The organism is Kitasatospora sp. NPDC056531, from assembly GCF_042794375.1.
Lineage (GTDB): Bacteria > Actinomycetota > Actinomycetes > Streptomycetales > Streptomycetaceae > Kitasatospora.
Genome location: NZ_JBHTTU010000030.1, coordinates 1 through 56,878, shown reverse-complemented (window position 1 = coordinate 56,878; position 56,878 = coordinate 1). Strand labels below are relative to the sequence as shown.

Annotated in this window: 51 protein-coding genes, 1 tRNA gene, 1 pseudogene and 1 riboswitch (1 of these 54 cut by a window edge); of the genes and pseudogenes, 19 read left to right on the top strand and 34 right to left on the bottom strand. The window is 72.1% G+C overall.

Translation table 11 applies throughout. The features are described 5' to 3' along the window. The 7 genes from ACFQ87_RS24050 to ACFQ87_RS24020 all read right to left on the bottom strand — a co-directional run. Positions 1-842, bottom strand: the 5' portion of a protein-coding gene (locus ACFQ87_RS24050) for an amino acid ABC transporter permease (protein WP_380612849.1). Its footprint begins 25 nt before the window's first position; 842 of the gene's 867 nt are visible here — the first part of the coding sequence; it begins with the start codon at positions 840-842; its stop codon lies beyond the left edge, outside the window. Beyond that, positions 839-1,483, bottom strand: coding sequence for an amino acid ABC transporter permease (locus tag ACFQ87_RS24045; protein ID WP_380612848.1), 645 nt, complete (start codon positions 1,481-1,483; stop codon positions 839-841). The genes ACFQ87_RS24050 and ACFQ87_RS24045 overlap by 4 nt, the downstream gene beginning before the upstream one ends. A 12-nt stretch (positions 1,484-1,495) precedes the next feature. After that, complete coding sequence (locus ACFQ87_RS24040) at positions 1,496-2,419, bottom strand: glutamate ABC transporter substrate-binding protein (protein WP_380612847.1); 924 nt, start codon at positions 2,417-2,419, stop codon at positions 1,496-1,498. A gap of 9 nt (positions 2,420-2,428) precedes the next feature. Continuing rightward, positions 2,429-3,157 (bottom strand): amino acid ABC transporter ATP-binding protein, encoded by a 729-nt coding sequence (locus ACFQ87_RS24035; RefSeq protein ID WP_380612886.1) that lies wholly within the window; start codon positions 3,155-3,157, stop codon positions 2,429-2,431. A gap of 47 nt (positions 3,158-3,204) precedes the next feature. Continuing rightward, a complete protein-coding gene (locus ACFQ87_RS24030; protein WP_380612846.1) occupies positions 3,205-3,450 on the bottom strand; it encodes a lipopolysaccharide assembly protein LapA domain-containing protein in 246 nt (81 codons plus the stop codon). 140 nt (positions 3,451-3,590) lie between these two features. Continuing rightward, positions 3,591-5,363, bottom strand: coding sequence for an ABC transporter ATP-binding protein (locus ACFQ87_RS24025; protein WP_380612845.1), 1,773 nt, complete (start codon positions 5,361-5,363; stop codon positions 3,591-3,593). Continuing rightward, complete coding sequence (locus ACFQ87_RS24020) at positions 5,360-7,348, bottom strand: ABC transporter transmembrane domain-containing protein (RefSeq protein ID WP_380612844.1); 1,989 nt, start codon at positions 7,346-7,348, stop codon at positions 5,360-5,362. The genes ACFQ87_RS24025 and ACFQ87_RS24020 overlap by 4 nt, the downstream gene beginning before the upstream one ends. 486 nt (positions 7,349-7,834) lie before the next feature. On the opposite strand from ACFQ87_RS24020, the gene ACFQ87_RS24015 reads away from it, so the two are divergent. Next, complete coding sequence (locus ACFQ87_RS24015; RefSeq protein ID WP_380612843.1) at positions 7,835-8,698, top strand: aldo/keto reductase; 864 nt, start codon at positions 7,835-7,837, stop codon at positions 8,696-8,698. A 195-nt stretch (positions 8,699-8,893) separates the two neighbouring features. Here the strand turns inward: ACFQ87_RS24015 and ACFQ87_RS24010 are convergent, their stop codons facing one another. After that, entirely contained in the window at positions 8,894-9,790 is an 897-nt protein-coding gene (locus ACFQ87_RS24010) for a MarR family winged helix-turn-helix transcriptional regulator (protein WP_380612842.1), read from the bottom strand. Positions 9,791-10,162: 372 nt separating this feature from the next. Between ACFQ87_RS24010 and fabG the strand changes: the two genes are divergently transcribed. Both fabG and ACFQ87_RS24000 read left to right on the top strand, forming a co-directional pair. Continuing rightward, the gene (gene fabG, locus ACFQ87_RS24005; RefSeq protein ID WP_380612841.1) at positions 10,163-10,930 is read left to right on the top strand and encodes a 3-oxoacyl-ACP reductase FabG; all 768 of its coding nucleotides are present in this window, start codon (positions 10,163-10,165) and stop codon (positions 10,928-10,930) included. A gap of 370 nt (positions 10,931-11,300) precedes the next feature. Then, on the top strand, positions 11,301-11,948 hold the full coding sequence (locus ACFQ87_RS24000; RefSeq protein ID WP_380612840.1) for a phosphatase PAP2 family protein: 648 nt from the start codon (positions 11,301-11,303) through the stop codon (positions 11,946-11,948). 90 nt (positions 11,949-12,038) lie between these two features. Here ACFQ87_RS24000 and ACFQ87_RS23995 read toward each other — a convergent pair whose 3' ends face one another. Further along, complete coding sequence (locus ACFQ87_RS23995; RefSeq protein WP_380612839.1) at positions 12,039-12,257, bottom strand: I78 family peptidase inhibitor; 219 nt, start codon at positions 12,255-12,257, stop codon at positions 12,039-12,041. Positions 12,258-12,336: 79 nt separating this feature from the next. Here ACFQ87_RS23995 and ACFQ87_RS23990 point away from each other — a divergent pair, with 79 nt between their 5' ends. Then, complete coding sequence (locus tag ACFQ87_RS23990) at positions 12,337-12,609, top strand: DUF6343 family protein (RefSeq protein ID WP_380612838.1); 273 nt, start codon at positions 12,337-12,339, stop codon at positions 12,607-12,609. Between the two features lie 68 nt (positions 12,610-12,677). Here the strand turns inward: ACFQ87_RS23990 and ACFQ87_RS23985 are convergent, their stop codons facing one another. The 15 genes from ACFQ87_RS23985 to ACFQ87_RS23915 all read right to left on the bottom strand — a co-directional run bounded on the left by ACFQ87_RS23985 (position 12,678) and on the right by ACFQ87_RS23915 (position 30,384). Next, positions 12,678-14,078 (bottom strand): aspartate aminotransferase family protein, encoded by a 1,401-nt coding sequence (locus ACFQ87_RS23985; protein WP_380612837.1) that lies wholly within the window; start codon positions 14,076-14,078, stop codon positions 12,678-12,680. After that, positions 14,068-15,978 (bottom strand): 1-deoxy-D-xylulose-5-phosphate synthase, encoded by a 1,911-nt coding sequence (gene dxs / locus ACFQ87_RS23980; RefSeq protein ID WP_380612836.1) that lies wholly within the window; start codon positions 15,976-15,978, stop codon positions 14,068-14,070. Before dxs ends, ACFQ87_RS23985 begins: the two co-directional genes overlap by 11 nt. Positions 15,979-16,078: 100 nt before the next feature. Beyond that, positions 16,079-17,107, bottom strand: coding sequence for an adenosyl-hopene transferase HpnH (hpnH, locus tag ACFQ87_RS23975; RefSeq protein ID WP_380612835.1), 1,029 nt, complete (start codon positions 17,105-17,107; stop codon positions 16,079-16,081). A gap of 2 nt (positions 17,108-17,109) precedes the next feature. Continuing rightward, complete coding sequence (locus ACFQ87_RS23970) at positions 17,110-17,790, bottom strand: 1-hydroxy-2-methyl-2-butenyl 4-diphosphate reductase (RefSeq protein ID WP_380612834.1); 681 nt, start codon at positions 17,788-17,790, stop codon at positions 17,110-17,112. Continuing rightward, positions 17,787-19,883, bottom strand: coding sequence for a squalene--hopene cyclase (gene shc, locus ACFQ87_RS23965; RefSeq protein ID WP_380612833.1), 2,097 nt, complete (start codon positions 19,881-19,883; stop codon positions 17,787-17,789). Before shc ends, ACFQ87_RS23970 begins: the two co-directional genes overlap by 4 nt. Before the next feature lie 7 nt (positions 19,884-19,890). After that, positions 19,891-20,979, bottom strand: coding sequence for a polyprenyl synthetase family protein (locus ACFQ87_RS23960; protein WP_380612885.1), 1,089 nt, complete (start codon positions 20,977-20,979; stop codon positions 19,891-19,893). A gap of 182 nt (positions 20,980-21,161) precedes the next feature. Continuing rightward, positions 21,162-22,589, bottom strand: coding sequence for a hydroxysqualene dehydroxylase HpnE (gene hpnE / locus ACFQ87_RS23955; RefSeq protein ID WP_380612832.1), 1,428 nt, complete (start codon positions 22,587-22,589; stop codon positions 21,162-21,164). A 154-nt stretch (positions 22,590-22,743) separates the two neighbouring features. Further along, on the bottom strand, positions 22,744-23,601 hold the full coding sequence (hpnD, locus tag ACFQ87_RS23950; RefSeq protein WP_380612884.1) for a presqualene diphosphate synthase HpnD: 858 nt from the start codon (positions 23,599-23,601) through the stop codon (positions 22,744-22,746). Positions 23,602-23,642: 41 nt separating this feature from the next. After that, entirely contained in the window at positions 23,643-24,590 is a 948-nt protein-coding gene (gene hpnC, locus ACFQ87_RS23945; protein WP_380612831.1) for a squalene synthase HpnC, read from the bottom strand. A gap of 302 nt (positions 24,591-24,892) precedes the next feature. After that, positions 24,893-25,702 (bottom strand): ABC transporter ATP-binding protein, encoded by an 810-nt coding sequence (locus tag ACFQ87_RS23940; RefSeq protein WP_380612830.1) that lies wholly within the window; start codon positions 25,700-25,702, stop codon positions 24,893-24,895. Beyond that, the gene (locus ACFQ87_RS23935) at positions 25,695-26,636 is read right to left on the bottom strand and encodes an ABC transporter permease (RefSeq protein ID WP_380612829.1); all 942 of its coding nucleotides are present in this window, start codon (positions 26,634-26,636) and stop codon (positions 25,695-25,697) included. Before ACFQ87_RS23935 ends, ACFQ87_RS23940 begins: the two co-directional genes overlap by 8 nt. A gap of 141 nt (positions 26,637-26,777) precedes the next feature. After that, positions 26,778-27,677: a glycosyltransferase family 2 protein gene (locus ACFQ87_RS23930; RefSeq protein ID WP_380612828.1), complete on the bottom strand. Its 900-nt coding sequence runs from the start codon at positions 27,675-27,677 to the stop codon at positions 26,778-26,780. Positions 27,678-27,750: 73 nt separating this feature from the next. After that, positions 27,751-28,488 (bottom strand): CDP-alcohol phosphatidyltransferase family protein, encoded by a 738-nt coding sequence (locus ACFQ87_RS23925; RefSeq protein WP_380612883.1) that lies wholly within the window; start codon positions 28,486-28,488, stop codon positions 27,751-27,753. 91 nt (positions 28,489-28,579) lie between these two features. Continuing rightward, entirely contained in the window at positions 28,580-29,641 is a 1,062-nt protein-coding gene (locus ACFQ87_RS23920; protein ID WP_380612827.1) for an iron-containing alcohol dehydrogenase family protein, read from the bottom strand. Continuing rightward, positions 29,629-30,384, bottom strand: coding sequence for a sugar phosphate nucleotidyltransferase (locus ACFQ87_RS23915; RefSeq protein WP_380612826.1), 756 nt, complete (start codon positions 30,382-30,384; stop codon positions 29,629-29,631). Before ACFQ87_RS23915 ends, ACFQ87_RS23920 begins: the two co-directional genes overlap by 13 nt. A 487-nt stretch (positions 30,385-30,871) precedes the next feature. Between ACFQ87_RS23915 and idi the strand changes: the two genes are divergently transcribed. Then, positions 30,872-31,525, top strand: coding sequence for an isopentenyl-diphosphate Delta-isomerase (idi, locus tag ACFQ87_RS23910; protein ID WP_380612825.1), 654 nt, complete (start codon positions 30,872-30,874; stop codon positions 31,523-31,525). 42 nt (positions 31,526-31,567) lie between these two features. Here idi and ACFQ87_RS23905 read toward each other — a convergent pair whose 3' ends face one another. After that, positions 31,568-31,972 (bottom strand): ATP-binding protein, encoded by a 405-nt coding sequence (locus tag ACFQ87_RS23905; protein ID WP_380612882.1) that lies wholly within the window; start codon positions 31,970-31,972, stop codon positions 31,568-31,570. A gap of 682 nt (positions 31,973-32,654) precedes the next feature. Here ACFQ87_RS23905 and ACFQ87_RS23900 point away from each other — a divergent pair. Together ACFQ87_RS23900 and ACFQ87_RS23895 are read left to right on the top strand one after the other, a co-directional pair. Next, a tRNA-Leu gene (locus ACFQ87_RS23900) sits at positions 32,655-32,739 on the top strand. Positions 32,740-33,063: 324 nt separating this feature from the next. Then, entirely contained in the window at positions 33,064-34,719 is a 1,656-nt protein-coding gene (locus ACFQ87_RS23895) for an APC family permease (RefSeq protein ID WP_380612824.1), read from the top strand. A 238-nt stretch (positions 34,720-34,957) separates the two neighbouring features. Here the strand turns inward: ACFQ87_RS23895 and ACFQ87_RS23890 are convergent, their stop codons facing one another. Then, positions 34,958-35,947, bottom strand: coding sequence for a class I SAM-dependent methyltransferase (locus tag ACFQ87_RS23890; RefSeq protein WP_380612823.1), 990 nt, complete (start codon positions 35,945-35,947; stop codon positions 34,958-34,960). A 379-nt stretch (positions 35,948-36,326) separates the two neighbouring features. Between ACFQ87_RS23890 and ACFQ87_RS23885 the strand changes: the two genes are divergently transcribed. Together ACFQ87_RS23885 and ACFQ87_RS23880 are read left to right on the top strand one after the other, a co-directional pair. Next, a complete protein-coding gene (locus ACFQ87_RS23885; protein ID WP_380612822.1) occupies positions 36,327-36,857 on the top strand; it encodes a DUF6624 domain-containing protein in 531 nt (176 codons plus the stop codon). 111 nt (positions 36,858-36,968) lie between these two features. Continuing rightward, the gene (locus tag ACFQ87_RS23880; RefSeq protein ID WP_380612821.1) at positions 36,969-38,396 is read left to right on the top strand and encodes an aldehyde dehydrogenase family protein; all 1,428 of its coding nucleotides are present in this window, start codon (positions 36,969-36,971) and stop codon (positions 38,394-38,396) included. A gap of 99 nt (positions 38,397-38,495) precedes the next feature. On the opposite strand, the gene ACFQ87_RS23875 is transcribed toward ACFQ87_RS23880, so the two are convergent. Then, positions 38,496-39,962 carry a glycine hydroxymethyltransferase gene (locus tag ACFQ87_RS23875; RefSeq protein ID WP_380612820.1) on the bottom strand — a complete coding sequence of 489 codons (1,467 nt, stop codon included), beginning with the start codon at positions 39,960-39,962 and terminating at the stop codon, positions 38,496-38,498. Positions 39,963-39,982: 20 nt separating this feature from the next. Then, positions 39,983-40,097: riboswitch (ZMP/ZTP riboswitch) on the bottom strand. A 471-nt stretch (positions 40,098-40,568) separates the two neighbouring features. On the opposite strand from ACFQ87_RS23875, the gene ACFQ87_RS23870 reads away from it, so the two are divergent. After that, on the top strand, positions 40,569-40,979 hold the full coding sequence (locus ACFQ87_RS23870) for a cytidine deaminase family protein (RefSeq protein WP_380612819.1): 411 nt from the start codon (positions 40,569-40,571) through the stop codon (positions 40,977-40,979). Between the two features lie 206 nt (positions 40,980-41,185). Beyond that, positions 41,186-41,749 (top strand): EF-hand domain-containing protein, encoded by a 564-nt coding sequence (locus ACFQ87_RS23865; protein ID WP_380612818.1) that lies wholly within the window; start codon positions 41,186-41,188, stop codon positions 41,747-41,749. A gap of 67 nt (positions 41,750-41,816) precedes the next feature. Here the strand turns inward: ACFQ87_RS23865 and ACFQ87_RS23860 are convergent, their stop codons facing one another. Both ACFQ87_RS23860 and ACFQ87_RS23855 read right to left on the bottom strand, forming a co-directional pair. Beyond that, entirely contained in the window at positions 41,817-43,178 is a 1,362-nt protein-coding gene (locus ACFQ87_RS23860; RefSeq protein WP_380612817.1) for an MFS transporter, read from the bottom strand. A 164-nt stretch (positions 43,179-43,342) separates the two neighbouring features. Further along, positions 43,343-43,918, bottom strand: coding sequence for a TetR/AcrR family transcriptional regulator (locus tag ACFQ87_RS23855; protein ID WP_380612816.1), 576 nt, complete (start codon positions 43,916-43,918; stop codon positions 43,343-43,345). Positions 43,919-44,099: 181 nt separating this feature from the next. On the opposite strand from ACFQ87_RS23855, the gene ACFQ87_RS23850 reads away from it, so the two are divergent. Continuing rightward, positions 44,100-44,708, top strand: a complete 609-nt coding sequence (locus ACFQ87_RS23850; protein ID WP_380612815.1) for a dihydrofolate reductase family protein — start codon at positions 44,100-44,102, stop codon at positions 44,706-44,708. Here the strand turns inward: ACFQ87_RS23850 and ACFQ87_RS23845 are convergent. Continuing rightward, positions 44,659-45,681, bottom strand: coding sequence for an EamA family transporter (locus ACFQ87_RS23845; RefSeq protein ID WP_380612814.1), 1,023 nt, complete (start codon positions 45,679-45,681; stop codon positions 44,659-44,661). The two genes, ACFQ87_RS23850 and ACFQ87_RS23845, sit on opposite strands and share 50 nt — an antisense overlap. A 133-nt stretch (positions 45,682-45,814) precedes the next feature. On the opposite strand from ACFQ87_RS23845, the gene ACFQ87_RS23840 reads away from it, so the two are divergent. The 6 genes and pseudogenes from ACFQ87_RS23840 to ACFQ87_RS23815 all read left to right on the top strand — a co-directional run. After that, positions 45,815-46,258, top strand: a complete 444-nt coding sequence (locus tag ACFQ87_RS23840) for a gamma-glutamylcyclotransferase family protein (RefSeq protein WP_380612813.1) — start codon at positions 45,815-45,817, stop codon at positions 46,256-46,258. Positions 46,259-46,466: 208 nt separating this feature from the next. After that, positions 46,467-47,705 carry a precorrin-6y C5,15-methyltransferase (decarboxylating) subunit CbiE gene (cbiE, locus tag ACFQ87_RS23835; protein ID WP_380612812.1) on the top strand — a complete coding sequence of 413 codons (1,239 nt, stop codon included), beginning with the start codon at positions 46,467-46,469 and terminating at the stop codon, positions 47,703-47,705. Then, on the top strand, positions 47,702-48,463 hold the full coding sequence (cobM, locus tag ACFQ87_RS23830; protein WP_380612811.1) for a precorrin-4 C(11)-methyltransferase: 762 nt from the start codon (positions 47,702-47,704) through the stop codon (positions 48,461-48,463). The genes cbiE and cobM overlap by 4 nt, the downstream gene beginning before the upstream one ends. After that, positions 48,460-49,233: a cobalt-precorrin-6A reductase gene (locus tag ACFQ87_RS23825; protein WP_380612810.1), complete on the top strand. Its 774-nt coding sequence runs from the start codon at positions 48,460-48,462 to the stop codon at positions 49,231-49,233. The genes cobM and ACFQ87_RS23825 overlap by 4 nt, the downstream gene beginning before the upstream one ends. A 42-nt stretch (positions 49,234-49,275) precedes the next feature. After that, complete coding sequence (locus ACFQ87_RS23820) at positions 49,276-49,779, top strand: DinB family protein (protein ID WP_380612809.1); 504 nt, start codon at positions 49,276-49,278, stop codon at positions 49,777-49,779. A 48-nt stretch (positions 49,780-49,827) separates the two neighbouring features. Then, positions 49,828-50,022: pseudogene (locus ACFQ87_RS23815) on the top strand (protein phosphatase); the annotation flags it as partial. A gap of 25 nt (positions 50,023-50,047) precedes the next feature. Here ACFQ87_RS23815 and ACFQ87_RS23810 read toward each other — a convergent pair. After that, positions 50,048-51,577, bottom strand: a complete 1,530-nt coding sequence (locus tag ACFQ87_RS23810) for a UDP-N-acetylglucosamine 1-carboxyvinyltransferase (protein ID WP_380612808.1) — start codon at positions 51,575-51,577, stop codon at positions 50,048-50,050. A 161-nt stretch (positions 51,578-51,738) separates the two neighbouring features. Then, positions 51,739-52,908 carry a cobalt-precorrin-5B (C(1))-methyltransferase gene (locus ACFQ87_RS23805; protein ID WP_380612807.1) on the bottom strand — a complete coding sequence of 390 codons (1,170 nt, stop codon included), beginning with the start codon at positions 52,906-52,908 and terminating at the stop codon, positions 51,739-51,741. A 339-nt stretch (positions 52,909-53,247) separates the two neighbouring features. Between ACFQ87_RS23805 and ACFQ87_RS23800 the strand changes: the two genes are divergently transcribed. Continuing rightward, positions 53,248-54,987, top strand: a complete 1,740-nt coding sequence (locus tag ACFQ87_RS23800; RefSeq protein WP_380612806.1) for a TIGR03767 family metallophosphoesterase — start codon at positions 53,248-53,250, stop codon at positions 54,985-54,987. Between the two features lie 146 nt (positions 54,988-55,133). On the opposite strand, the gene ACFQ87_RS23795 is transcribed toward ACFQ87_RS23800, so the two are convergent. Together ACFQ87_RS23795 and ACFQ87_RS23790 are read right to left on the bottom strand one after the other, a co-directional pair. After that, positions 55,134-56,651 carry a precorrin-2 C(20)-methyltransferase gene (locus ACFQ87_RS23795; RefSeq protein ID WP_380612805.1) on the bottom strand — a complete coding sequence of 506 codons (1,518 nt, stop codon included), beginning with the start codon at positions 56,649-56,651 and terminating at the stop codon, positions 55,134-55,136. Further along, positions 56,648-56,878: precorrin-8X methylmutase (locus ACFQ87_RS23790; protein ID WP_380612804.1), on the bottom strand; the 231-nt coding region annotated here is incomplete at its 5' end. The genes ACFQ87_RS23795 and ACFQ87_RS23790, both read right to left, overlap by 4 nt.

The following is a 56,878-nucleotide window of genomic DNA, read 5'->3' as shown; positions in this document are numbered from 1 at the left end:
ATCGCGACCCCGGCCTTCGCCACCGGAGCCCCGCCGCGCACGCTCGGGCTGCGCCGGCTGCGCCGCTCGACGAAGCGGGCGAGCCAGGACAGCAGCAGACACATCCCGATGTAGATCGGCGCGATCACGATCACCACCGGGATGAACGGCAGGTCGTAGTCCAGGTTGGTGGCGATCAGCTTGCCCGCGTGCAGGAACTCCTCGTAGGTGATCAGGAACCCCAGCGAGGTGTCCTTGAGCGCGACCACCAGCTGGCTGATGATGACCGGCAGCATCGCCCGGTTGGCCTGCGGCACCAGCACGTACACCATCACCTGGGTCTTGCGCATGCCCAGCGCGTACGCCGCCTCCCGCTGCCCCTTGGGCACCGCGAGCACGCCGGCCCGGAACACCTCGGCCAGCACCGAGCCGTTGTAGAGCACCAGCCCGGCCACCAGCGCCCACAGCGGCTGCACCTTGAGGGCGACGAAGACGAAGAAGATCATCACCAGCAGCGGCATGGCCCGGAAGAACTCCACCACCAGCGTGGCGAACCAGCGCACCACCCGGTGGTCGGACAGCCGCCCGGCCGCGAACAGCGCGCCGAAGGGCAGCGCGAACAGTGCCGTCCAGCCGAAGGCCCGCAGGGTGTTGCCCAGCCCCCGCAGCAGCAGGTCCTGCACGCCCCGGTACTCGAAGGGCTCCCACTTGGCGTAGGTGAACTGGTTGGTGTGGAACAGCATGTAGACGACCCAGCCGATCAGCGCCGCGATCAGCAGCAGCGCGATCCCGCCGTACAGCCGGTGCCGGGCCAGCGCCTTCGGGCCGGGGATGTCGTACAGCGCCGAGGATTCAACGGTCATCGGGACACCGCCACTCGTCGTTCCAGCAGGTTGAAGACGGCGCTGACGGCGAGGGTGATGATCAGGTAGCCGACGGCGATCCAGACGAAGGTCCAGACGATGCTGTAGCCCAGCTCGTTGATGGTCCGGTAGGTGCCCAGCAGTTCGGTGACGCTGAAGGAGCCGGCGATCGCCGAGTTCTTGACCAGCGCGATCATCACACTGCCGATCGGCCCCACCACCGAGCGGTACGCCTGCGGCAACACCACCAGGCCCATCGTCTGCCCGAAGCTCAGGCCCAGGCTGCGGGCCGCCTCGCCCTGCCCGGACGGCACGGTGTTGATGCCCGAGCGCATCGCCTCGCAGACGAAGGCCGAGGTGTAGCAGCCGAGCGCCAGCACCGCGAAGGTGTAGAAGGGCAGGGTGATGTTGAACCGGGGCAGGCCCAGCACCACGATGAAGAACAGCAGGGTCAGCGGCGTGTTGCGCAGCAGCGTCACCCACACCGTCCCGAACACCCGCAGCGGCCGCACCGGCGAGACCCGGAAGCCCGCGATCAGCACGCCCAGCACCAGCGACAGCGCGGCGCTCACCGCGAACAGCGAGAGCGTGCCGAGGAAGCCGTCCCAGTAGGTCGACCAGTTGTCGGTCAGCGTTTTCACGGCGCGGCCCTCTCAGTACCGGACGATCGGCGGCGGGGTTGGCGCGGGCTGCCCGGACAGGCCGAGGGTCGCCTCGAAGGCCTTCGTCCAGTCGCCGTTCTGCTCGTGGTGCGCCAGCGCGTCGTTCAGCGCGCCGCGCAGCACGGTGTCGTTCTTCGGAGTCCCGATCCCGTACGGCTCGGTCGAGAACAGCGGGCCGACCACCTTGAGCTCGTCCGGCACCTTGGCCGCGTAGCCCAACAGGATCGCGTTGTCGGTGGTGACGGCGTCGACCTGGCCGGTGATCAGGTTGTCGACGCAGGCCGAGTAGGTGTCGTAGCCGATCAGGTGCGCCTTGGGGTACTGCGACTGGATGCGCTGGTACGGCGTCGAGCCGGCCGCCGAGCAGACCTTCTTGCCGTCGAGGTCCTGCGGCCCGTGGATGCTGTCGTCGTTCTTGCGCACCAGCAGCGACTGCCCGGCGAGGAAGTACGGCCCCGCGAAGCCGACCAGCTTCTTCCGGTTGTCGTTGATGGTGTACGTGCCGACGTAGTAGTCCACCTGGCCGTTCTGCAGCGCGGTCTCGCGGTTGGCCGAGGCGATGGTCTTGAACTGGATCTTCTCCGGCCCGAAGCCCAGCGAGGCGCCGACCATCTTGGCGATCTCGATGTCGAAGCCGGAGTACACGCCGGTGGCCGGGTTCTTCTGGCCCAGGTAGGGCTGGTCCTCCTTGACGCCGACCACCAGGTGGCCCCGGGCGCGGGCGGCGTCCAGGGTCGGCGAGCCGGTGATCGAGGAGGCGTCCTGCACCTGGTAGCTGGGCAGCGCGCTGGGCTGGGGGCCCTTGGGCGGCGGGGTGCCGGCCTTGCCGCAGCCGGCCGCCAGGGCGGTGAGCAACAGGGCGGCGGCGAGCAGGCGCCAGCGCGCCCGCACGGTGGGCGTCGTCTTACGGGTCACGGCGCCGCCTCAGTGCTTCAGGATCTTGGACAGGAAGTCCCGGGCGCGCTCGCTCTCGGGGGCGCTGAAGAACTCCTCCGGGGCGCGGTCCTCGACGATCCGTCCGTCGGCCATGAACACCACCCGGTTCGCCGAGGCCCGGGCGAAGCCCATCTCGTGGGTGACCACGACCATCGTCATGCCCTCGCTGGCGAGTTGGCGCATGACGTCCAGCACCTCGTTGATCATCTCGGGGTCGAGCGCCGAGGTCGGCTCGTCGAACAGCAGCGCCTTGGGGTCCATCGCCAGCGCCCGGGCGATCGCCACCCGCTGCTGCTGGCCGCCGGAGAGCTGGGCCGGGTACTTGTCGGCGTGCGCCACGAGGCCGACCCGCTCCAGCAGCGAGCGGGACTTGGCGTCCGCCTCGGCCTTGGGACGGCCACGGACCTTGATCTGGGCGAGCGAGACGTTCTGCAGCACGGTCTTGTGCGCGAACAGGTTGAAGGACTGGAACACCATGCCGACCTCGGCACGCAGCTTGGCCAGGCCCTTGCCCTCCTCGGGCAGCGGCTGGCCGTCGATCAGGATGGTGCCGCGCTCGATCGACTCCAGTCGGTTGATCGCCCGGCAGAGCGTGGACTTGCCGGAGCCGGACGGGCCGATCACCACGACGACCTCGCCGCGGCCGACCGTCAGCTCGATGTCCTGCAGCACGTGCAGGTCCCCGAAGTGCTTGTCGACCCCGCGCAGCTCGATCAGCGGGGTGAAGGCCGAGGAGCCGGTCGGGGCCGACCCGGGGGCGGTGGTCACCGGCCGCGCCGTCCCTTCATCAGCCAGCCCAGCACGGCGCCGGCGACCAGTGTGGCCAGCAGCGTGATCCAGAGCGGCGCGGTGACGGTGAACACCCAGAACTGGATCTTGACCTTGTCGAGGTTGGCGAACAGGAACCACACCGCCAGGATCACGATGGCGCCGATCCCGATGTACCGCGTGGGGATCCCGCCGATCTCGCTGCGCTGGGGGCGGGACGAGCCGTCTGAAATCTTGGTCACCGGAGCAGTCTGCTGGCCGGGGCGGCGACTTGCCCGGTTACGCGCCCTTACGGGCAAGGGAGTAACCCGCACGGGGCAATCCGACCCCGTGCGGGTTTACCGATCTACGTCCTTTTGAGCGCGTTACACTCCCCCGCCCGCTACCGCTCGTCCCGCCAGGAGCGCCACAGCGCCGCGTACGGGCCGCCGGCCGCGACCAGTTCCGGGTGACTGCCGTACTCGCTGATCCGCCCGCCCTCGACCACGGCGATCACGTCCGCGTCGTGCGCCGTGTGCAGCCGGTGGGCGATGGCGATGACCGTCCGGCCCTCCAGCACCCGGGAGAGCGAGCGCTCCAGGTGCCGGGCGGCACGCGGGTCCAGCAGCGAGGTGGCCTCGTCCAGCACCAGGGTGTGCGGGTCGGCCAGCACCAGCCGGGCCAGAGCCAGTTGCTGGGCCTGCGGCGGGGTCAGCGAGGCGCCGCCGGAGCCGACCTCGGTGTCCAGCCCCTCCGGCAGGGCATCCACCCAGGCTCCGGCGTCCACCGCGTCCAGCGCGGCCCGCAGTTCGGTGTCGTCCGCCCCGGGCGCGGCCAGCCGCAGGTTGTCCCGCAGGGTGCCGACGAACACGTGGTGCTCCTGGTTCACCAACGCGACCTCCGCGCGGACCCGCTCGGCCGGCATCTCGGACAGCGCGGCCCCGCCGAGGGTGACGCTGCCCCGGCCGGGCGCGTAGATGCCCGCCAGCAGCCGCCCGAGGGTGGACTTGCCCGCCCCGGACGGGCCGACCAGCGCGACCCGGCTGCCCGGGGCGACGTCCAGGCTGATCCCGTGCAGGACGTCGGCGCCCTCGCGGTAGCCGAAGCGGACGTCCCGGGCCTGGACCCGGCGACCGTCCGGACTCACCGACTCGTCGCCCTGGTGCTCCGGCACCTCGTGCACACCGACCAGCCGGGCCAGCGAAGCCTGCCCGATCTGCAGTTCGTCGTACCAGCGCAGGATCAGGTCCACCGGGCCGATGAGCATCTGCGTGTACAGCACGCCGGTGGTCAGCTGGCCCACGGTCAGCCAGCCCTTGAGGGTCAACAGCCCGCCGACCATCAGGGTGGCCAGCACCGCCGAGGTGTAGACCGCGTCGATGGTCGGGAACCAGACCGAGCGCAGCCACAGGGTGTACCGCTCCCAGGCCAGCCACTCGCGCAGCTTGCGGTCGGTCAGCCGGACCCGCTGCTCGCCCAGCCGCAGCGCCTCCACCGTCCGCCCGGCGTCCACCGTCTCGGCCAGCACGTTGCTCACCGCGGCGTACCCGGCCGACTCGTTGCGGTAGGACTGCGGCGCGCGCCGGAAGTACCAGCGGGAGCTGACCAGCAGCAGCGGCAAGCCGACCAACGAGGTCAGCGCGAGCGGCGGCGAGGTGACCAGCAGGGCGCCGAGCACCAGCAGCAACGACACGACGGCGACGGCGAGTTCGGGAACCGCCTCGCGCACCGACTTGTCCAGCCGATCGATGTCGGTGGTGCCCCGGGAGACCAGGTCCCCGGTGCCGGCCCGCTCCAGCACACCGGTGGGCAGCGCGACCGAGCGGACCAGGAAATCCTCCCGCAGGTCGGCCAGCACCCGTTCACCGAGGACGGCGCCACGCATCCGCGACCAACCGGTGAACGCGGACTGCACCATCAGGGCCAGCAGGTACCAGCCGACCGCCACCGCGATGGTGGCCGCAGCCGTGCCGGTGGCCAGCGACTCGACCAGGCTGCCGAGCACCCAGGGCCCGACCAGCCCGGCCAGGGTGGCCACCGAGTGCAGCGCCACCACCCCGGCGAACCCGCCCCGGTGCCGCCCCGCAAGCAGCCGCAGGTATCCGCGCACGGCGGCCGGGGAGCCGACCGGCAGGGTGGTGGCCGGCCCCTGCTCCTGATGGACGGGGGGCTTCATGACGTACTCCTCACGTGCGGTACCGGACAGTTGACGCGGGCGGTCACACGGACTCCGTGACTCGCCCGCTCGTCTCCGGGCGCTTCCGGTCCGGTGCCGACGCTCTTCGCTTCGGCACTCCCCCCTCCGTCGGTCGCTGGTCGCTCCTCGCTCTCGGCACCGGCGCGCCCTTCGACTCGGGGCGGGACCGGGGCGCTCTCCTCGTCCCGGGTGACCACGGCCCGGTACGCCGGCTCGGTGCGCATCAGCTCGCGGTGCCGCCCGGCCGCGACCGCCCGGCCGCCCTGCAGCAGCACCACCCGATCGGCCTGGTCGAGCAGCAGCGGGCTGGTCGCGAACACCACGGTGGTGCGCCCCGCCCGGGTGTCCCGCAGCCCAGCGGCGATCCGGGACTCGGTGTGGGCGTCCACCGCGCTGGTGGGCTCGTCCAGCACCAGGACCGGCGGGTCCACCAGCAGCGCGCGGGCCAGGGCCAGCCGCTGTCGCTGCCCGCCGGAGAGCGAGCGCCCCCGCTCGGTGACGCGGGCGGTCATCGGGTCTCCCCCGCAGTCCGGCGAGCCGTCCGCCAGTGCCTCCAGCACGTCCTCGCAGCGGGCCGCGGCCAGCGCCTCGGCCACCGGGACCCGTCCCGAGGACGGGATGTCCAACAGCTCGGCGAGGGTACCGGAGAGCAGCACCGGCTCCTTGTCGTGGACCAGCACCGCCGCCCGGGCCTCGGCCAGCGGCACCGCGTCCAGCTCCGTGCCGCCGAGCCGGACGGAGGGCAGCGGTTCCTCGGCCTCGGCCGGCGTCCCCTCCCCGTCGGCCGACGGCTCCTCGCCCTCGGCCGACGGGACGTGCCCGCCGAGCCGCTCGGCGAGCGCCCCGGCGAAGTCCGGGTCCCCGCAGACCACCGCGGTCAGCTCACCGGCCCGGGCGGTCAGCCCGGTCGCCGGGTCGTGCAGGTCGGCCTTGCCGAGCCGGGTCAGCGCGGCCCCGGCCGCTCCACTGGTCCGGTTGAGCGAGAGCACCCGCACGGCCCGCCCGGCGGAGACCCGGGCGACGCTCCAGGCGTGCGCCGCCTCACCGAGGATCCGCAGCGGCGCGGCCAGGAAGGCGGTCGCCCCGTACACCGCGATCAGGGTGCCGACGGCGAGCTCGCCGGAGGCCGCCAGCCGGGCGCCGTACCATGTCACCCCGACCACGAACAGGCCCGGCAGCAGGACCTGTTGGGCCTGCATCAGCGACCAGACCCGGGCCGAGCGCACCGCGGCCGACCGGACCTTCTGGGAGGCCGCCCGGTACCGCTCCAGGAACAGCTCCTCGCCGCCGATGCCGCGCAGCACCCGCAACCCGGCCACCGTGTCGGCGGCCAGCTCGGTGGCCTTGCCGCCGAGCTCGCGCTGCTTCTCGTAGCGCCGCTCGAACGGCCCGATCAGCGGCCAGACCGAGGCGGCCAGCACCGGGACGCCGAGCAGCACCCCGATCCCGAGCACCGGTTCGACCACCAGCACCACCGAGCTGACGGCCAGCCAGACGATCACCGCGGCCCGGACCCGGGCGACCAGCTCGACGTACCAGCCGATCCGCTCGACGTCCCCGCTGCCGACCGCGACCACCTCGCCGGTGGCGATCCGCCGGGACAGCCCGGCCCCCAGGCGGGAGGCCTGCCCGGCGACCAACTGCCGCACGTGGCAGGCGGCGTGGATCCAGTTCCAGACCGCCTGCCGGTGCAGCAGCACGGCGCCGAGCGCGGCGGCCGCGGACAGCAGCAGCCCGAGCGCGCCGGCCCGCCAGAGCCCGGCGGCGTCGCCGTCCACGGCGGCCTGCACGCCGCGCCCGAGCGCTATCGGCATCGCGGCCTGGGCGCCCATCTCCAGCAGCGCCCAGCAGGTGGCGAGCGCCTGCCCGCGCCGCTGGGCGCGCTGCAGCCAGCACAGAAAGGCCAGGGGTGAGGAGAGGTCGGGACTGCCGGGGTCGGCCAGCGGCAGGGTGGTGAGCAGCATGACACTCCGATACGGAAGGTGCGGAGGTACGAGGGCGCGAGGGTGCGGGCACGTGCGGAGGGCCGAGAGGGCGCACAGGCACAGACCCGACGGAACGGGCGAAGGACGCGCGGCGCAGCGGCGCGGCGACGTCCACACGTCCGGGGGGAGAGGCCGGACGGACAAGGGTTGGGCACGAAGGGCCCGGATCTCAGGAGGTCATGCCAGCGAGCCTGCCAAGCCCGATGTGATCCACGCAACAGGTTTTTCGCCGCCCCCGGTCCCGGCGCCCCGCCCCAGGCCCGCCGAGGACCCGCTGACGGCGCGCCAACGGCCGCCTGACGGCCCGGCACCGGCGCGGCCGCCGCCCGCCGCGGACGGCCCGGGCGCACGCCACGCCGTCGTAAAGCTTCGCCAAGGATTCGCCCGACCGGCGGGAACAATCGCCTCGGGGCGCCAGTTGGCCCCACTGGAACCAGCAACCACCAGGAGAGGGCACCCCTTCCCGTGAGCAACATCCCCAGCGTCACCCTGAACGACGGCGCTTCCATCCCGCAGCTCGGCTTCGGCGTGTGGCAGGTCCCGGACGGCGAGGCCACCGCCGCCGTCCGCACCGCGATCGAGGCGGGCTACCGCTCCATCGACACCGCGGCGATCTACGAGAACGAGGCCGGCACCGGCGCGGCGATCGCCGAGGCCCTGGCGGGCGGCGTCGCTCGCGAGGACCTCTACATCACCACCAAGCTGTGGAACTCGGGCACCCGGGACTGGTCGGGCGAGCAGGGCCGGGACGCGGTGCTGCGCGAGTTCGACGCCTCGCTGGCCAAGCTCGGCCTCGACTACATCGACCTGTACCTGATCCACTGGCCGCGCCCGATGCACGGCAGCTACCTGAACGTCTGGAAGGCGCTGGAGCAGCTGAAGGCGGACGGCCGGGTCAAGTCGATCGGCGTCTCCAACTTCGGCACCGAGCAGCTGACCCGGGTGCTGGACGAGGCCTCGGTCGTCCCGGTGCTGAACCAGGTCGAGCTGCACCCGTACTTCCCGCAGGAGGAGCTGCGCGCCTTCCACGCCCGGCACGGCATCGCCACCGAGGCGTGGAGCCCGCTGGGCCAGGGCGGTGAGCTGCTGGCCGAGCCGGCGCTGGTGAAGATCGCCGAGAAGCACGGCCGTACGGTCGCGCAGGTGGTGCTCCGCTGGCACCTGCAGAGCGGCGTGATCGCCATCCCGAAGTCGGTCACCCCGTCCCGCATCCGGGAGAACCTGGACGTCACCGGCTTCGAGCTGGACGCCGAGGACCTCACGGCGATCGCCGCCGTCGCCACCGGCAAGCGGATCGGCCCGGACCCGCAGGGGTTCGACTGGAACTGACGCCCGGCGCGGGGGCGCCGGCAGCCACGGCGCCGCGTCCCCGTCAGGGAGAACACTGGCCGACAGCCAGTCATATCGAAGTACCGCCCATCCCGACCGGGGAGGGGCGGTACTTCGGCGTGCCCGGATTCACCGACGGCCGCGGATCTCAGATGCCTTGGCGAATCGTTTTGGCTGGGCTTACTGAGGCTTTGCCTAGAGCCTGGCGGCCTTGGCGATGAGCGCGAGCGCGGCCTCGTGTTCCTCCTCCGCCAGCGGCGCGAGCAGCAGCCGCTGAACCTCGGCCACCCCGGCGGCCGAGCGGTGCAGCAGGTCCTGGCCCGCCGGCGAGAGCGAGAGCAGGTTGCGGCGACCGTCCGAGGGGTCGCGCCGACGCTGCACCAGACCGCGGCGCACCAGCCGGCTGACCATCTCGGCCATCGTGGCCTTGTCCAGCGAGGCCAGCTCGCCGACCGTGCGCTGGTCCGCGCCCGGCTCCAGCTCCAGCGCGTCCAGCACGGCGTACTGCGGGGCCGTCAGCTCCGCGCCGACGTGCTCCGACCAGAGCTTGGTGTGCACCTGCTGGCCGACCCTGATCAGGTAGCCGATCGCCCGCTGGGCGTCCAGTATCGGCCGCGCGTCCGAGAACACGGCGACCGCGGCGGGCTCCAGCCTGGCTATCTTGGCCATCACCCGGACGACCTCGACCTGCTCGTCCGGGGTGAGCGGCTCGAACAGCACCCGCTGCACGCGGACCACACCACCGGTGGCCTCGCGCACCGCCTGGGCACCGCTCTGCGAGAGCGCGAGCAGCTTGCGCCGGCCGTCGGCCGGGTCGCGCCTTCGCAGCACGAGGCCGCGGCGGACCAGCCGCGCGACCATCTCGGCCATCGTGGCCTTGTCGAGCGAGGCGCGCTCGCCGACCGTGCGCTGGTCCGCGCCCGGCTCGAGGGCGAGCACCAGCAGGACCGCGAACTGCGGAGCCGTGAGATCGGCTCCGACGTGCTCGGACCACAGCCGGGTGTGAACCTGCTGCGCAACGCGAATGAGGTGTCCGGGCGACTGCTGCAGTCGCGCCGACACGCGGGTTGTCGGGATCTCCCCCAGCACCATGTATCCGTCCCGATGTCACACCCGGTGTGTGTGGGACACCCGGGTGGGGCAGTAACGGCGAGTGGGCGTCCAGCTATGAGGGAGGGCGCTCCAGCCGTGCAGCCGGTGGCTGCTGGCGGACACTATACAAACGGCGGGCCCTTGCTGGCAGGCAGGGGCGGATAGTAGACGCAGGTTCGGCAACATTGGCATATTTACGCGCCGCCAAGCCCTTGCGGTAACCCGTTCTCAGTAGAAAGCCGACCGGTCGGTCCTTACCGACCGTCACCTGCGCCTCTCCCTCCTGGCCGCACTCCCTACCCGCCGGTAGGGTGTGGGCACCCTCCCCGGGGGCACTCCCCCGGAGGCACCCCGAGAGAGACGAGAGCGCGCATGACCGAGCAGAGCACCGCCACCCGGGTCGCCGTCGTCACCGGCGCCGCCCGCGGCCTGGGCGCCGCCACCGCCGTCCGGCTGGCCGCCGACGGCTACGCGGTCGCCGTCCTGGACCTGGACGAGACCGCCGGCAAGGACACCGTCGACCGGATCACCGCCGCCGGCGGCCGGGCGCTGGCCGTCGGCGCCGACGTCTCGGACGCCGAGCAGGTCCAGGCGGCCGTCGACCGCGTGGTCGCCGAGCTCGGCACCCCGGTCGTACTGGTCAACAACGCGGGCGTGCTCCGCGACAACCTCCTCTTCAAGATGTCCGAGTCCGACTGGGACACGGTCATGAACGTCCACCTGCGCGGCGCCTTCCTGATGACCCGCGCAGTACAGAAGCACATGGTCGACGCCGGCTTCGGGCGCATCGTCAACCTGTCCTCCTCGTCGGCCCAGGGCAACCGCGGCCAGGCCAACTACTCCGCGGCCAAGGCCGGGCTCCAAGGCTTCACCAAGACTTTGGCCATTGAGCTGGGCAAGTTCGGCATCACCGCCAACGCGGTCGCCCCCGGCTTCATCGCCACGGACATGACAGCAGCCACCGCGGCCCGGGTCGGCATGGACTTCGAAGACTTCAAGCGGGCCGCGGCCTCTCAGATCCCGGTCCAGCGGGTCGGCGAGCCCGAGGATGTCGCCCACACCATCTCGTTCCTTGCCAGCGAGGGCGCCGGCTTCGTCTCCGGGCAGGTGATCTACGTGGCGGGCGGCCCCCTCGACTGAGCACGGAACCTACACAGGGTTACCACGGGGCGGGAGGCCGGGCAGACCGGCCTCCCGCTTCGTTTTCTTTACCGGGGCTTTTGGAGAATCATTCGAAGACCACACTGGTTTTCGATCCCGAAATGCTGGAAATCACTCCCCGGGCCACCTCGTCGACGCCCCAATTGTCGATTTCGCGCGAAGATGACAATTCCCTCCGAAATAGCCCCGGCCGGATGGGTAAGGTCGCCCCGTGCAATCCAGAAGTACCGCAGCCCGCATTCCGCGACAGGAGTCGGAACGCCGCACCGCCGACCACCGGGAACTCCGGAGTCCCGACCGCGTCCCCGAAGGGGTGGCCCCCCGTCGCGGCGAGCTCGACTGGCCCCCGATGAGCCGCCGCCGGGCCGCCCTGCTCGCCGCCACCTGCGGCGTCTACCTGCTGGTGCTGGCCGGAGTCCTGCTCAACACCGACCTGGTCGACCTCGACTGGTCGGTCCGCCTGCTCCGCCCCTACGACCGGTGGCCCAGCCTGGAGCCGCTGCTCGCCACCTGGGTGGTCGCCGGGCAGCGCGGGCCCAGCGCCATCGCCGCCTTCGTCTGGCTCACCTGGCGCGCCCACCGCCTCGGACGGCTGCGCCCGCTGCTGGTCATGGGCGTCGCGCTGCTGCTGCTCAACATCACGGTCGGCGCCGTCAAGATCGTCACCGGCCGGCTCGGGCCGCACTACGCCCAGTACGTCGGCTCGCCCGAGCTCTTCTCCGGCGGCACCATCTTCCCCTCCGGGCACACCGCCAACGCCGTGGTCACCTGGGGCGTGCTCGCGTACCTCGCGGTCCGCTGGCGGCGCACCGGCGCGCTGATCGCCGCCGCCACCGCCTGTTCGATCGGCCTGACCACGGTCTACCTGGGCACCCACTGGGTCAGCGACGTGCTGGCCGGCTGGGCCGCCGGACTGCTGGTGCTGCTCTCACTGCCGCTGCTGGAACCGCTGGTCGCCGCCACCGAACAACGCCTCCACCGCCGGTTCGCCCGCTGAGCCCGACGGCCGCCCGGCCCGCACACACCCGAACCCCGCACGCCCGAACCCACGCACACCGAACCCCGCACGCCCTACCCGCCGGAGGCGCTACCCCTCCCAGCTGCGCTCGACCACACCGTCCCGCACCGCGAGGTTGAGCCGCCCCTCCCGGTACTCCATGGTGATCATCTGCCCGGGTTCCAGCACCCGGACCGAGGCCCAGCCGTGCCGCCGGGCCAACTCCCGGGCGCGCTCGATCCGCAGCCCCGCGTACCCCTCGGCGTCCTCCCCCATCGCGCCCGCCCCCGCGCTGTCCGACCCCGTCATCACGCCTCCCCCGGCTCGCCCCCTAGGACGTACGCTGGAATCGTAGCCCCCAACCCGCGCGGCCCGGAGGTGATTGGCCATGCGCACCACGGCCCCACGACGGTGGCGCAGCGGAACCGAGCCGTCCACCGCCCGCAGCGACCTCAAGCTCCGGTACCTGCTCTCGCTCACCTTCACCCCGCTGTTCGCGCTGAGCACCGTGGGCTTCGCCGTCTGGGCGGCCCTCTCCCCCGTCAACGGCGCTCCCAGCCGGGGCACCCTCACCGGATTCGCCGTCGCCCTCGGCCTGATCACCCTGTTCGCCGCCGTCGATCTCGTGGTGGTCATCCGGCGCCGCCGGACCGAGCTCTGACGCGGTGTCTCCCACGGAGTGGGCAGCCGGCCCGGCCGACTGCCCACTCCCGGCACGGGGACGGGCCGTCAGCGGTTGCCGACCGCCTGCTTCACCAGCGTGCGCCCGAAGTCCCACATCAGGCCGTTCCCCCGGTGCGCCTCATCCATGATCTCGGTGAAGGCGTCCACGAACCGGTCCACGTCCCGATCGGTGATGATCAGCGGCGGGATCAGCTTGATCACTTCCAGGTGGTCTCCGGACACCTGGGTCAGGATCCGGTGCCGCTGCAGCAGCGGGACGACCACCATCTGCGCGAACAGCCCCTTGCGCGCGGCTTGCAGGGCGGTCCAACCGGTGCGCAGCTTCAGCGACTTGGGCCGGCCGAACTCGATGCCGATCATCAGCCCGCGGCCGCGCACCTCGGCGAGCAGCTCGTACTTGTCGGCCAGCGCGGCCAGCCGCTCGCGGAACCGGTCGCCGACCTGCCGGGAGTTCTCCACCACCTTCTCGTCGCGCATCACCTCCAGGGTCGCCAGCCCCGCCGCCATCGCCTGGGCGTTGGACCCGAAGCTGGCCGAGTGCACCAGCACCCGGTCCATCGAGGAGTACACCTTCTCGAAGATCCAGCCCTTGCCGAGCGTCGCCCCGACCGGCACGTACCCGCCGGAGAGCGCCTTGGCGACGCACACCAGGTCGGGCAGCACGCCCTCCTCGCTCTGGTAGGCGAAGAACTCGCCGGTGCGGCCGATCCCGGTCTGCACCTCGTCGCAGATCAGCAGCGCCCTGTGCTCGTGCAGCAGCGCCTGGGCGGCACGCAGCCAGCCGGGCGGCGGCGCCTGGACCCCCTTGCCCTGGATCGGCTCGACGATCAGCGCCGCGACGTCGCCGCGCTTCAACTCCTTGGCCAGCGCGCCGATGTCGCCGAGCGGGATGGCGGTGTCCGGCAGCAGCGGGTCGAAGCCCTTGCGGAAGCCGCTCTCCCCGTTGACCGAGAGCGAGCCGGTGGTCAGCCCGTGGAAGGCGTGGTCGGCGTAGAGGATCCGCTTGCGCCCGGTGGCGTACCGGGCGAACTTGAGTGCGGTCTCCACCGCCTCGGTGCCGCTGTTGCCGAAGAACACCCGGTCCAGCCCCGGCGCGTACGACAGCAGTCGCTCGGCCAGCAGTCCGGGCAGCGGCGAGCAGTCGAAGCGGACCAGGTCCGGCAGGTCCAGGTCCATCACCTGCTGGATCGCCGAACGCACCACCGGGTGGTGGCGGCCGAGCGCGAAGATGCCGAAGCCGGCCAGCATGTCGAGGTACTCATTGCCCTCGGCGTCGTAGAAGTACTGGCCTTCGGCGCGCTCGTAGTACTTGTCGAAGCCGATGGTGTGGAGCATCCGCGGCAGCTGCGGGTTGAGGTAGCGGCTGTGCAGCTCGTAGCGCTCACCGCCGCGTTCGGCGACGAGGGCGGCGAGGTCGAAGGCGGGGCGGCCTGGGTCAACCGGCATGGCGCGGATTCGCTCCTCGGGTCGGTAGCAGGTTCTTGGCGAAGACAGCGGTCTGGGCCGCGACCCCGGTGCCGGTCAGGCCGGTCACCTCCAGGATCTCCCCGCGCTCCGCGTGGCCGAGGAACTCCTGCGGCAGGCCCAGCACCCGCACCGGGACGTCCACGTCGGCGTCGCGCAGCGCCTGGGAGACGACCGAACCGACGCCGCCGGTCCGACCGTTGTCCTCGACGGTGACCACGAGCCGGTGGGCGGCGGCGAGTTCGGGCAGCGCCGGGTCCACCGGCTTGACCCAGCGCGGGTCGACCACGGTCGCGGTGAAGCCCTCGGCGAGCAGCAGCCGGGCGGCGTCCAGGCAGGCCGAGGCGGTGGCGCCGACGGCGACCAGCAGGATCTCCGGCACCGCGCCGGTGCGCAGCAGCACGTCCGTCCCGCCGATCCGCTCGATCGCCGCGACGGCGGGCCCGACGTTCCCCTTGGGGAAGCGCACCACGGTGGGGGCGTCCTCGACCGCGACGGCCTCGCGCAGCTGGGCCCGCAGCTGGTCGGCGTCGCGCGGCGCGGCCAGCCGCAGTCCGGGGACGACCTGGAGGATCGACATGTCCCACATGCCGTTGTGCGAGGCACCGTCCGGCCCGGTCACCCCGGAGCGGTCGAGCACGAAGGTGACGCCCAGCCGGTGCAGGGCGACGTCCATCAGCACCTGGTCGAAGGCCCGGTTGAGGAAGGTCGCGTACACCGCGACCACCGGGTGCAGCCCGCCGGTGGCCAGGCCCGCCGCGCTGGTGACGGCGTGCTGCTCGGCGATCCCGACGTCGAAGGTCCGGTCCGGGTAGGCCTTGGCGAACGGTCCCAGCCCGACCGGCTGGAGCATCGCGGCGGTGATCGCCACCAGCTCGGGCCGCTCGGCGCCGAGCTCGACCAGTTCCGCGCCGAACACGGAGGTCCAGGAGACCCCGGCGCTGGGCGAGATCGGCAGGCAGGTGTACGGGTCGATCGGGTTGACGGCGTGGAAGCGGTCGGCCTCGTCCTGCTCGGCCGGCAGGTAGCCGCGCCCCTTGACGGTCAGGCAGTGCACGATGACCGGGCCGCCGAAGTTGCGGGCCTGGCGCAGCGCCTGTTCGACCGCTCCCAGGTCGTGGCCGTCGATCGGCCCGAGGTACTTGAGCCCGAGGTCCTCGAACATGCCCTGCGGCGCGAAGGCGTCCTTGAACCCCTTCTTGGCGCCGTGCAGAGCGTCGAAGATCGGCTGGCCGACCAGCGGGGTGCGCTGCAGCGCCTCCTTGCCGAGGGCGAGGAAGCGCTCGTAGCCCTGGGTGGTGCGCAGGGTGGCCAGGTGGTTGGCCAGGCCGCCGATGGTCTTGGCGTAGGAGCGCTCGTTGTCGTTGACGACGATGACCAGCGGCCGGTCGCGCGCCTCGGCGATGTTGTTGAGCGCCTCCCAGGCGAGCCCGCCGGTGAGCGCGCCGTCGCCGATCACCGCGACGGTGTGCCGGTCGTGCTGGCCGAGCAGTTGGGCGGCCTTGGCCAGCCCGTCGGCGTAGGAGAGCGCGGTGGAGGCGTGCGAGTTCTCGACCAGGTCGTGTTCGGACTCGGCCCGCGAGGGGTAGCCGGACAGCCCGCCCTTCGTCCGCAGCTTCGAGAAGTCCTGGCGGCCGGTGAGCAGCTTGTGGACGTAGCTCTGGTGCCCGGTGTCGAAGACGATCCGGTCGTACGGCGAGTCGAAGACCCGGTGCAGCGCGATGGTCAGCTCCACCACGCCGAGGTTGGGCCCGAGGTGGCCGCCGGTGCGGGTGACGGCGTCGATCAGGAAGGCGCGGATCTCGTCGGCGAGCAGCGGGAGTTCGGACGCGGGCAGCTTGCGCAGCTCGGCCGGGGATGTGACGCGGGAGAGCAGTGACACGGGTACACCTCACGACTCGATGCGGTGCGGTGGTGACTCCGCCCGAGGGGGCGGGCCGGCCCGGGCGCCGCGGCCCGGGCCGGGCTGAGCACGACCGGGCTCAGTGCCCGCGGTTGGCGCTGACGGTCTCGGTGATGGCGCGCAGCGACTGCTGGAGCGAGCCCATGGTCGCGAGGACGGCGGTCGGCTCGTAGCCGCAGTGGGCCATGCAGTTCTCGCAGCGCGGGTCCTTTCCGCGGCCGTACTTGCTCCAGTCGGTCTTCTCGACCAGCTCGCGGTAGGTCGGCACGTAGCCGTCGGCCATCAGGTAGCAGGGCCGCTGCCAGCCGAACAGCGAGTAGTTGGGGATGCCCCAAGGGGTGCACTCGAAGTCGGCCTTGCCCTCCAGGAAGTCCAGGAAGAGCGGGCTGTGGTTGAGTCGCCAGCGCCGGCGGTTGCCGCCGGCGAAGGCCTTGCGGAACAGCTCGCGGGTCTGCTCGACGCCGAGGAAGTGCTCCTGGTCGGGGGCCTTCTCGTAGGCGTAGGCCGGGGAGATCATCATCTCGTCCACCTTCAACTCGTCGTTGAGGTAGTCGAGTACGTCGATGACCGTCTGCGCGGTGTCGGTGTTGAAGAAGGTGCTGTTGGTGGTGACCCGGAAGCCGCGCCGCTTGGCCTCCTTGATCGCGGCCACCGCCTCGTCGAAGGTGCCCTCCTTGGCCACCGACTCGTCGTGCCGCTCGCGCAGGCCGTCGATGTGCACGGCGAAGGTGAAGTACGGCGAGGGCTTGAACTTGTCGATCTTCTTGCGCAGCAGCAGCGCGTTGGTGCAGAGGAAGACGTACTTGCGGTGCTCGACCAGTTGTCGGACGATCTCGTCGATCTGCGGGTGCATCAGCGGCTCGCCGCCGGCGATCGAGACCATCGGGGCACCCGACTCCAGGACCGCGCCGACCGCCTGCGCGACGGGCATCCGCTGCTTGAGGACGCCCGCCGGGTGCTGGATCTTGCCGCAGCCCTCGCAGGCGAGGTTGCACGCGAACAGCGGTTCCAGCTCGACGATCAGCGGGAACTTGTCCCGGCGCTTGAACAGCTTCTGCTGCAGCAGGTAGGTGCCGACCCGCACGGTCTGGCGCAACGGCATGGCCATGGCTAGCTCGCCTCCTGGGGGAGCGTCGAGGATGTGGGGTGGTTCAGGTCTGCGGAGCCGGTCCCGGGCTCCTGTCGGTACCAGTCGACCAGGGCGGGTACCGTCGCCCGCAGGGTCCGCCAGGCGCGCACCCCGGCGGGCAGGGTGCCGGGCCGCAGCAGCTCGTGCTCGGGGGTGTCCACCACCACCCGCAGGACGGCGACGGGCAGCGCCGCGCGCACCTCCCGCAGCGCGGACAGGACGGCGGCGGCCTCCATGTCGACGGCGAGCGCGCCCTGCAGGTGCAGCGCGCGCCGCTCGATACCCCGCACCACGTGGTCGGCGGTGTGGTGCACCCCGGTGTGCGCGGTCAGCCCGTGCCCCTTGAGCGCCCGGGCCAGCTCCGGTCCGGAGTCGACCGGGTACAGGTGGCCCTCGGCGTCGCGCACGCCGTCGGCGGCCACCACGTCGCCCGACGCCACGCCCGGGCCGACGGCGGCGCCGAATCCGGCCACCACGACGGCCCCGTAGCCGCCCGGGGCGGAGCTGAGCACCCGTCGGACGGCCAGCCCGGCGCGCCGCCGGCCGACCCCGGTGCGCACCAGCACCGGGGGGCCGCCGGCGGCGCCGCGCCAGTCACCGCCGCGCAGGGCCCAGACCTCGGGGCCCAGTGCGCAGAGCACCAGCAGGGGGGCGGTGGTCACCGCGCCGCCCCGATCGCCGGGGTACCGCTCGGCTTCGCCCCACCGTCCGGATCGGCCGTCGGCGCGCCGTTGAGGTAGCGGCCGAGCGCGGTGACCGGGAAGACCAGCCGGTACAGGTGGTAGTTGATGGAGAAGTCCCACGGAAACCCGGTGCCGGTGAACTGCGGTTCGTCCCAGGTGCCTTCGGGCAGCTGGGTGCGCACCAGCCAGTCCACGCCGCGCTCCACCGACGGGTTGGGCCGGCCTTCCGGGCCCTCACCGGCCGCGAGCAGCGCCATCAGCGCCCACGCGGTCTGCGAGGCGGTGGAGTCGCCCCTCCCGGCCCAGCGTTCCGGGTCGTCGTAGGAGCGCATGTCCTCGCCCCAGCCGCCGTCGGCGTTCTGCCGGTCCTCCAGCCAGCGCACCGCCCGGCGGATCGCCGGGTGCTCGTCCGGGACGCCGGCCGCGACCAGGGCGGGCAGCACCGAGCCGGTGCCGTAGATGTAGTTGGTGCCCCAGCGGCCGAACCAGGAGCCGTCCGCCTCCTGGTTGCGCAGCAGCCACTCGATGCCGCGCCGTGTCCGCGGGTCCCGGGCCCGGCCGGTCTCGGCGAGCATCTCCACCACGTGGGCGGTGACGTCGGCGGACGGCGGGTCGACCACCTCGCCGAAGTCGCAGAACGGCAGCTTGTTGGGCAGCAGGCTGGTGTTGTCGACGTCGAAGGCGCCCCAGGCGCCGTTCTTGGACTGCATGCCGAGGTTCCAGAGCACGCCCCGGTCCACCGCCGCGTCGACCTTGGCCTGGTCGGGGTGGGCTACCCGGCGCAGTGCGAGCACCACCTCGGCGGTGTCGTCGATGTCGGGGTAGGTGTCGTTCTCGAACTCGAAGGCCCAACCGCCGGCCGGCAGCCCGGGCCGCTGGACGGACCAGTCGCCGCGCTTGCGGATCTCCTCACCGAGCATCCAGTCGACGGCGGAGACCAGCGCCGGGTGGTCGGCCGGCACCCCGGCGTCGACCAGCGCGATGGTGGCCAGGCAGGTGTCCCAGACCGGGGACTGGCAGGCCTCCATCCAGCGCATGCCGTCCTCGGTGTGCACGGTGAAGCGGTCGAAGGAGGCGAGCCCGGCCTTCATCACCGGGTGCTCCAGCTCGTAGCCCTCCAGGTGCAGGGCGATCAGCGAGTAGACGGCCGGGGGCTGGATGCCGCCCCAGCAGCCGTCGGCCTCCTGCCGCTCGACGATCCAGCGGCAGGCCTGGGAGACGGCGAGCCGGCGCAGCGGCCGGAAGGCCCGGCGGTGGTAGGCGTGCAGCGCCTTGTCGAGGCGCTCGAACAGGCCGTCCCAGCTGGTGGCGGGGGCGAGCGGCCGGTCGGGGTACGGGTGGTCCGGGTCGGTGTGCAGCTCGGTGAGCTGGAAGGGGGCCGGACGGACCGGGCGGTGGGCCGAGACGACGGTCAGCGGGACGATGGTCTGGCGGGCCCAGCAGCCGAAGGCGTAGATGTTCAGCGGCAGCCACTTGGGCAGGAAGATGATCTCCGGCGGCATCTCCGGCAGCCGTTCCCAGGGCCACCAGCCGAAGAGCGCGAGCCAGATCCGGGTGAACACCCGGGCGGCCGCGATGCCCCCGGCGGAGCGGACGTAGCGCGCGGCGGCCAGCATGTGCGGGGCGTTCGGGTCGTCACCGGCGAGCTTGAGGGCGACGTACGCCTCGACCGTGGTGGAGAGCTCGGGCGGTCCTCCGTGGAAGGTGGCCCAGGTGCCGTCCTCCCGCTGCTGCGAGCGGATCCACTCGGCGGTGGCCCGGGTCTGCTCCTCGGTCCTGATGCCCAGGAACTGGCGGAGCAGTAAGTCCTCGGCGTCCATGGTGACGTTGGTCTCCAGATCGCCCTTCCACCAGCCCTCGGAGGACTGCAGCGAGAGCAGGTGGGTGGTCGCGCGCGCCAGGGCCTCGCGCGCGTCGGCGGGCCGGAGTTCCGCCTCACCGGCCGGCCGGAGCTGGTCGGTGTCCTCGGGCTGCCACCGCCCCGCACCCAGCAGGGTCGGGGGGCGGTCGCCCACCGCGACCGGCTCGGAATCGTACTCAGGGTCGAGCCGGCCGTCCGCGGTTGCTGTCAACGTAACGTCACCTCTCTCGTACCACCACGAATTCGGCGAGTGCGACGAAGTGCTCGCGCACCACGTCGGACATGGGCACCTCGTCCAGGGCGGCGAGGGCAGTCGTGTGCTGGCGGCGGGCCTCCTCCTGGGTCCAGGCCCGGCCGCCGGCCTCCTCGATCAGCGCGGCCCGGACGGCGAGCTCGGGCTCGCTCTCCAGGCCCCGGCCCTTCGGGTCCGCCAGCTCCTCAGCCAGCCGGCGCGAGGCCCGACCGCCCTCGGCCAGTGCGGCGGCGACCGGCAGGGACTTCTTGCGCTGGCGCAGGTCTCCCCAGTGCGGCTTGCCGGTGACCTCGGTGGCGCCCCAGATGCCGAGCAGGTCGTCCACCGCCTGGAAGGCGAGGCCCAGGTGGTGGCCGTAGCGCTGGAGCGCGTCGGACACCTTGTCGTCGGCCCCGGCCAGCACCGCGCCGATCGCCGAGGCGGCGGCCAGCAGCGCCGCCGTCTTGCCGCCCTCCATCTCCAGGCACTCGGCGACGGTGACGCTGTCGCGCTGCTCGAAGGCGACGTCCATGGCCTGGCCGTCGATCAGCCGGCGGGTCGCGGTGGTGAGCAGCCGGACGGCACGCGTGGCGTCGGCGGGGCTCGTGCCACCGGTCTCCGCGGCATCGAGCAACACCTCCGTGCCGAGCGTGGCCAGGGCGTCGCCGACCAGGATCGCCTGGGCCGGTCCGAAGACCGTCCAGGCGGTGGCCCGATGCCGCCGGGTCTCGTCACCGTCCATCAGATCATCATGAAGGAGGGAGAAGTTGTGCACCAGTTCAACGGCGACCCCACCGGGTACACCCACCTCGGGCGCCGCACCGGTGGCCTGGGCTGAGAGCAGCGCCAGCGCCGGACGCACCGCCTTGCCGCCGTCCCCCTCCACCGGGACGCCGTCCCGGTCGATCCAGCCGAAGTGGTAGGCCGCGACGGTGTCCATCGGTGCAGCCAAACGGGCGACGGCAGCCCGGAGCGGCGGGGTACAGAGCGTACGGCTGCGGGCGAGCAGCTCCGGCACCGAGACCGGTTCGGCGTGCGCCGTGCCTCCGACGGCGAAGCCGGTGCGTGACTCCACGTGCGTTCCCTCTCCCTCGTGGTGCCGGACCGCGCGGGGCGGCCGGGTGCTGTCGGTGCGGCTGGTGTCGATGGTGGTGCCGAAGCGAACGGCGTCGGTACGGCCGATCGGGCCGATCGGGCCGATGCGGCCGACAGTACGCCCGTCGGCTCTGGCGGGCTCTCCGGCCGAGGGGCCCGCCGTCACCTGGGCCACCTCCCATCGCCCCGGTCCACCGGCACCCGGACGCCGGCCGCGGCGAGCGCGGCGTCGGCGGCGGCGTGGCCGCTGCGCACGGCGCCCTCCATGGTCGCGGGCCAGCCGGTGGCCGTCCACGAGCCGGCCAGCAGCAGGCCGGGGACGGCCGTCGCGGCCGACGGGCGCAGCGCGGCGGTGCCCGGGGCGCCGTCGAAGGTTGCGGTGCGCTCCCGGGTGACGAAGAAGTCCAGCACCTCGGCCCCGGCGGCGGCCGGCAGCAGCCGGGCCAGCTCGGGCAGGTAGCGGCGGCGCAGTTCGGCCACCGGCAGGTCGATCTCGTCCTGGACGGCGGACTGCGAGAGTGCCAGGTACTGGGCGCCCGGGTGGGCTCGGCCGATCGAGGTGCCGGCCAGGCCGGAGTGGGTGGTGCGGTCGAAGACCCACTGGACCGGCGAGTCGAGCGCGGCGAAGAAGGGCCGGCGCAGCACCTTGCGGTCGTAGACCACGTGCACGTTGAGGATCGGCGCGGTGCCGAAGTCGGCCAGCCGCTGGGGCACGGCGCCCGGCGGCAGCAGGGCGGCCGCGCTGTCCTGGGCGCCGGCCAGCACGACGGTGTCGGCGGCGAGCAGTTCCCCGCCCTCCAGCCGGACGGCGTGCTGGGGCGCGGCCGGCTTGAGTTCCGCGACCCGGGCGCGCGGCAGCACCTTCACGCCGGCGCGTTCCAGTTCGGCGAGCGCCCGGTCGTGGTGGATCACGCCGAGCGGGACGGCGGCGATGCCGATGTCGGCGGCGCCGGGGTCGGAGAGCAGACCGGTCTTGAACACCTTGGCGGCGAGCGCCAGCGACACCTGGTCGGCCCGGGCGTTCAGGGTGGCGACGCCGACCAGGTCCCACAGCGCGGCCGTGGTGGCGGCGTTCTGCCCGTTGCGGCGCAGCCACTCGCCGAAGGAGAGCCGGTCCAGCGCCGGGTCGTCGAGGTCCAGGCCCTTGAGGGCGAGCGCGCCGCGGACCACTCGGGCGCGGTCGGCCGGCGACAGGTGCGGGTAGCGGGCGAGGCTGCCGGCCAGGTGCAGCGGGACGGGCAGGCCGGCCCGGCGCAGTCGGCCGAGGGTGCGCACCGGGGCCGCGTCGGGACCGGTGGCGGAGAGCACCGGGACGTCCAGCCGGTCCTGCAGGTGGGTCATCCGGGTGGCGCCGAGGCGCTCCAGCAGGCCGCGGTAGGCGGTGCAGCAGCGCAGGTAGACGTGCTGGCCGTTGTCGACGGTCAGTTCGCCGCGCTGGAAGGAGAAGGCCAGGCCCCCGAGCCGGGGCCGCCCCTCCGCGAGGGTGACCTCGTGGCCGGCCTCGGCCAGCCGCAGTGCGGCGGTGATCCCGGCCAGGCCGCCGCCGACCACGACGGCGGCCGGGCGCGCGGCATCGGCTCGCCCGGTCATCGGACCTCCCCCTCGAAGTCGCTGGACCGCGCGGCGGCGGTCGCTGTGGCCGGCACGCTGGCGGTCGGCGCTGCCGCGGTCCAGACGGTCGTGGTCAGCACGGCTCTATCCGGTGATTCCCCGCTGACACAGCGTGACAGAACTGTGGCGAGAATCAAGAACGCCCCCCGGCGAGCCCGGAAAGCGCGACGTACGCCTTCTCCCAGCCCGGCAGCGAGACCCGGCCGCGCAGTACCGACTCCGGGTCGGCGGCGATCCGGCCGAGCAGCCGGTGGTAGATCCCCGCCATCGCGGCGGTGCAGGCGCGACTGCGGCGGTCGAGCATCGGCAGCAGCCGCAGGCCCTCCTCGAAGGCGGCCTGGGCGCGGGCGGCCTCGAAGGCCACCAGGCCGGTGAAGTCGGCGCCGGCCGGCGGCTTGGGCAGCGCGAAGCCCTGCTCGCAGCCGAACCGGACCAGGTCCTCGGCGGGCAGGTAGGTGCGGCCGTTCAGGGCGTCCTCACGCAGGTCGCGCAGGATGTTGGTCAGCTGCAGGGCAAGCCCCAGGGTGTCCGCGTACCGCGCCCCGAGCTCGGGGTCGTCGCAGCCGTACACGCCCAGCGAGAGCCGGCCGATCGCGCCGGCCACGCAGCGGCAGTAGACCTTCAGCTCCTCGTAGGTCTGGTACTCAGCGCCCTTGAGGTCCATCTCGACGCCGTCGATCAGCTCGTCGAAACCGCCGAGCGGGATCGGGAAGCGCCGGGCCGCGTCGGCCAGGGCCACCTTGATCGGGTCGGTGTCGTCCTCGGCGACCACCCCGGTGCGGACCTCGTCCACCAGTTCCCGGGTGCGCAGCAGCGCCTCGGCCTTGCGGTCGTCCGGGAGGTCGCCGTCGCCGATGTCGTCCACCCGGCGGGCCAGGGCGTACAGGGCCGACATGGCCAGCCGCTTGGGCTCGGGCAACAGCCGGATGCCGTAGCTGAAGTTGCGCGCCTGCATCCCGGTGACTGCCTCGCAGTACCGGTACGCCGCCATGACCTGGGCCGACGCCAGTGGTGATGCCGCCACTCGGGCGTTCACCTTCCCTTCGCGAAGATGGCTGCCGCCTTCGCTGCGAGGCGGCGCTTGTCCGGCTTCGCCTGCTGGGCGAGTACGTCGTACCCGGCGTCCTCGACGGCAGCCAGGGCCGCGTAGCCGCCGGCGGTGAATCCCGCCAGGAGCAGTCGAAGCCTCCCCCGAACCGTACCTACCAATGGTGCGCCGCGGTCGAGCAGGGTGCGGGCCCGTTCGGCCTCGAAGGCGATCAGTTCCCGCACCGCCCCGTTCGCGCTGGGGGCGGCGAGGTCGGCCTCGGTGACGCCGAAGCGCTCGAGGTCCTCGGTGGGGAGGTAGATGCGGCCGTGTGAGAGGTCCTCGGCGACGTCCTGCAGGTGCTCGACCACCTGGAGGCCGCTGCAGACGGCGTCCGACAGCGCGAGCCGCTCGGGGGTGGAGACGCCCGCGATGGCCAGCACCAGGCGGCCCACCGGGTCGGCGGAGAGGGTGCAGTAGCCGATCAGGTCGTCGTAGGTGGCGTAGCGGGCGGTGGTCTGGTCCACCCGGTTGGCCTCGATCAGACGGCGGAACGGCTCGGGGGTGAGGGCGCGCCGGTCGACCAGCGGGACCAGCGCCTGCATCAGCGGGTGGCGGGGCCGGTCGGCGCCGCCGGGGCGCAGGGCGGTCTCGAAGACCCGATCGAGGTCGTGCTCCAGTCCGTCGAGCAGGGCGAGCCGGAAGGCGACCTCCGCCGGGCTCGGCGGGCCGGACTGGTCCGAAGGGGTGGCGGGGGGCCGCTGCTCGATCCCGAGCAGGGTGGCGGTGGCGGCCGGGTCGGCCAGGTCACCGTCGCCGGCGTCGTCGACCAGCCGGGCGAAGCCGTAGACCCTCATCAGGTCGTCCCGCCAGGCCGCGGGCACGAAGAACGGGGCGACCGGGAAGTTCTCCGCACCCGCCTTCTCCAGGGTCTGTCCCACGGAGGGGTTCACCGGCGTATCTCTGGGCTGGGCCGAAGCCGACACTGCAGTCACTCCCCCGTTCTACACCGCCGGGTATCACCGGTCCGACTCGGACACGCGTCCGAACGCGGGCGTCACGCACGACACACCACCCCCGCGCCTACAGCCTGACACCACGGGCCGCGCCCGAGAAGAGCGCCCCGCCCGCGCACGGGGGCGCTCACCCCCGCGGCGGCGGGCCACCCGGGGTACCGGTGGCCGCATGCCGAAGGGCCGGCCCCGGAGCATTCCGGGGCCGGCCCTCGGGAGCCAGCGGCTTTCGAAGCCGGGGCTTACGGGCGCTCGCCGCGCTCGTAGCGGCCGACGACCTCCTCGGTCGGGCCGTCCATGACCAGCTCGCCGGCCTCGATCCAGATGGTCCGCTCGCAGACCTCGCGGATCGAGTTGTTGTCGTGGCTGACCAGGAAGACCGTACCGGCGGACCCGCGCAGCTCGTCGATGCGCTTCTTGCTGCGCTGCTGGAAGGCCTGGTCACCGGTGGCCAGCGCCTCGTCGATCAGCAGCACGTCGTGGGTCTTGGCGGCGGCGATCGAGAAGCGCAGCCGGGCGCCCATGCCGGAGGAGTAGGTGCGCATCGGCAGGGAGATGAAGTCGCCCTTGTCGTTGATCCCGGAGAAGTCGACGATGTCCTGGTAGCGCGCCCGCACGTCGGCCGGGGACATCCCCATCGCCAGGCAGCCCAGGATGACGTTGCGCTCACCGGTGAGCTCGTTCATCAGGGCCGCGTTGACGCCCAGCAGCGAGGGCTGGCCGTTGGTGTAGATGCCGCCCTTCTCGGTCGGCAGCAGGCCCGCGATGGCAGCCAGCATGGTCGACTTGCCGGAGCCGTTGGAGCCGATCAGGCCGACCGCCTCGCCCTTGTACGCGGTGAAGCTGATGCCCTTGACCGCGTGCACCTCGCGAACGCCGGCGGCGCGCTTGCGGCTGACGATGCGGCTCAGCGCCGAGGTGGCGCTGCCCTTGCCGGAACCGGCGCCGTGCACCTTGTAGACGATGTGCACGTCGTCGACGACGACGGTGGGCTCGCGGGCCACGTTCGCGGCCGGGACGGCGTCGCGCTTGCTCAGGTCGGTGTCAGCCACGGCCGTACTCCTCCTCGGCCTTCCAGAAGAAGACGTATCCGATGACGAACATGCCGACGCCCCAGGCCAGACCGTACGTCCACTGGTGCGGCGGGATGGTCTGGTGCGCGGGCAGGTGCTTGTTGTAGATGATCGGCGCGAAGGCGTGCCGGAGCAGGTCCATGTAGACCGAGGCCGGGTTGAGGGCCATGATCGTCTGGATGTAGTGCGGCCAGGACGAGACCTTGTCCTGGATGCTGAACATCACGCCGGACAGGAACATCCAGGCGCGCATCACGAACGGGATCAGCTGCGAGATGTCGCTGGTCTTGGAACCGATCCGGGCGAAGATCAGCGAGACGCCGGTGTTGAACAGGGTCTGCAGGAACAGCGCCGGAAGGATCAGCAGCCAGGTCTTGCCGGGGGTGATGCCGGCCGCCAGCACGGTGATGACCAGCACGATCATCGAGATCAGCAGCTGCTGGAGCTGGATCACGGTGAAGGCGATCGGCAGGCTGGCGCGCGGGAAGTGCAGCGCGCGGATCAGGCCGAGGTTGTCCGAGATCGCCCGGGTGCCGGACTGCACCGCGTTCTGGGTGAACTGGAAGATGAAGACGCCGATGCAGAGCCAGGCGATGTAGGTGTTCGGCGGGAAGTTGTCCTTGCTCTTCAGGATGACGCCGAAGACCAGGTAGAACACACCACAGTTGAGCAGCGGGGTCACGACCTGCCAGAGCTGGCCCAGCTTGGCGTCGGTGTACTGGGCCACCAGGCGAGCGGTGGCGAAGGCCCAGACGAAGTGGCGCCGGGCCCAGAGCTGCTTGGTGTAGGAGAACAGGCCCGGCCGGGCGCCGCTCACCGACAGACCGTACTTGTCCGCAAGCTGCTTGGGGGTCAGGCCCGCGTCCGCCCCCCTGGGGGCTGAGAGGCTGACGGGTTCACTCACTGTCGACACATTCGTCCTTCACGCGGGATCGGTCGGGGCGGCCGGTCGGCGGGGGTCCGCCGGCCTTGCGCCGATGGGGATCCACTGGGATCACGGGGGATTCCGGCCGGTGTGTGATCACCAGCCGTGGCGATCTATCACCTGATCAAATCAGATGATCGGAGGTCGGCCCATCCTGGTCAGTCGCCAGACGGTACGCCATCGCATGGGCTTGCGCGGACCACAGGGTTCGCGGAAGCCCGCCCGGAATCCGCCCAGCCAGGCCTTCAGTCCCTCGGCGGAGGGGCGTCGGGCCACGGTCAGCAGAAACCAGGTTCCCAGATAGAGAGGCACCAGCGGGGCCGGAAGGTTCCGCCTCGCGAGCCAGACCCTGTTACGGGCCACGTTGTGGAAGTAGGCGACGTGCCGGGCCGGCGAGGTCGCCGGGTGGTGCAGCACCACGTCCGCCCGGTAGTCGATGGCCCAGCCGGCGTCCAGCGCGCGCCACGCGAGGTCGGTCTCCTCGTGGGCGTAGAAGAACTCGGCGGGCAGCTGCCCGGCCTGCTCGAACACCTTGCAGCGCACGGCGCTCGCACCGCCCAGGAAGGTGGTCACCCGGGAGGAGCGCATCGGGTCGCTGGCGCGCAGCCGGGGGACGTGCCGACGCTGGGTGACACCGGTGTCGGGGTCCTCGATCCGGAAGGACACGATGCCCAGCTCCGGGTCGGCGGTGAACGCCTCGCGCAGCAGCCGGGCCGAGTCGGTGCGCGGCAGCAGCCCGTCGTCGTCCAGGAAGAGGACGGCGTCCACGTCCCGGCCGTCCGGCCCGAACAGCTCGATGCCGACGTTGCGACCGCCCGGGATGCCGAGGTTCTCCGGCAGCTCGACGGTGCGCACGCCCTCCGGCAGCGGGGGCAGCTCGACGCCCTGGCCCACCACGGCGAGCTCGACGTCCGGGCCCTCCTGGGCGCGGACGGAATCGATCAGGGCGTTGAGCTCGGCGGGCCGGTTGCCCATGGTGATGATGACGACACCGAGGCGGAAGCTCTCCGCGGTGATGGAAGTGGTCATGCGCCCGCCCCGCTCCGCTCGGCGAGGGCGTCGGCCCACGCGCGGCCTTCGATCATGAACTCGCTCCGCCCGGTCATCGCAGCCTGCTCGACAGGACGATGCTCAGCAGGTGCAGCACGGTCTGCAGTATGGCGATGGCCGCCAGCACCACGACCGCGAGCCGGGTGAAGAACAGCCCGCCGTGCACGGCGTCGGCGACCCCGGCCGCCAGGATGAACAGCGAGGCCTCGACCGCGCCGACCAGGCGGTGGAACTTCAGGAAGGAGGCCGCCCGGCGCGCCTTGGCCACCGAGGAGGAGCGCGGCACCGAGGCGCTGTCCTCGACGGCGGTCATGCCGCTGCGGGCCCGGGCCACGTCCACCAGGTCCGTCTCGGACTTGATCAGGATGGCGCCGAGCGCGGCCAGCGTGCCCAGGAACGCCCACTCCCAGTGGGAGCCGTGGCCCTCGCGGTGCAGCAGGTCGGTGGCGCGCAGGCCGAGCCCGGTCAGCAGGGCCGCCTCGGACATGTAGTGGCCGACCCGGTCCAGGTAGACACCGGTGAGCGAGGTCTGCCGGCGCCAGCGGGCCACCTCGCCGTCCACGCAGTCCAGCAGCAGGTAGACCTGGATCAGCAGCGCGCCCAGGACCGCGCCGGCGATGCCCGGGACGACCAGCGCGGCACCGGCCAGGATGCCGGTGAACATCATCAGGTACGTCAGGCCGTTGGGCGTGATCGCCGTCATGGTGGACAGCACGCGGGTGATCCGCAGCGAGATCTTCCGCATGTACAGGCGCCCGGCCCAGTGCTCGGCGCTGCGGCGCTGGAGCATGCCCTCCGGGTGGATCACCGCGCGCAGTTCCTCGATCGAGGGCCGGCGGGTCAGGTCCACCAGGGGCCGCTCGGCGCCCGCGGTGGAGGGGTCAGCTGTTGACGGCTTGGACATAGTCGGCGTACGCGTCCCTGATTGCGGAAGGGGAGAGGTCGAGGTGTTCCAGGATGGTGTAGCGGCCCGGGCGGGTGTTTGGAGCGTAGTGCACCGCCTCGGTGAACTCCGCATCGCTGAAACCCATTTGAGCGGCGGTTACCGGCAGTCCGTGACGCGCCAGGCACTCCACGATCAGACCGGTCAGCTCGCGCTCGCCCCGCAGGAAGCTGGCGAACGCGGCGCCGAGGCCCACCTGTTCGCCGTGCTGGGCGGAACGCTTGGGGTGCATCACGTCCAGGGCATGGCAGATCTCGTGGCAGGCACCCGACGAGGGCCGGGAACTGCCCGCGATGTTCATCGCGATGCCGGACAGTACCAGGGCTTCCGCGAGGGCCGTCAGGAGGTCCTGGTCCTGAGTGTTTCCTGGGTGCCGCAGCAGGTTCTCGCCCGCCGAGCGGGCCATCGCCACGGCCAGTCCGTCCACCGGTTCACCGGTGACGGCGTGCGACAACTCCCAGTCCGCACAGGCCGAGATGTTGGAGACGACGTCCCCGATGCCGGCCGCCACGAAGCGCTGCGGGGCCTGCCGGATCACGTCCAGGTCGACGATGATGCCGATCGGGCTGGGTACCCCGTAGGAGCCCCGGCCGGCGTCGTTGTCGAGGGTGGAGACCGGCGAGCAGATGCCGTCGTGCGCGAGGTTGGTGGCCACCGCGACCACCGGCAGGCCGACCCGGGCGGCGGCGTACTTGGCGGCGTCGATGATCTTGCCGCCACCGAGGCCGACGACCGCGTCGTAGTGCTTGCCGCGCATCTCCTCGGCGAAGCGCACCGCGCTGTCGAGGCTGCCGTCGTCCACGTTGTACCAGTCGGCGCCGGGCAGGGCCGACTCCAGGCGCTCGCGCATCGCGGCGCCGGAGCCGTTGCTGATCGCCACCGCGATCCGGCCCGAGGCCGACAGCCGCTGGTCCGCGAGGATGCCGCCGAGCGCGTCCAGCGCGCCCGGGCGGATCTCCGCGAACAGCGGCGACGGGACCAGTCGGGTCAGTACTGGCACGCGATCTCCCGGGCCTTCGCCAGGTCGTCGTGGTTGTCGACCTCGACCCAGGACACCTCGCCGATCGGCTGCACGTCGATCCGCAGGCCCCGGTTGACCATCTCCTGGTAGCCGTCCTCGTAGTACAGCTGCGGGTCGCGCTCGTAGGTGGCGCGCAGCGCGTCGGTCAGGTCGGCGGCCGCGGCGGGGTTGATCACGGTGACGCCGATGTACTCGCCGGTCGCCTCGTCCGGGTCCATCAGCTTGGTGATGCGGCGCATGCCGGCGGCCGGGTCGACGACGACCTTCATCTCCTCGTCGGCGAGCTTCTTCACCGTGTCGAGGGCGAGCAGGATGCCGGGGGCCCGGCCGTCCTCGACGAGGCGCTGGTTGCCCTCCAGCATGGTGCGCTGGACGGAGGCCGGGTGGACGGTGTCGCCGTTGGCCAGCAGCAGGCCCTCGGAGAACAGCTCGCGGGCGCACCAGAGCGAGTAGGCGTTGTTCCACTCCTCGGCCTTGTCGTTCTCGACCAGGTGGAGCTTGACCCCGTACTTGCTCTCCAGGGCGTCCTTGCGGTCGTACACCGCCTCCTTGCGGTAGCCGACGACGATCGCCGCGTCACGCAGTCCGACCTCGGCGAAGTTGCCCAGGGTGAGGTCCAGGACGGTCCGCTCCCCGTCGACCGGCACCAGCGCCTTGGGCAGGGTGTCGGTGTACGGGCGCAGCCGGCGGCCGGCGCCGGCTGCCAGAACGAGGCCGATCATGCGGGGTCTCCTGATCCGTCGTGCGTCGTGCTGCGCGCGCGGGATGTGCCAACGGGTCGGCGGCGCTCGGGTGCGCCGGACCGGTGTTCGACCCGGCCGGGCGGCGGCGCGCCGGTACCGGTACAGATCCGGGCAGCGTGTCGTATGTGATGGTAGGCGACCGGGGCGATCCACCCGAACGCGCCCGGTGGCGGTGCGGTGACAGTGGGGTGACCGAGCCGTGATCGAACGGCCTCCGAACGCGTTCCGAACGGTTCTGCGAATGAAATGACCCTTCCGGGGGCGTCCTGGACCCTTCTCTGCCCGGATCGGGACACCTGCGGGTCATGATCCGCCCGGTTGTGCGTGGGACCCGTCCGGACCGCCACCCATACGGCAGACTGGAGCCCGACGCCGGCGCCGGTGCCCCCGCTGTGTCCGCTGCACTCCACTCGGTGCACCCGACGCACCCGATGCTCCCGTTGCTCCCGCCCCCGAAAGAGGCCTCATGCCCCAGAGTCTGCCGACCGAACCGACACACTTCGACGCCGAGATCGACACCGGTCTCAACGTGGAGACAGACGTGACGGTCGACCCACAGGGCCTGTCCGCCGCCGCTGCGGGTACCGAGATCCTGCTGGAACTGGTCGACGACGAGGGCGTCACGATCGGCACCGCCGAGAAGCTCTGGGCGCACCAGCAGCCGGGCCGGCTGCACCGGGCCTTCTCGGTGTTCCTCTTCGACCGCCAGGGCCGGCTGCTGCTGCAGCGCCGAGCCCTCGGCAAGTACCACTCCCCCGGCGTCTGGTCGAACACGTGCTGCGGGCACCCGTACCCGGACGAGCCGCCCTTCGTGGCCGCCGCCCGGCGCACCGCCGAGGAGCTGGGCGTCGCACCGGCGCTGCTCTGCGAGGCGGGGACGGTCCGCTACGACCTGCCGGACGAGGCCTCCGGGCTGATCGAGCGGGAGTGGAACCACCTGTTCGTGGGTCTGGTCACCGCTCCGGTCGAACCCAACCCGGACGAGGTGGACGACTTCGCCTTCGTGACCGCGCAGGAGCTGCGGGAGCTGCGGGCCGAGCGGCCGTTCTCGGTGTGGTTCGAGACGGTCTTCGAGGCGGCGCTGCCGGGGATCCGGGAGATCGCCGGGCGGGACTGGTAGGACCGTCGGTCCGGTCCGGTCCGAGCCGGGCGGGCGGTCCGGTCAGTGCTCGGGCTCCGGAGGGACAGGCAGCGAGGCCCAGATGACCTTGCCGCCCTCCCCCGTGCGTTCGACGTCGCACACCCCGCCGGCCTGCAGGGTCACGCTCTTCACCAGCAGCAGGCCACGCCCGCCGGTGCGACCGGTGTCGCTCTCCAGGGCCTTCGGCCGGTACGGATCGCCGTCCTCCACGGACACCCGCACCCAGCCCCGGCGCACCGACAGCTCGGTCGTCACCTCGGGTGACAGCTCGGCCGCGTGCGTCACCGCGTTGCTGACCAGCTCGGAGACGATCAGCAGCAGGTCGTCCACCAGTTCCTGGTAGCGGACTCCAGCCATGCCCTGGGCCAGCAGGCGGTCCCGTACCGCGTGCCGGGTGCCCGGCACGGAAGCCTCGACGGCGGGCACCCGGAAGCGCCAGACGCCCTCGGCGGGGCCGCCGACGCCCTTCCGGTCGGGGTTCCCGTGGGGTTTCGGGAGGGGCTTCCCACGGAGTTTCGGCTCGGGCCTCGCGGGTCGGCCCGGCTGGCCCCGTTGGTCGGGCTGCTCCGACTGCTCGGGCCGGTAGGACTGCTCGGGTTTCTCGGGTTGGTCCGGCTGTTCAAGTTGGTCGGGTCGGCTCACCGCGCGGCCGGCGTCGGTGCACGCGCCGTCCTGGCCGCCGCGTCTCGGTTCGGCCTCCGCCGTTCCGCTGATCTGCTCCACGTCCAGCCGCCCTTCGTCCGCGACCCGGGAATCAGGCGATCCGCTCATGGCGCCCTCGGTCCACAGAGGCTAGGAGAGCGGTCGACGCGGCCGTGGCACCGTCGACAACTTGCCCGTGTCGGATCGGTTCCGACCAAAGTCGATCGCTCGCGATGCCGAAACCGCTCGCTTGCTTCGCGCTCGCCACCGCTTCGGCCGGGGTTCGAGCGCCCTGGCGAGCCGTCCCAGCCAGTCCGGCCAGGCCTCGCGTCCCCATGTGCCGCGCGACCGGACGAGGCTCCCGCCGCCGGGCCGAGGAAACGCAGGTGAGAAGCACTCCAGAACCCTGGTAATGTTCTCTCTGTCGCCGAGGGGGCGCGAGAAAAACCCCCGAAGCACACACCCCGTCCGGGTGGCGGAATGGCAGACGCGCTAGCTTGAGGTGCTAGTGCCCTTTATCGGGCGTGGGGGTTCAAGTCCCCCCTCGGACACAGCCGAATTCCCCGTGGGATCCGAAAGGAACCTACGGGGAATTTCCTTTTCCCGGTTCGACTTCCCCGGCTCGACTTCCCTGACTCGGCTTGCCCGGCTCGACCCTCGATCCACTGCGTCGACAGTGCGGGGCCGGCCTCTCCACGGGGACCGCCCTGTCCGGAAACCGGACACGAGATGGCAACGATCGGGCGGTTTGAGCTTCCTCTGAGGTATTCGCCCCATTTCGGACCATAGGCTTCTGGGGTTTGTCCGGAATACCAACCCAAAACCGTAAAAGCTCCGACACCACCCGATGAACCCCGAGCGAGAGGACCGATACGTTGAGTGAGCCTGAATCTTCGACGGCATCACATCAGAACTACCGTCGATCGCTCGGCACGATCAGCCTGACCGCCGTCGGGCTGGGGTCGATCATCGGATCCGGCTGGTTGTTCGGCGCCGAGAGGGCGGCCAAGCTGGCCGGCCCCGCCTCGATCCTGGCCTGGGTGATCGGCGCCGCCGTGGCGCTGACCATCGCCCTCACCTACAGCGAGCTGGGCTCGATGTTCCCCAAGGCCGGCGGCATGGTCCGGTACGGCCAGTACTCGCACGGCTCGCTGGCCGGCTACCTGGCGGCCTGGGCCAACTGGATCGCCATCGTCTCGGTCATCCCGGGTGAGGCCACCGCCTCCGTGCAGTACATGAGCTCCTGGCACTTCGGCTGGGCCAAGGGCCTGTACGACGGCAAGGAGCTCACCGTCAGCGGCGTGGCGCTCGCCAGTGTGCTGCTGGTCGTGTACTTCGTCCTCAACTGGTTCGCGATCACGCTGTTCGCCAAGACCAACACGGCGATCACCGTCTTCAAGGTCGTCGTGCCGACGGTGACCGCCGGCGCGCTGCTGTTCGCGCACTTCGACACCGCCCACTTCACCAACCCCGGCGGCTTCGCGCCGAACGGCTGGAGCGCGGTCTTCACCGCCGTCGCGGTCTCCGGCATCGTCTGGGCCTTCAACGGCTTCCAGTCGCCGCTCAACCTGGCCGGTGAGGCCCGCAACCCGGGCAAGTCGCTGCCGAAGGCCGTCATCGGCTCGATCCTGATCGCCCTGGTCATCTACGTCGCGCTGCAGATCGCCTTCATCGGCGCCATCCCGAGCGGTGACCTGTCCAAGGGCTGGAGCAGCCTCACGTACACCTCGCCGCTGGCCGACCTGGCGATCGCCTGGGGCATGAACTGGCTCGCGATCCTGCTGTACGCGGACGCCTTCATCTCTCCCTCCGGCACCGGCATGATCTACGCCGCCACCACCTCGCGCATGATCCACGGCGTGCAGGAGAACGGCCACCTGCCGAAGGTCTTCGGCAAGGTCGACGCCAAGACCGGCATCCCGCGTCCGGCGCTGCTGCTGAACCTGGTGGTCGCCTTCCTGTTCCTCGCCGTCTTCCGCGGCTGGGGCTCGCTGGCCGAGATCGTCTCGGTGGCCACCGTGATCTCGTACATCACCGGCCCGGTCGCCGTGATGGCGCTGCGCCGCCTCGCCCCGGACCTGAAGCGGCCGGTCCGGCTGCGGGCCATGCCGGTGATCGCGCCGATCGCGATGGTCTTCGGTTCGCTGGTCCTGTACTGGGCCCGCTGGCCGCTCACCGGCAAGGTCATCCTGCTGATGGCCGTCGGTCTGCCGATCTGGGCCTGGTACGAGCTGCGCAAGCCGTTCGTCGAGCTGAAGCCGCACCTGAAGGCGGGCGCCTGGATGGTCGCCTACCTGTTCGTGATGGCCGGGATCTCCTGGGCCGGCAGCACCGACTTCGGTGGTCAGGGCTACCTGCCCGAGGGCTGGGACCTGCTGATCGTGGCCGCGATCGGTCTGGCGTTCTACTACTGGGGCGTCGCCAGCGCCTGGAACAACCCCTCGCTGGACGAGGTGCGCGGGGAGCTGGCAGCCGAGGAGGCCGCGGCGTCGGCCGACGCCGCCGGAGCTGCGGAGCCTTCGCTGGTCTGAGCGCGCAACTGAAATCGAAGGGCCGGTCGGGTGTTCCGACTGGCCCTTCGGGGTTTGTACGGGGTGGGGGTGGGGGTGGGGGCCGGGGTGAGGCGGCGGGGTTCGACTGACATGGTTCAGATGACAGAGTCTGAAATCTGTTATCTGAACTCTGTTCGCTGTTGTCCGTCAGCCGTCGGCTGTCATCTGTCGACTGTTGTCCGTCGGCTGCTGCCCGGCAGCTGTCAGCCGTTCGCGGTCAGCCCCGGCGGGCACGGCGGATGGCGGAGGTGACGACCGGCGGGAGCAGGTCCCTGGCGGCGCGCTTGGCGACGTTGGCCGGGCGGCGCGCCTCGGCGGCGCGGGCGCGGCGGGCGGCGAGATCGAGCGCGGCCTCGTCCCGGGCGATCCGGATCGCCTGACGGCCCTCCTCCGCCGAGCGCGTGGCGGCCGCGGAGGCCAGTCGTTCCTGGTGGCGCGAGGGGCGGAACGGCCGGATGCCCTCGGAGCCGCCGGTCATCCGAAGCAGCTGCTGCCCGTTGAGGGTCTCGGCGCTCAGGTGACAGCCCGCCGCGAGGTCCACCCGGTCGAGCAGCTCGCGCTGGAACGGCTCCGGGTCGCCCCAGGTGCCGTAGAACTTGCACTCGGTGAGCATGATCGGCTTGAGGCCGTGGTTGAACACCGCCTCCCAGGTCGCGGCGGCGACGCCGGGGGTGTGCTGGGAGCGGTAGTCGTCCATCACCACGACGCCCTGCGACTGCAGCGCGATCCGCGCCACCTGGAGGTCGCCCACCACGTGCTCGTAGAGGTGCGAGGCGTCTATGTGGATGAAGCGGAACGCCCCGGCCGGGATCCGCCCGCCCGCGAGCACGGAGGTCGGGGCCTGGATGATCTCCGGCAGCTCGTCGTGGAAGGACAGGTAGTTGGACTCGAAGGCCGAACGGGTCAGGGTCTTCCGGTAGGAGAAGGCCATCTCCTCGGAGTTCTCGTCGTCGGGCGCGTCCGAGTCGAAGAGGTCACAGACGGTGAACGTCTCGCCGGGCTGGAGGTGCTCGCCGATCACGATGGCGCTGCGGCCCAGGTAGGCACCCATCTCCAGCAGGTCGCCGGTGACACCGTTCTTCTCCTGCCGCCCCAGGAACCAGTCGAAGGAGTGCCGGTCGTGGTCCCAGAACCACCCCGGAACGTCGTCCAACACGGCCGGCTCGACGGGCTGCTGCGATTCGCCCTTCAACGCTGTGTCGGTCACGGGATGCTCCTTAGCGGTACGGATGACCTGCGGATTCTGAGCCTCGCCTCGGCGCGGTGGCGGCCCTCCCGGCCATGGGGACGCGCCGTATCGCCGGTCGTGCGCGAGTCGACCCTCCACCGACAGTAGGCCCCACCACGGAGTTCGCTGCAATCTACAGCGGCTCTCCGGGCGCTGAGGAGACCTTGACCGGATCAATTGCCGAACCTGTCGCATCGCGGCCGGAGATGATCACGGCTGGGCGACTGGTGTACATCCATTCTGTGCCACCGACGGTGCCGTGTCACCAGTCCGAGGAATGATCTTCGTCGCAGTCTCCGCACCTACCGTGGTGGCAGGCGGCCCGACCGGAGGGCCCGGAAGTGGGGAGCGGATCAACATGACGGCAGCACAGCAGGATCAGATGGACAGCCAGACCTCGGTATTCGCAAGGGAGTTGGTGGCGATGATGGCCGAGGACGGCGCCCACGCCCGGCTGGCGAACAGCCCGGACCTGGCCGAACAGGCCGTCTGGCGGCGGCTCACCGCCCGGCACGGCGACCGGCTCGCGGAGATCATGGCCGAGCACGGCTGGCCGACCGAGCAGCGCGTCGGCGCCGAGGCGGCCCGGGCGGCCTGGCTGGTGGCGCAGCACGCGGACCGCCAACTCGGCGTCCAGCGACGGGCGGTGGTGTTGATGACGGAGGCCGTGGCGAGCGGCGCGGCGAGCGCCCGGGACCTGGCGTTCCTGCAGGACCGGCTGGCCGTCAACGAGGGGCGCGAGCAGCGCTACGGCACCCAGATCGGCGCTGTGGCCGACGGCCGTCCGGTGCCGTGGCCGTGCGAGGACCCGGAGCGGCTGGACGAGCGCCGCGCGGAGGTCGGGATCGAACCGTTCGACGAGTACACCGCGCGGTTCGCCCCGAGGTAACCGTCCGGCTCACCCGACCGGATTGGCTCTTGCGCGCGGCCGCTCGGCCGCCTTGACTGACCTTTGACTAGCGCTGTTAGTTAAGCGGCTGACCAGCTGAGAGGACGATCTGTGCAGGAGTACGCGGAGTACGGCGACCAGTACATCGACGGCGCCTGGCGGCCCTCCGGGGACTCCGGGTCGATCGCCGTACTGAACCCGGCCACCGAGCAGGTGCTCGCCAGCGTGCCGGCGGGCGGGGCGGCCGACGTCGACGCCGCGGTGGCGGCGGCCCGCCGAGCGGCCCGGGGCTGGGCTGCCACCACCCGCGAGGAGCGGCTGACGCTGCTGACCCGGCTGCGGGACGGGATCGCCGCCGCTCAGGGGGAGATCACCTCGACCGTGGTCGCCGAGCTGGGCGCCCCGGTCGGCTTCGCCGGGGCCGTGCACGCCGGGCTGCCGCTTGCCGTGGCCACCTCCTACCTGACCCTGCTCGCGGACCACCCCTTCGAGGAGCGGATCGGCAACTCGGTGGTGCTCGCCGAGCCGGCCGGGGTGGTCGCGGCGATCACGCCGTGGAACTACCCGCTGCACCAGATCGTGGCCAAGGTCGTCCCGGCGCTGGCGGCCGGCTGCCCGGTGGTCCTCAAGCCGGCCGAGGACACCCCGCTGGTGGCCCGACTGTTCGCCCGCCTGGTGCACGAAGCCGGCTTCCCGGCCGGGGTGTTCAACCTGGTGACCGGTACCGGCGCGGTGGCGGGTGCGGCGCTCGCGGCGCACCCGGAAGTGGACGTGGTGTCGTTCACCGGGTCCACCGCGGTCGGCCGACAGGTCGCCGAGACTGCCGGGCGCGGGCTGAAGCGGGTCGCCCTGGAGCTGGGCGGCAAGTCCGCCAACGTGGTGCTTCCGGGCGCCGACCTGGTCCGCGCGGTCAACGTGAACGTCGCCAACGTCTTCGCCAACTCGGGCCAGACCTGCAGCGCCTGGACCCGGCTGCTGGTGCACCAGGACCAGTACGAGGAGGCGGTCGCGATCGCGGCCAAGGCCGCCGAGAAGTACGTCCCGGGCGACCCGACCGACCCGCAGACCCGGATCGGCCCGCTGGTCAACGCCAAGCAGCTGGACCGGGTTCGCGGCTACCTGGACAACGCGGTGGCCGAGGGCGCCCGGCTGGTGGCCGGCGGCCCGGAGCCGCTGCCCGAGCTGCCGGCCGGCTTCTACGTCCGCCCCACCGTGCTCGCCGACGTCACCCCGGAGATGACGGTGGCCCAGGAGGAGATCTTCGGCCCGGTGCTGTCGATCCTCCCCTACCGGGACGAGGACCACGCCGCCGAGATCGCCAACGGCACGGTCTACGGCCTGGCGGGCGGCGTCTGGGCCGCGGACACCGACACCGCCGCCGCCTTCGCCCGCCGCCTCGACACCGGCCAGGTCGACCTGAACGGCGGCCGGTTCAACCCGATGGCGCCGTTCGGCGGTTACAAGAGCTCCGGCCTCGGCCGTGAACTGGGCCGGCACGGACTGGAGGAGTTCCTGCAGTACAAGTCGCTGCAGTACTGACCGGGTTGGACCGGAGCCGCACCAACCGGGTGGGGTCGGGACCACACCGAGCGGACTGGGCGGGGCTGCCGAACCGGGATTCGGCAGCCCCGGGTCGGGTCACACCAGGTCGACGCCCGGGTAGAGCGGGAACGGCGCGAGCAGGTCGGCGGCGCGCTTGGCGACGCCGTCACGCAGGGACTCGTCGAGGGCGTAATTCGCCTTCGACGGGCTGCCGTTGGCCCCGGTGACGGGGGCGGTGGCGCGCAGCACGGTGTCGATCAGGGCGGCGATCTCGTCCATCTCGGCGACGCCCAGGCCGCGGGTGGTCAGGGCCGGGGTGCCCAGGCGCACGCCCGAGGTGTACCAGGCGCCGTTCGGGTCCAGCGGCACGGAGTTGCGGTTGGTGACGATGCCCGACGCCAGCAGCGCCGCCTCGGCCTGACGACCCGTCAGGCCGTAGCCGGAGACGTCGGCGAGCACCAGGTGGTTGTCGGTGCCGCCGGTGACCAGCTTGCCGCCGCGACGCAGCAGGCCCTCGGCGAGCGCCTGGGCGTTGTCGACCACGGCGCGGGCGTAGGCCCGGAACTCGGGACGGCGGGCCTCGGCGAGGGCGACGGCCTTGGCGGCCATGACGTGCGAGAGCGGGCCACCGAGCACCAACGGGCAGCCACGGTCGACGTGTTCGGCCAGCTCGGCGGTGCTGAGCACCATGCCGCCGCGCGGGCCGCGCAGGGACTTGTGGGTGGTCGTGGTGACGATGTGGGCGTGCGGCACCGGGTCGTGGTCGCCGGTGAGCACCTTGCCCGCGACCAGACCGGCGAAGTGCGCCATGTCGACCATCAGGGTCGCGCCGACCTCGTCCGCGATCTCGCGCATCTTGCGGAAGTTCACCAGCCGCGGGTAGGCCGAGTAGCCGGCCACCAGGATCAGCGGGCGGAACTCGCGGGCGGTCTCGCGCAGCGCGTCGTAGTCGATCAGGCCGGTGGCCGGGTCGGTGCCGTAGCTGCGCTGCTCGAACATCTTGCCCGAGATGTTGGGCCGGAAGCCGTGGGTGAGGTGGCCGCCGGTGTCCAGGGACATGCCGAGCATGCGCTGGTTGCCGAGCTCCTGGCGCAGCTCGGCCCAGTCCTGCTCGGTGAGGTCGTTGACGTTGCGTACCTCGGCCCGCTCCAGGGCCGGGCTCTCGACCCGCTGGGAGAGGACGGCCCAGAAGGCGGTGAGGTTGGCGTCGATGCCGGAGTGCGGCTGGACGTAGGCGTGTTCGGCGCCGAACAGCTCGCGGGCGTGCTCGGCGGCGATGGCCTCGACGGTGTCGACGTTGCGGCAGCCGGCGTAGAAGCGGCGGCCGACGGTGCCCTCGGCGTACTTGTCGCTGAGCCAGTTGCCCATGGCGAGCAGGACGGCCGGGGAGGCGTAGTTCTCGCTGGCGATCAGCTTGAGCGAGGCGCGCTGGTCCGCCAGCTCCTGGCCGATGGCGGCGGCGATCCGCGGTTCGACGCCGGCCACGACGTCCAGGGCGCTGCGGAAGGCGGTGTCGGCCGCGGGGGCGGCGGCGGTGTGGGGCGTCTGCTCGGGCTGGGCCATGGCGGTCTCCTGGCGGGGATGCGGGCGGCCCAGGCGCTCGGCAACTCGACGTACGGATCCACGTCGACGTGAGGATTCACGGGACCGCTTCCCGATGGTCGATTCCATCCCTACGCGCCAGTCGCGGTCCGCCGGGATCGTATCAACACCACGGGGACCGGGGCGGAGCCTCTCAGAATGCGGTACAGCCGGTCCGCTTCGGGCCGCACATGTCCGCTCTTCTGTTCATTCTTCTGCAACGCCCGTGTTGCGGCGAAATGAGGCCGCCGCAATTCCCGAAACGGTCCGGAGGGAATTCCTCCGGCATGCCTTCCGGCGGCCGCCCCCGGCCGAAAGGCGATCGGCTTGGGCTCGGCCCTGGTCCGGCGATTCGACCCCGGCTCGCCGAGATTCCCGGCCCGGACCGGGAGCTGCCGGCGGCGGTGCACCGAGGCGGCCTTCAGGACTGGTCGACGGGCTCACGGTCGACGGCCAGGCCGGTGAGGCGCCAGGGACGCAGCCGGAACGGGCCTGCGCGAGGGGTTGGCACGATCAGGGGCGGGGCGGTCATGATCGAAGCGCGTCAGGTTCGACGCGTGTCAGGTGCGAGCAGAGAGGACTAGCACTATGTCCGACATCGATCACACGGCAGTCGATGGGGAACTCGTCGCGGCGGCCCGGGCGGTGGCCGAGCGGTACTCGCGGGGCGACAACCACAGCGTCGCGGCGGCTGGGCGCAATGCCGACGGGCGGATCATCACGGCCGTGAACGTCTACCACTTCACCGGCGGCCCGTGCGCGGAGCTGGTACTCATCGGGGCGGCGGCCGGGCAGGGGGCGTACGACCTGACCACGGTGGTGGCGGTCGCCGACCAGGGGCGCGGGGTCGTGCCGCCGTGCGGGCGCTGCCGTCAGGTGCTGCTGGACTACTTCCCCAAGGCGGGGGTCATCGTCGAGCGGGACGGGCGACTGCACACCCTGCCGGTGCTGGAGATGCTGCCGGAGGCGTACATCTGGGCCGACCACCGGGACGACTGAGCCGGGACGACTGAGCCGGGGTGACTGAGCCGGGGTGGCGGGGCCGGGGTGGCGATGCGCCGCCTTCGCCCGCCGTTCTCCTACGCGCGGTTCGGCTGCGCGAGGTTCGCCTGCGCGAGCGCGGCTCAAGGCGTTAGCGTGCTGGCGACGTGACATCGCCTGCACGCGGCCCTGGAGCTGCGGAAATCGCCACCGGAGGGGGCACATTGTCGGACGACCTGCTCATCGCGAAGATCAATCACGGCTTCGACCACCTCGACGCCGACGGGGACGGTCTGCTCACCGAGCGGGACCACGTGCTGATGGGCCACGCGGTGGCCCGCTCACTCGGCCACCAGGAGGGCTCGGAGGCCGAGGCCGTCATCGTCCGCGCCTACCTGACGATCTGGCACGACCTGCACCTCGCCGGAAAGCCCACCGGGACGGAGTCGATCACGCGCGAGCAGTTCATCGCCTCGACCGGCGCGCTCGCCGACGACCCGGAGGCCGCCCGGGAGATCCTGGGCGCGCTGGCCGAGGCCTTCCTCGCCGTGGCCGACGCCGACCGCAGCGGGACGGTGGACGCCGGCGAGTTCTTCGTCTTCCAGCGCGGCCACTTCGCCGGGCTCTGCCGGGACGACGCCGACGAGGCCTTCCACCACCTCGACCTCGACGGGGACGGAACGCTGTCGGCGGCCGAGTTCACCAGCGCGATCATCGAGTTCTGGACCAGCCGCGACCCGGAGGCCCCGGGGAACTGGTGGACGGGGAAGCCGTCGTACGAGTTCTGACCCGCTCCGACTCGTTCTGACCCGCACGGACCCGCACTGATCTGCGGATGGCGGCCTGCCCCGGCTGTCAGTCGACCGACCCGGGCCCGGTCGGCATCGCGCGCAGCACCCGGACCTCGCGCGCGAGCAACAGCGGCAGACAGGAGAGCAGACCCGTCGCGCCCACCAGCCAGAGCGCCGGGCGCAGCCCGAGCCACGAGCCGAGCAGGCCGCCCGCCAGCGCGCCGAGCGGCAGGGTGCCCCAGATGACGAACCGGACCGAGGCGTTCATCCGGGCCTGCAGGGCGGTCGGGGTGACGGCCTGCCGCAGGCTCACCTGGCCGATGTTGTAGACGGTGACGCCGCAGGCCAGGATCCCGGTCGCGAACGCCACCGTGGCCGACGCGCGGCCGGGCGCGGCGGTGGCGAGGATCAGGACGGCGAGGCCTGGGAGGGACTTCGCGACGATCAGGACCGGTCCGAGGCCGAAACGGCGGATCAGCCGGCCGGTGGCCACGGCTCCGAGCAGGGCCCCGGCATTTCCGAGGGAGAGCCCCAGGCCGAGCGCGCCGGGTGACAGCCCCAGGTCGTGGACGGCGTAGGCGGTCAGCAAGGCGCTGAGCGCTCCGCCGAGGCTCGCCAGGTTGCCGATCGCGGTGGCGAGGGCGAGCGGGCGCAGGGTGCGGTGGGTGAGGACGAACCGCAGGCCCTCGGCGATCCGGGTGCGCATCCGGGACTCGGGGGCTGCCCGGCGTTCGGTGTGGCCGTGCTCGTAACCGTCATCGCGGCCGTGCTCGCGGTCCAGGTCGCGGTCCAGGTCGTCGTCGTGGCGGGTGCGGACCGAGCAGAGCAGCAGCGCCGAAAGCAGGTAGCTGGCCGCGTCACCGAGCAGGATCAGCGGGGCGGCGAGCAGCTGGAGCAGCAGGCCACCGAGGCTGGGGCCGGCGAGCTCGGCGGTCGAGCGGGAGATCTCCAGGCGGCTGTTGCCGTCCGCCGTCTGCGCGCGGGAGACCACGCTCGGCAGCAGGGACTGGTCGGCGATGTCGAAGAAGACGGTGAACACGCCGGTGACGAAGGCCACTGCGCACAGCAGTGGCACGCTCAGCGCGTCGAGGGCGTACCCGAGCGGGAGGACGCAGATCGCCACGGCGCGGCCGAGGTCCGCGACGACCATCACCCGGCGGCGGTCCCAGCGGTCGAGCAGGGCCCCGGCGGGCAGGCCGACCAGCAGGAACGGGACGGTCTCGGCAGCGGAGACCAGGCCGAGTTGGCCGGGGGTCGCGGAGAGGGTGGCGAGGGCGAGGACGGGGATCACGAAGAGGGTGATCTGGGTGCCGAACTGGCTGACGGTATGAGCCGACCAGAGGGCCAGGAAGGAGCGTTGGCGCCACATCGGGGACATTGGCGCTTCGGCGATTCGGGTGGTGTCGTTCTGCCTGGTCTCCAACACGGCGTGCCTCTCCCCCAGTTCGGTGCCAGTGCTTCGTGCGCGACGGTCCGGATGATCGTAACTTCCCTACGATCGTGTGCCGTTGGCTCACGGGGCTGACCGGCGGCGGAGGCTGTCGTCTTCTCCTCGCCCTGGGGGTCGCGGTTCGGGGGGCGTCGTCCCGGTCAGCCGGCCGGGACGATCCGCTCAACGATGGTGTCGATCAGCGCGGGGAGACCATCGGCGCCCAACACCTCGGGCAGGGTGAGGTGTTCGAGGATCAGGCCGGTCATGGCGAGGTAGAGGACGACGACGGTCTCGCGGCCGCCGGGGAGGCCCTCGTCCAGGTGGTAGGCGATGTTGGCCTCCAGTTCGTCCCGGATGGTGCCGGTGAGCTGGGCCCGCAGCTCGGGGCGGCGGGTGGCCTCCAGTCGCATTTCGAGCATGGCGAGGTAGCCGGCCCGGTCGGCGGAGATGCGGCGGATCAGGTCGTGCATCAGGGCTGTGACCAGTGCGCGGTCACGGGGGGCACGCAGCAGCTCGGCGAGGATCGCCGGGTCGGGGGTGAGTCGCTGGTGGATGTGCCCGGCGGTCTGGTGGAGCAGCTGGTCCCGGTTGGCGAAGTAGTTGGAGGCCGTGCCGTTGGGAACGCCGGCCTGGACGTCGACCGCACGGAAGGTGAGACCGCGGGCGCCCTCGCGGGCGAGGACCTCGATGGCGGCGTCGGCGAGGGCGGTGCGGCGGGCGGGGTTCTGGGCCATGGGGCGATTCTCTCTCCTACGCCTTCCGGCGCCTTCAGGGGCTCAGGTCGGGCTCGGATCGGGCTCGGGCAACCCTCTTGCAACCACTACGGTCAAAGTACTATAACTGGAGTGGTTGAGCGGGCGGGCCGATCCGGCCCGCGCCGCCTCCCGATCCCGTTCCTCGATCCCAAGGGCCTGTATGCGCAAGCTCAGCTACTTCGTCGGCGCCACCATCGACGGCTTCATCGCGGCCCCGGACGGCGGCTACGACTTCTTCTTCCCGTTCCTCACCGAGGACTTCACGCCGACGCTCTTTGCCGAGTACCCGGAGACCGTCTCCACCCCCGGCCGCACGGCGGTCGGCATCGCGGAAGCGCCCAACAAGCTCTTCGACACCGTGCTCCAGGGGCGCGGCAGCTACGACGCCGGACTGTCCGTCGGACTCACCAGCCCGTACGCCCACCTGCGGCAGATCGTCTTCTCCCGCAGCCTGGAGTCGAGCCCGGACCCGGCGGTGGAGGTCACCACCGAGGACCCGGTGAGCGTCGTCCGCCGGCTCAAGCAGGAGGACGGGCTCGGTATCTGGCTCTGCGGGGGCGCCGACCTGGCCGGTCAGCTGCTGCCCGAGATCGACGAGCTGATCATCAAGCAGTACCCGGTGGTGGTCGGGTCGGGCATCCCGCTGTTCCGCACGGGCTTCGAGCCGCGCGCCTTCACGCTCACCGACAGCCGGATCTTCGAGCGCGGGAACGTCATCCTCACCTACGCGCGGACGTCGCCTTCGACGGACGCCCCGGTCGCCGGCTGACGCTCACCACCAGGCAGACGCCGGCCACCACGATCGCGCCGCCCGCCAGGGTCGGCCCGGTCAGCGGCTCGGCCAGCACCAGCCAGCCCAGCAGCACCGCGACCACCGGGTTCACGTACGCGTAGGTGGCGACCAGGGTCAGCGGGGCCGAGCGCAGCAACCAGGCGTACGCGGTGAAGGCGAGCAGCGAGCCGAACAGCACCAGGTAGACGAGGGCCAGCCAGGACCGGCCGGAGACGGCCGCAAGGTCGAATCCACGCTGCTCACCGCGAACCAGTCCGATCAGCAGATTGCAGAAGCCGCCGGCCAGCATCTGGTACGCGCTCGCGGCGAGCACGTTGCCCGGCATCGGGATCTTCTTGCTCGCGAACGAGCCGGTCGCCCACGTCAGCGTGGCGCAGATGATCAGGATCACGCCCAGCGGCTCGACGGACCCGCCGATCGCGGGGGCGGACAACACACCGAGGCCGACCAAGCCGAGCAGCACCCCGACGAGCTCGGCCCGCTTCGGGCGCTCGCCGCCGCCGAACGCCGTCAGCACCACCATCCACAGCGGGACGGCGGCCACCAGCAGGGCAGCCAGGCCGGAGGGGACGGAGGTCTCGCCCAGCACCACCAGGCCGTTGCCCCCGGTCAGCAGCAGCACGCCGACCAGAGCGGCGGAGGCCAGCTGGCGCCCGCTCACCCGCAGGCCGGCCGGGCCTCGGCGGGCCAGCAGGTAGCCGACCAGCAGCAGGCCGGCAGTGAGGAAGCGGGCGGCGGCGGAGAGGAAGGAGGGCATCGTCTCCACAGCGATCCGGATCGCCAGGTAGGTCGAGCCCCAGACGACGTAGACCACCGCGAGGGCCAACCAGACGGCGCCGCCCAGGCGGGCGGTCGGCTTGGCGGGGGTGTCGGGGGTTGTGGGGGTGGCGGGGGTGGTGGAGGTGCTACCGGGGGTGGCTGCCGGTTGGGAGGAGGCGGGCGATGTCATGTGTGTCCCCCTTGGACGCTGCTGGCCGAACATCCGACATGACAGCGCATGGGGAGCCCGCTGCGCCAGTGGGTATCACGGATCGGGCAGCAGGACGTACCGTGGGCGCTCCCCCAGCAAGGAGGTCGAATTCGTGTCCGCGCCTGAGGTGGCCTCGCCGGTTGAGGAGGCCCTGCCGTTCTTCGTGTACGGCACGCTGCGCAGCGGCGGCCGCAACCACGCCGCCCACCTGGCCGGGCGCTGTGCCGAGATCCGTCCGGCGGTGCTGAACGGCGCGGCGCTGCACGCGGGCCCGGGGTTCCCGTACGCGGTGCCCGACCCGACACCCGGGCGGCGGATCGTGGGCGAGCTGATCACCGTACGGCCGGGCGCGTATGCCGGGGCGCTCGCGACGCTGGACGAGTTGGAGGAGTGCCGGCCGGACGGGACGGGGCTGTACGTACGGCGACGGCTGGCGGTGTGGACGGCGGCGGGCGAGCTGCGGGAGGCCTGGGTGTACCTCGCCGGGCCGACCGCTGAGGCGCGGCTGCGGACGCGGCCGGCGCTGATCGCCTCGGGGGACTGGGCGGACAGGTGAGGGGGCGGGGGTCGGCTGACGGCTGACGGCTGACAACTTTCAGCAGACAGCTTTCAGATTTCAGCGTTCAGAATCTGAAATCTGTTCGCCGCCAGCCGACACCCCCGGCCGTGACCTCGCCGCAGACCGGCCGCAAACGGCCAGGTAGGCTGCCCCGGCTGGTGAGATCCACTACGCACTGGCCCGCCGAACGACGAGGAGCCACCCGGTGCCCGAGCTGCCCCATCCGATCACCGTCGTCGGGATCGGGGCCGACGGCTGGCCCGGTCTGGCCGCCACCTCCCGCGCCGCGCTGCAGTCCGCCGAGGTGGTCATCGGCGGCCCCCGGCAGCTGGAGCTGCTCCCCCACGATGCGGTCACCGCCGAGCGCGTCCCCTGGCCGTCCCCGCTGCGCCCGGCCGTCCCCGGACTGCTCGCCGCCCACGCCGACCGCCGCGTCGCCGTCCTGGCCAGCGGCGACCCGATGTTCTACGGCATCGGCCGCACCCTCGCCGAGACCGTCGGAGCCGAGCGGCTGCGCGTGCTGCCGCACCCGTCCTCCGTCTCCTACGCCTGCGCCCGGCTCGGCTGGCCGCTGGAGGCCACCGAGGTGATCAGCCTGGTCGGCCGCCCGCTGGACACCCTCACGCTCGCCCTCCACCCCGGCCGCCGTCTGCTGGTGCTCAGCGCCGACGCCGCCACCCCGGCCGCCGTCGCCGCGCTGCTCACCGAACGCGGGTACGGCACCGCCCGCCTGCACGTCCTCGAACAGCTCGGCTCCCCCACCGAGCGCCGGCTCGACGGCCCCGCCGACGGCTGGCCGCACCCGGTCGGCGACCCGCTGAACGTCATCGCGGTCGAACTCGGCGACGGCCCCCGCAGCTCTCTCGTCCCCGGCCTGCCCGACGCCGCGTACGAGAGCGACGGCCAGCTCACCAAGCGGCACGTGCGCGCCGCCACCCTCGCCACGCTCGCCCCGTCCCCCGGCGAACTGCTCTGGGACGTCGGCGGCGGCTCCGGCTCGATCGCCGTCGAGTGGCTCCGCGCCCACCGCGGCTGCCAGGCCGTCAGCATCGAACGCGACGCCGTCCGGGCCGATCGCATCGCCCGCAACGCCGCCGCGCTGGGCGTCCCCCGGCTGCGCGTGGTGACCGGTCCCGCCCCGGCCGCGCTCGCCGAACTCCCTACCCCCGACGCCGTGTTCATCGGTGGCGGCCTCACCGCGCCCGGCCTGCTGGACAGTTGCTGGGCCGCGCTGCGCCCCGGCGGCCGGCTGGTGGCCAACACCGTGACCCTGGAGTCCGAGGCACTGCTCATCGAGTGGTACCGACGCCACGGCGGGGAGCTCGTCAAACTCGCCGTCGCCCACGCCGTCCCGGTGGGCGGCTTCACCGGGTGGCGGCAGGCCATGCCGGTCACCCAGTGGTCCGCCGTCAAGCCCAACCCCCCTCAGGAGGACGCCTCGTGACCGTCTACTTCATCGGAGCCGGCCCGGGCGCCGCCGACCTGATCACCCTGCGCGGCCAGCGCATCCTGGCCCGTGCCGAGGTCTGCCTCTACGCCGGCAGCCTGGTCCCGCGCGAGCTGCTGGACGAGTGCCCGCCCGGTGCCCGGCTGATCGACACCGCACAGCTCAACCTGGACCAGATCATCGCCGAGCTGGTCGCCGCGCACCGGGTCGGCCAGGACGTGGCCCGGCTGCACTCCGGGGACCCGTCCGTCTTCTCTGCCGTCGCCGAGCAGATGCGCCGCCTGGACGCGGCGGGCGTCCCGTACGAGGTGGTCCCCGGCGTGCCCGCCTTCGCCGCCGCGGCGGCCGCGCTGAAGCGGGAGTTGACCGTACCGACCGTCGGCCAGACCGTGATCCTCACCCGGATCGCCAAGCGCGCCACCCCCATGCCCGAGGGCGAGGACCTCGCCACCCTGGGCCGCAGCGGTGCCCTGCTGGTGCTGCACCTGGCCGCCGGGTACGTGGACGACGTGGTCGAGCAGTTGCTCCCCCACTACGGCGCCGACTGCCCGACCGCGGTGGTCGCGATGGCCAGCCGCCCCGACGAGCTGGTGCTGCGCGGCACGCTCGCCGACATCGCCGAGCAGGTCAAGGCGGCGGGCGTGGTCCGCACCGCCGTCATCCTCGTCGGCCGGACGCTCGCCGCCGAGCAGTTCCGCGACAGCCACCTCTACTCGGCGGACCGCGAGCGCCCGCACGAGCCCTGCGGCGCATGACCCGGCACATCCTGATCCTCGGCGGGACCACCGAGGGGCGGGCGCTGGCCGCCGCCCTCGTCCCGTCCGCGCTCAGGGTCACCAGCTCGCTGGCCGGCCGGGTCGCCCAACCCCGGCTGCCCGCCGGGGAGGTGCGGATCGGCGGCTTCGGCGGCCCGGACGGACTGGCCGCCTGGCTGCGCGCCGAGGGGGTGGACGCCGTGGTCGACGCCACCCACCCCTTCGCCGCCGGGATCTCGGGCAACGCCACCCTCGCGGCGGCCGCCACCGGCGTGCCGCTGCTGGTGCTGCGCCGCCCCGGCTTCACGCCCGTCGACGGCGACCGCTGGCACCCCGTCCGCTCGCTCGCGGCGGCCGCCGAACTGCTGCCGGGCCTGGGGCGGCGCGTCTTCCTCACCAGCGGCCGCCAGGGCATCGGCGCCTTCGCCCACCTCGACGGGATCCACCTCCTTGCCCGCTCGGTGGACCCGCCCGAGCCGCCGCTGCCGCCCTCACTCGAAGTCCTGCTGGACCGCGGCCCGTTCACCCTCGACGCCGAGCGGGCGCTGCTGCGCGAGCACCGCATCGACGTACTGGTCACCAAGGACAGCGGCGGCGCCGCGACCGCGCCCAAACTCACCGCCGCACGCGAACTCGGCCTGCCCGTGGTCGTGGTGGAACGTCCGCCGGTGCCGGAGGGCGTGCCGGTCGCCCAGGACGTCGAGGGGGCGCTGCACTGGCTGGAACAGCTCGACTCCGGCCCCGCGTCCACGCCGGTGTCCGGCCGGTGAAATTGCCGGGTGGCCCGACCGGCCGCCCGGCACGATGGCCCGATGACCGATGACCAGCGCGCCACCACCCTGCGTACCGCCGACGAACGGGCCACCCTGACGAGCTTCCTGGACCACCAGCGCGACACCCTCGCGATGAAGTGCGCCGGCCTCAGCACCGAACAGCTGCGCACCCGCGTGCTGGAACCCTCCGGACTCTCGCTGCTCGGGCTCGTCCGCCACCTCGCCGAGGTGGAGCGCAGCTGGTTCCGCAACGTCCTCAACGACGAGGCCAGGCAAGGTTTCTGGAAGCACCCCGACGGCACCTTCGCCGAGTTCGACGTCGAGACCGCCGACCCGGAGGAGGCCTTCGCGATCTGGCGCCGGGAGTGCGACCACGCCCGGGAACTCGTCGCCGCCGCGGAGTCGTTGGACGTCCTGGGCCACTACGGCGAGGAGGTCTTCTCGCTGCGCTGGATCCTCACCCACATGATCGAGGAGTACGCCCGCCACAACGGCCACGCCGACCTCCTGCGCGAGCACCTCGACGGCTCCACCGGCGAGTAGCGCGGCAGCACCGGGCGGGCGGGTCCAAAGGGGGCAGCGATGCGAACCCGCTGCCACTTCGGGTACAACCGCTCGGGCCTGGTGGTGGCGCAGGCGCTGGTCGACCTCGGGTACGGGGCCGGCGAGGCGATCCGGCTGGTCCGGGAACGGCGGTCGCCCTGGGCGCTGAACAACCCGGTGTTCGTTGACTACCTGAACACCGGGTTGGACGTCGCCGCACTGCTGGCCGGCCTCAACGGGTGAGGCCTCCCAACGTGATGACGATCTGTCAGATGTCGCGGAAGGTCTCGATCTGGGCGCCGATCGAGTTGAGGCGCTCGGCGAGGTCCTCGTAACCGCGGTTGATGACGTAGACGTTGCGCAGGACGGAGGTGCCCTGGGCGGCGAGCATCGCCAGCAGGATGACCACGGCCGGACGCAGCGCGGGCGGGCACATCATCTCGGCGGCGCGCCAGCGGGTGGGACCCTGGACCAGCACGCGGTGCGGGTCGAGGAGCTTGACGTCCGCGCCGAGCCGGGTCAGCTCGGTGAGGTAGATCGCGCGGTTGTCGTAGACCCAGTCGTGGATCATCGTGGTGCCGTGCGCGGCCGCGGCGATGGCGGCGAAGAACGGTACGTTGTCGATGTTGATGCCGGGGAACGGCATCGGGTGGATGGTGTCGATCGGTGCGGCCAGCTTGGACGGGCGCACGGTGAGGTCGACCAGGCGGGTGTGGCCGTTGTGGGCCGGGTACTCGGGGGTCCGGTCGTAGTCGAGGCCCATGCCCTCCAGCACCGCGAGCTCGATCTCCAGGAACTCGATCGGCACCCGGCGGATCGTCAGCTCGGAGGAGGTGACCACGGCGGCGGCGAGCAGGCTCATCGCCTCCACCGGGTCCTCGGCCGGGGTGTAGTCGACGTCACAGGTGATCTGCGGGACGCCGTGGACGGTGAGGGTGGTGGTGCCGATGCCCTCGATCTTGACGCCCAGCTTCTCCAGGAAGAAGCAGAGGTCCTGGACCATGTAGTTGGGCGAGGCGTTGCGGATGACGCTCACGCCGTCGTGCCGCGCGGCGGCCAGCAGGGCGTTCTCGGTGACGGTGTCCCCGCGCTCGGTCAGCACGATCGGGCGGTCCAGCGGGACACCGGGCTCGACCGAGGCGTGGTAGGCGCCGCCGGTGGTGGCGACCTCCAGGCCGAAGCGGCGCAGCGCGGTCAGGTGCGGCTGGACGGTGCGGGTGCCGAGGTCGCAACCGCCTGCGTACGGGATGGCGAAGCGCTCGGCGCGGTGCATCAGCGGGCCGAGGAACATCAGCACGCTGCGGGTGCGGCGGGCGGCCTCGACGTCCATCGCGGCGAGGTCGAGCTCGGCCGGCGGGGTGAGTTCGAGGTCGCGGCCCTCGTTGATCCAGCGGCTCTTGACGCCGATGCTGGTGAGCACCTCGAGGATGCGGTAGACCTCTTCGATCCGGGCCACGCTGCGGATCGTGGTGCGGCCGGTGGTCAGCAGCGAGGCGCAGAGGATCGCCACGCAGGCGTTCTTGCTGCTGCGGACGTCGATCGCGCCGGAGAGCCGGGTGCCGCCGGTGACCCGCAGGTGCATCGGGCCGGAGTAGCCGAGGGAGACGATCTCGCTGTTGAGGGCATCGCCGATGCGGGCGATCATCTCAAGGCTGACGTTCTGCTTGCCCTGTTCGATGCGGTTGACCGCGCTCTGGCTGGTGCCGAGTGCCTCTCCGAGCTGCGCCTGGGACCAGCCACGGTGCTGGCGCGCGGTACGGATGAGGGTGCCGATACGGGTGAGGTAGTCGCCTGTCACTCGGCAGACCATATCTCATGGTTGAGATCGCAAAAGAATCAAGGTTGGGCGTGAGGGTACTTTTGTCCGCTTCTCGCCACGTATGAGCGTCAGATCTTCACATCACCATGCGATATTGCTGAGTTTCCGTTGCGCCAGCGCTGCACTCAACTCGACGCCGTTCAGGGCCCGAACGGTTCCGCCCGGCCGACGATGGTGCCCGCGCGGTCGATGCAGATGACGTCCACCGCGACCGGTGAGCCCCGCAGCACGTCCAGCGCCGTCGCCCGGGCCGCCTCGGCGACCAGGTCCCCGAGCGGCACCCCCGCCGCCCGGCACAACTGCACCGCCTCCAGCCCGGTGTTGGCCGCCGCCACCGCCTCGGCCAGCGCCTCGTCCGCCCCACCTCGCCGGGCCAGTTCGGCCAGGTAGCCCTTGTCCACCTGGGAGCGCGCCGAGTGCAGGTCCAGGTGGCCGTGGGCGAGCTTGGACAGCTTGGCGAAGCCGCCCGCGATGGTCAGCCGGGGCACCGGGTGGCGCTTGAGGTACTTGAGGACGGCCCCGGCGAAGTCGCCCATGTCGAGCAGCGCGTCCTCGGGCAGTCCGTGCACCGCGACGGCGACTTTCTCCGAGGTCGAACCGGTGCAGCCCGCCACGTGCGTGCGCCCGGCCGCCCGGGCCACGTCCACGCCGCGCCGGATCGAGTCGATCCAGGCCGAGCACGAGTAGGGGACGACGATCCCGGTGGTGCCGAGGATGGACAGGCCGCCGAGGATGCCCAGGCGCGGGTTCCAGGTCGAGCGGGCGATCTCCTCGCCGTGGTCGACGGAGACCTCGACCACCACGTCCCCGCTGCCGCCGTGCGCCGCCGCCACCTCGGCCACCGCGTCCCGGATCATCTGCCGGGGAACCGGGTTGATCGCGGGCTCGCCGACCGGCAGCGGCAGGCCCGCCTTGGTGACCGTCCCGACCCCGGGACCGGCCCGGAACACCACTCCGGCGCCGGGTTCGCCGGCCCGTACGGTCGCGCGGATCAGCGCGCCGTGGGTGACGTCGGGGTCGTCGCCGGCGTCCTTGACCACCCCGGCCATGGCGCTGACCGGCCCGGCTCCCGACCCGGTCGGACCCCCGGTTCCCGGCCCGGTCAGCTCCTCGGCGGCGAGGGCGAAGGCGGGCTGCTGGCCCTTGGGGAGGGTGATGGTCACCGGGTCCGGGAACTCGCCGGTGAGCAGCGCGGTGTAGGCGGCCTTGGTGGCGGCGGTGGCGCAGGCGCCCGTCGTCCAGCCGTGGCGCAGACCGCTGCTCTTCAGCTGGCCGGCCCGGCCTCCCGCCCCGGCTCCCGCTGCGGCCACCTGCGCCTCACTTCCGAACGTCCGAACGTCGGACCGCGCTCGCGCGCCGTCCCGCTTGCCCCGGCGGCCGCACCCGGCCGTCGCCGCCGATTTTCCCCCATCCGTCCGCCGCCGCCCCGACCGGGGTGGCGGTCCGCGCCCGGACCGGGCCACCGTGCGCGAGCTGCGGAGGTGGTGCTGACCCGCGTTCCCGAAGAGTTCTCCGCACAGGTCTAACACCCGGCGCCTACCCATGGGTAATCTGTCGCTCCGCCAGAAGCGGGTTCATGACACTCAGGTCCGGTGGACGGGGCGCTTGCCCGGCCGGGCCGTCAGCATGTGGGGGTTTTTGTGGCAGGGATGAGACGTCGTACGTTCCTCACGGGTACGTCGGTGGCCGCCGCCTGGTCGGCCCTGTCTCTGGGCGGCGCCCAGTTCGCCTCGGCCGCGGCGCGCGATCAGGCGCTCGCGACCACGGCCGCGCGGGCGGTCAAGATCACCGGCACCACCCTGGAGCAGGTGGCCACGCCGGTCGGCACCGGTTCCTACAAGCGGCTGACGGCCGGGCCGGGCTGGCCGCTGATGGTGCGCGGGGACCTCGCGGCGCCGAGCGCCGGGCGGGACGACCGCCGTACCGGGCTGGCCAGCTTCGTCCAGTTCAGCGACCTGCACCTGGTGGACACCGAGTCCCCGGTGCGTTTCGAGTTCCTGGCCAAGTCCAACGGCAGCGCCTACCGGCCGCAGGAGGCCCTGAACGCCCGGGGTGTGTCGGCGCTCGTCGAGCGGGTCAACTCGCTCGACGGCGGCCCCTACACCGGGATGCCGTTCAGCATGGTGATGGCCACCGGGGACAACACCGACAACCACGAACTGGCCGAACTCGACTGGTACCTCACGGTCATGGGCGGCGGCCGGATGTCCCAGAACACCGGTGACCTCAGCCGCTACGAGGGTGTGCAGAACTCCGGCAACTCGGCCTTCTGGAACCCCGAACTCGCCTACAACGACAGCTACAAGGCGAAGGGCTTCCCGCAGATACCCGGCTTCCTCTCCGCCGCCGGGCGGCCCTTCGACGCTCCCGGCCTGAGCACCCCCTGGTACACCACGGTCGGCAACCACGACGACAGCATCGAGGGCACGCTGCCCGACTTCGGGCTGCTGAACGACCTCTACACCGGCGAGTACAAGCTGGAGGGCTGCGACGACGCGACCGCGGCCCAGCTGATGGACTCGCTGCGCCGCGACCCGGCGGGCGCCGTGCTGCTGCTCGCCAAGCTCCTCGCCAGCGGCGAGGCGGTGCGCCGGGTGACCCCGGACGAGCGTCGGCACCCGTTCACGCTCAAGGAGTTCGCCAAGGCCCACCTCGACCCGGCCGTCACCGGCGCGGGTCCGTACGGGCACGGCTTCACCTCGGACATGGTGAGCAGCGGCAAGCTCTACTACACCTTCCGGATCTCGGAGAAGGTGGTCGGCATCAGCCTGGACACCACCAACCAGGCCGGGTTCGCCGACGGCTCCCTGGGCACCGCGCAACTGCGCTGGCTGGAGCAGCAGTTGAAGGCGCACAGCGGGCACTGGTACGACACCAACGGGAACCGCGTGACGGGCGGCAGCACCGACGACGTGATCCTGGTCTTCAGCCACCACACCAGCGGCTCGATGGGCAACCTGCTGCCGGACCCGCGCAACATCTTCGAGAAGCGGCACGACGGCAACGAGCTGGTCGCCCTGCTGCAGCGCTACCCGAACGTGGTCGCGTGGGTGAACGGGCACACCCACATGAACAAGATCACGGCGCACGGCCACCCGGTGCCGGAGCGGGCGTTCTGGGAGATCAACACCGCCTCGCACATCGACTACCCGCAGCACGGGCGCATCATCGAGATCGCGGACAACGGGGACGGCACGCTCTCCCTGTTCACCACGCTGATCGAGTCCTCCGCGCCGTACGGGACGGACTTCGGCAGCACCTCGGACGCCAACCTCGCGGCGCTGTACCGCGAGCTGTCGTACAACGACCCCAACGGGAGGGTCTCGGCGCTGCTGGGCTCCGGGGAGGACCACAACACCGAGCTGCTGATCACCAAGCCGACCCGGTGACGCACGCGGCAGCAACAGCTGACAGCTGACAGCTGACAGGCAACGGCGAACAGAAAACAGATGACAGCTGACAGATAACGAAATCTGTCAGCTGTCATCTGTCGGTCGTGCGCAGCAGGCGGCGGGGAGCCGTCAGCGGCCCGCCGTCACGCCTCCGGGTAGCGCCGAGGCGTCCAGACGACCTCCACGCCGCCGCCCCGCTCGACCGCCTGGGTCTGCGAGGAGCCGATCAGCAGGATCGTCCGCATGTCGACCAGCGCCGGGTCCAGCTCGCCCAGCCGCACGATCCGGATCCGCTCGGTCGGCCCGCCGACGTCGCGCGCCATCACCACCGGGGTCTCCGGCGTGCGGTACTCCAGCAGCAGGTCCCGGGCCAGGCCGACCTGGGTGGTACGGGACTTCGAGCCCGGGTTGTACAGCGCGAGCACCAGGTCCGCCTCGGCGGCGGCGCGCAACCGCTTCGCCACCACGTCCCACGGCTTGAGCCGGTCCGACAGCGAGACCGTCGCGTAGTCGTGCCCCAGCGGGGCCCCCGCCCGGGAGGCGGCCGCGTGCGCGGCGGTCATCCCGGGGAGCACCCGCACCGGCACGTCCCGGTACGCCTCCTCACAGGCGACCTCCAGCACCGCGGTGGCCATCGCGAAGACGCCCGGATCGCCCGAGGAGACCACCGCGACCCGGTGCCCGCGCCGGGCGAGCTCCAGGGCGAACTCGGCGCGCTCCGACTCCACCTTGTTGTCCGAGCCGTGCCGCCGCTGCCCCGGCCGCTCCGGCACCCGGTCCAGGTAGGTGGTGTAGCCGACCAAGTCGGTGGCCTCGGCCAGCGCGCCGCGCGCCTCGGGGGTGAGCCAGAGCGGCCCGGCCGGCCCGGTGCCGACCACGGTCACGCTGCCCGTGCCGTCCGACAGCCGCACGGTCGACTCCAGCGGCGCGACCTTGCTCGGCAGCACCGCCACCGAGAAGTACGGGACGGTCTCGCCCTCGACCTCCGCGAGTGGCGCGACGCGCTCCCCGGCCATGAAGGCGCGCTCGACGTACTGCGCGTCCTCGAGTCGCCCGGCCCGCTCCAGCGCCCGCCGGACGGCCGGGAAGGTGCGCCCCAGCTTCATGATCACGGCGGAGTCGGCGGCGGCGATCCGCGCCGTCAGCTCCTCCTCGGGCAGCGTGCCCGGGATGACGGTGAGCGTCTCCTCGGCCTCGGTCAGCGGCTGACCGAGCCGGGCCGCCGCCGCGCTGACCGAGGTCACGCCGGGCACCACCTCAGTCGGGTAGCGGTGTGCGAGCCGCTTGTGCATGTGCTGGTACGAGCCGTAGAACAGCGGGTCGCCCTCGGCGAGGACCACCACGTCACGCCCGGCGTCCAGGTGGGCGGCCAGCCGGGCGGCGGCCTCCTCGTAGAACTCGTCCAGCGCGCCCCGGTAGCCGCCCGGGTGGTCGGTGGTCTCGACGGTGAGCGGGTAGACCAGCTTCTCCTCGACCTGACCACCCGTCAGGTACCGCTCGGCGATCGAGCGCGCGATGGAGCGGCCGTGCCGGGCGCTGTGGTACGCCACCACGTCGGCCTTGCCGATGAGTTCGGCGGCGCGGACGGTCACCAGCGAAGGGTCCCCCGGGCCGAGGCCGACGCCGTACAGTCGACCGACGGCGCTCTGATGCTCGGTCACTCTTCTTCACTCGCAATCGCGTTGACGGCCGCTGCGGCGATCGCGCTGCCGCCGCGTCGACCACGCACCACCAGGTGCTCCAGGCCGGACGGGTGCTCGGCGAGGGCCTGCTTGGACTCGGCGGCGCCGATGAAGCCGACCGGGACACCGATCACCGCGGCCGGGCGGGGCGCGCCCGCCTCGATCATCTCCAGCAGCCGGAACAGCGAGGTCGGTGCGTTGCCGAC

Bases quoted from the DNA above. Each gene is read 5' to 3' on its own strand.
- ACFQ87_RS23870 (WP_380612819.1), top strand. From the start codon at position 40,569: ATGTCCGACATCGATCACACGGCAGTCGATGGGGAACTCGTCGCGGCG.
- ACFQ87_RS23845 (WP_380612814.1), bottom strand. From the start codon at position 45,681: ATGACATCGCCCGCCTCCTCCCAACCGGCAGCCACCCCCGGTAGCACC.
- hpnE (WP_380612832.1), bottom strand. From the start codon at position 22,589: ATGACCGGGCGAGCCGATGCCGCGCGCCCGGCCGCCGTCGTGGTCGGC.
- ACFQ87_RS24000 (WP_380612840.1), top strand. From the start codon at position 11,301: ATGAGCCGCCGCCGGGCCGCCCTGCTCGCCGCCACCTGCGGCGTCTAC.
- ACFQ87_RS23915 (WP_380612826.1), bottom strand. From the start codon at position 30,384: ATGATCGGCCTCGTTCTGGCAGCCGGCGCCGGCCGCCGGCTGCGCCCG.
- hpnH (WP_380612835.1), bottom strand. From the start codon at position 17,107: ATGGCCATGCCGTTGCGCCAGACCGTGCGGGTCGGCACCTACCTGCTG.
- ACFQ87_RS23820 (WP_380612809.1), top strand. From the start codon at position 49,276: ATGACCGATGACCAGCGCGCCACCACCCTGCGTACCGCCGACGAACGG.
- ACFQ87_RS23995 (WP_380612839.1), bottom strand. From the start codon at position 12,257: ATGACGGGGTCGGACAGCGCGGGGGCGGGCGCGATGGGGGAGGACGCC.
- ACFQ87_RS23850 (WP_380612815.1), top strand. From the start codon at position 44,100: ATGCGCAAGCTCAGCTACTTCGTCGGCGCCACCATCGACGGCTTCATC.
- ACFQ87_RS23985 (WP_380612837.1), bottom strand. From the start codon at position 14,078: ATGCCGGTTGACCCAGGCCGCCCCGCCTTCGACCTCGCCGCCCTCGTC.
- ACFQ87_RS23885 (WP_380612822.1), top strand. From the start codon at position 36,327: ATGACGGCAGCACAGCAGGATCAGATGGACAGCCAGACCTCGGTATTC.
- idi (WP_380612825.1), top strand. From the start codon at position 30,872: ATGCCCCAGAGTCTGCCGACCGAACCGACACACTTCGACGCCGAGATC.
- ACFQ87_RS23800 (WP_380612806.1), top strand. From the start codon at position 53,248: ATGAGACGTCGTACGTTCCTCACGGGTACGTCGGTGGCCGCCGCCTGG.
- ACFQ87_RS23875 (WP_380612820.1), bottom strand. From the start codon at position 39,962: ATGGCCCAGCCCGAGCAGACGCCCCACACCGCCGCCGCCCCCGCGGCC.
- ACFQ87_RS23990 (WP_380612838.1), top strand. From the start codon at position 12,337: ATGCGCACCACGGCCCCACGACGGTGGCGCAGCGGAACCGAGCCGTCC.
- ACFQ87_RS23855 (WP_380612816.1), bottom strand. From the start codon at position 43,918: ATGGCCCAGAACCCCGCCCGCCGCACCGCCCTCGCCGACGCCGCCATC.
- fabG (WP_380612841.1), top strand. From the start codon at position 10,163: ATGACCGAGCAGAGCACCGCCACCCGGGTCGCCGTCGTCACCGGCGCC.
- ACFQ87_RS23930 (WP_380612828.1), bottom strand. From the start codon at position 27,677: ATGACCACTTCCATCACCGCGGAGAGCTTCCGCCTCGGTGTCGTCATC.
- ACFQ87_RS24010 (WP_380612842.1), bottom strand. From the start codon at position 9,790: ATGGTGCTGGGGGAGATCCCGACAACCCGCGTGTCGGCGCGACTGCAG.
- ACFQ87_RS23825 (WP_380612810.1), top strand. From the start codon at position 48,460: ATGACCCGGCACATCCTGATCCTCGGCGGGACCACCGAGGGGCGGGCG.
- ACFQ87_RS23925 (WP_380612883.1), bottom strand. From the start codon at position 28,488: ATGCTCCAGCGCCGCAGCGCCGAGCACTGGGCCGGGCGCCTGTACATG.
- ACFQ87_RS24025 (WP_380612845.1), bottom strand. From the start codon at position 5,363: ATGAAGCCCCCCGTCCATCAGGAGCAGGGGCCGGCCACCACCCTGCCG.
- hpnD (WP_380612884.1), bottom strand. From the start codon at position 23,601: ATGGCGGCGTACCGGTACTGCGAGGCAGTCACCGGGATGCAGGCGCGC.
- ACFQ87_RS24020 (WP_380612844.1), bottom strand. From the start codon at position 7,348: ATGCTGCTCACCACCCTGCCGCTGGCCGACCCCGGCAGTCCCGACCTC.